Annotated in this window: 51 protein-coding genes (2 of these 51 running past the window's edge); 22 read left to right on the top strand and 29 right to left on the bottom strand. The window is 68.7% G+C overall.

Going from position 1 to position 55,618, the window contains the following annotated elements; genetic code table 11:
* The 4 genes in view from ED208_RS04215 to ED208_RS04230 are tightly spaced (at most 28 nt apart) and all read left to right on the top strand, a layout consistent with a single transcriptional unit that may run on beyond the window.
* A protein-coding gene (locus ED208_RS04215; RefSeq protein ID WP_123210590.1) for a cytochrome ubiquinol oxidase subunit I crosses the window boundary here: on the top strand, nucleotides 1–774 show its end. The gene continues 780 nt to the left of window position 1, outside the view; the window shows 774 of its 1,554 coding nt (coding positions 781–1,554); its start codon lies off the left edge, out of view; the stop codon is at nucleotides 772–774.
* Between the two features lie 11 nt (nucleotides 775–785).
* Entirely contained in the window at nucleotides 786–1,922 is a 1,137-nt protein-coding gene (cydB, locus tag ED208_RS04220) for a cytochrome d ubiquinol oxidase subunit II (protein WP_123210591.1), read from the top strand.
* Nucleotides 1,923–1,950: 28 nt separating this feature from the next.
* The gene (cydX, locus tag ED208_RS04225; RefSeq protein WP_123210592.1) at nucleotides 1,951–2,082 is read left to right on the top strand and encodes a cytochrome bd-I oxidase subunit CydX; all 132 of its coding nucleotides are present in this window, start codon (nucleotides 1,951–1,953) and stop codon (nucleotides 2,080–2,082) included.
* A complete protein-coding gene (locus ED208_RS04230; RefSeq protein ID WP_233574768.1) occupies nucleotides 2,079–2,387 on the top strand; it encodes a cyd operon YbgE family protein in 309 nt (102 codons plus the stop codon). The genes cydX and ED208_RS04230 overlap by 4 nt, the downstream gene beginning before the upstream one ends.
* Before the next feature lie 20 nt (nucleotides 2,388–2,407).
* On the opposite strand, the gene ED208_RS04235 is transcribed toward ED208_RS04230, so the two are convergent.
* Complete coding sequence (locus ED208_RS04235; RefSeq protein ID WP_123210593.1) at nucleotides 2,408–3,373, bottom strand: quinone oxidoreductase family protein; 966 nt, start codon at nucleotides 3,371–3,373, stop codon at nucleotides 2,408–2,410.
* Nucleotides 3,374–3,503: 130 nt separating this feature from the next.
* On the opposite strand from ED208_RS04235, the gene ED208_RS04240 reads away from it, so the two are divergent.
* The gene (locus tag ED208_RS04240; protein ID WP_123210594.1) at nucleotides 3,504–3,941 is read left to right on the top strand and encodes a YciI family protein; all 438 of its coding nucleotides are present in this window, start codon (nucleotides 3,504–3,506) and stop codon (nucleotides 3,939–3,941) included.
* Between the two features lie 18 nt (nucleotides 3,942–3,959).
* Here the strand turns inward: ED208_RS04240 and ED208_RS04245 are convergent, their stop codons facing one another.
* Nucleotides 3,960–4,637, bottom strand: a complete 678-nt coding sequence (locus tag ED208_RS04245; protein ID WP_123210595.1) for a hemerythrin domain-containing protein — start codon at nucleotides 4,635–4,637, stop codon at nucleotides 3,960–3,962.
* Between the two features lie 149 nt (nucleotides 4,638–4,786).
* Nucleotides 4,787–5,839 (bottom strand): AraC family transcriptional regulator, encoded by a 1,053-nt coding sequence (locus tag ED208_RS04250; protein ID WP_123210597.1) that lies wholly within the window; start codon nucleotides 5,837–5,839, stop codon nucleotides 4,787–4,789.
* A 110-nt stretch (nucleotides 5,840–5,949) separates the two neighbouring features.
* Between ED208_RS04250 and ED208_RS04255 the strand changes: the two genes are divergently transcribed.
* Genes ED208_RS04255 through ED208_RS04265 form a run of 3 tightly spaced genes read left to right on the top strand, consistent with a single transcriptional unit; the run spans nucleotide 5,950 to nucleotide 10,526 of the window.
* Nucleotides 5,950–8,316: a DUF1302 domain-containing protein gene (locus ED208_RS04255; protein ID WP_158608427.1), complete on the top strand. Its 2,367-nt coding sequence runs from the start codon at nucleotides 5,950–5,952 to the stop codon at nucleotides 8,314–8,316.
* A gap of 27 nt (nucleotides 8,317–8,343) precedes the next feature.
* Nucleotides 8,344–9,177: a DAPG hydrolase family protein gene (locus tag ED208_RS04260; RefSeq protein ID WP_123210599.1), complete on the top strand. Its 834-nt coding sequence runs from the start codon at nucleotides 8,344–8,346 to the stop codon at nucleotides 9,175–9,177.
* Nucleotides 9,174–10,526, top strand: a complete 1,353-nt coding sequence (locus tag ED208_RS04265; RefSeq protein ID WP_123210600.1) for an FAD-binding oxidoreductase — start codon at nucleotides 9,174–9,176, stop codon at nucleotides 10,524–10,526. Before ED208_RS04260 ends, ED208_RS04265 begins: the two co-directional genes overlap by 4 nt.
* An 84-nt stretch (nucleotides 10,527–10,610) precedes the next feature.
* Here the strand turns inward: ED208_RS04265 and ED208_RS04270 are convergent, their stop codons facing one another.
* The 7 genes from ED208_RS04270 to ED208_RS04300 all read right to left on the bottom strand — a co-directional run bounded on the left by ED208_RS04270 (nucleotide 10,611) and on the right by ED208_RS04300 (nucleotide 20,699).
* Nucleotides 10,611–12,422 carry a sensor domain-containing diguanylate cyclase gene (locus ED208_RS04270; protein ID WP_158608428.1) on the bottom strand — a complete coding sequence of 604 codons (1,812 nt, stop codon included), beginning with the start codon at nucleotides 12,420–12,422 and terminating at the stop codon, nucleotides 10,611–10,613.
* Between the two features lie 219 nt (nucleotides 12,423–12,641).
* Nucleotides 12,642–13,976, bottom strand: a complete 1,335-nt coding sequence (locus ED208_RS04275) for a GAF domain-containing protein (RefSeq protein ID WP_123210602.1) — start codon at nucleotides 13,974–13,976, stop codon at nucleotides 12,642–12,644.
* The gene (locus ED208_RS04280; protein WP_123210603.1) at nucleotides 13,973–14,464 is read right to left on the bottom strand and encodes a hypothetical protein; all 492 of its coding nucleotides are present in this window, start codon (nucleotides 14,462–14,464) and stop codon (nucleotides 13,973–13,975) included. Before ED208_RS04280 ends, ED208_RS04275 begins: the two co-directional genes overlap by 4 nt.
* 64 nt (nucleotides 14,465–14,528) lie before the next feature.
* Entirely contained in the window at nucleotides 14,529–15,407 is an 879-nt protein-coding gene (locus ED208_RS04285) for a fatty acid desaturase family protein (RefSeq protein ID WP_123210604.1), read from the bottom strand.
* 175 nt (nucleotides 15,408–15,582) lie between these two features.
* On the bottom strand, nucleotides 15,583–16,665 hold the full coding sequence (locus tag ED208_RS04290; protein WP_123210703.1) for an HD-GYP domain-containing protein: 1,083 nt from the start codon (nucleotides 16,663–16,665) through the stop codon (nucleotides 15,583–15,585).
* A gap of 162 nt (nucleotides 16,666–16,827) precedes the next feature.
* The gene (locus ED208_RS04295; RefSeq protein WP_123210605.1) at nucleotides 16,828–19,962 is read right to left on the bottom strand and encodes a PAS domain-containing protein; all 3,135 of its coding nucleotides are present in this window, start codon (nucleotides 19,960–19,962) and stop codon (nucleotides 16,828–16,830) included.
* Nucleotides 19,962–20,699, bottom strand: coding sequence for a TerC family protein (locus ED208_RS04300; protein ID WP_123210606.1), 738 nt, complete (start codon nucleotides 20,697–20,699; stop codon nucleotides 19,962–19,964). The genes ED208_RS04295 and ED208_RS04300 overlap by 1 nt, the downstream gene beginning before the upstream one ends.
* A gap of 179 nt (nucleotides 20,700–20,878) precedes the next feature.
* On the opposite strand from ED208_RS04300, the gene ED208_RS04305 reads away from it, so the two are divergent.
* Nucleotides 20,879–22,027 (top strand): glycosyltransferase family protein, encoded by a 1,149-nt coding sequence (locus ED208_RS04305; RefSeq protein ID WP_123210607.1) that lies wholly within the window; start codon nucleotides 20,879–20,881, stop codon nucleotides 22,025–22,027.
* A gap of 18 nt (nucleotides 22,028–22,045) precedes the next feature.
* Here the strand turns inward: ED208_RS04305 and ED208_RS04310 are convergent, their stop codons facing one another.
* The 8 genes from ED208_RS04310 to dtd all read right to left on the bottom strand — a co-directional run bounded on the left by ED208_RS04310 (nucleotide 22,046) and on the right by dtd (nucleotide 34,347).
* Nucleotides 22,046–25,447 carry a translocation/assembly module TamB domain-containing protein gene (locus ED208_RS04310; protein WP_123210608.1) on the bottom strand — a complete coding sequence of 1,134 codons (3,402 nt, stop codon included), beginning with the start codon at nucleotides 25,445–25,447 and terminating at the stop codon, nucleotides 22,046–22,048.
* Complete coding sequence (locus ED208_RS04315) at nucleotides 25,444–27,348, bottom strand: autotransporter assembly complex protein TamA (RefSeq protein WP_158608429.1); 1,905 nt, start codon at nucleotides 27,346–27,348, stop codon at nucleotides 25,444–25,446. Before ED208_RS04315 ends, ED208_RS04310 begins: the two co-directional genes overlap by 4 nt.
* A 73-nt stretch (nucleotides 27,349–27,421) precedes the next feature.
* Nucleotides 27,422–28,330: a tRNA 2-thiocytidine(32) synthetase TtcA gene (ttcA, locus tag ED208_RS04320; protein ID WP_123210610.1), complete on the bottom strand. Its 909-nt coding sequence runs from the start codon at nucleotides 28,328–28,330 to the stop codon at nucleotides 27,422–27,424.
* 81 nt (nucleotides 28,331–28,411) lie between these two features.
* Nucleotides 28,412–30,241: a POT-type proton-dependent oligopeptide transporter gene (locus ED208_RS04325; RefSeq protein ID WP_123210611.1), complete on the bottom strand. Its 1,830-nt coding sequence runs from the start codon at nucleotides 30,239–30,241 to the stop codon at nucleotides 28,412–28,414.
* 86 nt (nucleotides 30,242–30,327) lie between these two features.
* A complete protein-coding gene (locus ED208_RS04330; RefSeq protein WP_123210612.1) occupies nucleotides 30,328–31,095 on the bottom strand; it encodes a type II toxin-antitoxin system TacA family antitoxin in 768 nt (255 codons plus the stop codon).
* A gap of 147 nt (nucleotides 31,096–31,242) precedes the next feature.
* Nucleotides 31,243–32,532 carry a thrombospondin type 3 repeat-containing protein gene (locus tag ED208_RS04335; protein WP_123210613.1) on the bottom strand — a complete coding sequence of 430 codons (1,290 nt, stop codon included), beginning with the start codon at nucleotides 32,530–32,532 and terminating at the stop codon, nucleotides 31,243–31,245.
* A 67-nt stretch (nucleotides 32,533–32,599) separates the two neighbouring features.
* Nucleotides 32,600–33,745, bottom strand: a complete 1,146-nt coding sequence (locus ED208_RS04340) for an OmpA family protein (RefSeq protein ID WP_158608430.1) — start codon at nucleotides 33,743–33,745, stop codon at nucleotides 32,600–32,602.
* Between the two features lie 167 nt (nucleotides 33,746–33,912).
* A complete protein-coding gene (dtd, locus tag ED208_RS04345) occupies nucleotides 33,913–34,347 on the bottom strand; it encodes a D-aminoacyl-tRNA deacylase (RefSeq protein ID WP_123210615.1) in 435 nt (144 codons plus the stop codon).
* Nucleotides 34,348–34,388: 41 nt separating this feature from the next.
* Between dtd and ED208_RS04350 the strand changes: the two genes are divergently transcribed.
* The 6 genes from ED208_RS04350 (at nucleotide 34,389) to ED208_RS04375 (ending at nucleotide 40,837) form a co-directional block, all read left to right on the top strand.
* A complete protein-coding gene (locus ED208_RS04350; RefSeq protein WP_123210616.1) occupies nucleotides 34,389–35,267 on the top strand; it encodes a lysophospholipid acyltransferase family protein in 879 nt (292 codons plus the stop codon).
* Between the two features lie 161 nt (nucleotides 35,268–35,428).
* A complete protein-coding gene (locus ED208_RS04355; RefSeq protein ID WP_123210617.1) occupies nucleotides 35,429–36,367 on the top strand; it encodes an ABC transporter ATP-binding protein in 939 nt (312 codons plus the stop codon).
* A complete protein-coding gene (locus ED208_RS04360) occupies nucleotides 36,364–37,107 on the top strand; it encodes an ABC transporter permease subunit (RefSeq protein ID WP_123210618.1) in 744 nt (247 codons plus the stop codon). The genes ED208_RS04355 and ED208_RS04360 overlap by 4 nt, the downstream gene beginning before the upstream one ends.
* Before the next feature lie 13 nt (nucleotides 37,108–37,120).
* Nucleotides 37,121–38,509, top strand: a complete 1,389-nt coding sequence (locus tag ED208_RS04365) for a GldG family protein (protein WP_123210619.1) — start codon at nucleotides 37,121–37,123, stop codon at nucleotides 38,507–38,509.
* A 94-nt stretch (nucleotides 38,510–38,603) separates the two neighbouring features.
* The gene (locus tag ED208_RS04370) at nucleotides 38,604–39,482 is read left to right on the top strand and encodes a DUF4340 domain-containing protein (RefSeq protein ID WP_158608431.1); all 879 of its coding nucleotides are present in this window, start codon (nucleotides 38,604–38,606) and stop codon (nucleotides 39,480–39,482) included.
* A gap of 86 nt (nucleotides 39,483–39,568) precedes the next feature.
* Nucleotides 39,569–40,837 carry a GGDEF domain-containing response regulator gene (locus ED208_RS04375; RefSeq protein WP_123210621.1) on the top strand — a complete coding sequence of 423 codons (1,269 nt, stop codon included), beginning with the start codon at nucleotides 39,569–39,571 and terminating at the stop codon, nucleotides 40,835–40,837.
* Nucleotides 40,838–40,847: 10 nt separating this feature from the next.
* On the opposite strand, the gene ED208_RS04380 is transcribed toward ED208_RS04375, so the two are convergent.
* The 3 genes from ED208_RS04380 to folE all read right to left on the bottom strand — a co-directional run bounded on the left by ED208_RS04380 (nucleotide 40,848) and on the right by folE (nucleotide 43,338).
* Nucleotides 40,848–41,654, bottom strand: coding sequence for an SDR family oxidoreductase (locus ED208_RS04380; protein ID WP_123210704.1), 807 nt, complete (start codon nucleotides 41,652–41,654; stop codon nucleotides 40,848–40,850).
* A 42-nt stretch (nucleotides 41,655–41,696) separates the two neighbouring features.
* On the bottom strand, nucleotides 41,697–42,707 hold the full coding sequence (locus ED208_RS04385) for an acyl-ACP desaturase (protein WP_123210622.1): 1,011 nt from the start codon (nucleotides 42,705–42,707) through the stop codon (nucleotides 41,697–41,699).
* Nucleotides 42,708–42,795: 88 nt separating this feature from the next.
* Nucleotides 42,796–43,338 carry a GTP cyclohydrolase I FolE gene (folE, locus tag ED208_RS04390; RefSeq protein ID WP_123210623.1) on the bottom strand — a complete coding sequence of 181 codons (543 nt, stop codon included), beginning with the start codon at nucleotides 43,336–43,338 and terminating at the stop codon, nucleotides 42,796–42,798.
* Nucleotides 43,339–43,401: 63 nt separating this feature from the next.
* On the opposite strand from folE, the gene ED208_RS04395 reads away from it, so the two are divergent.
* From ED208_RS04395 to ED208_RS04415, 5 genes are all read left to right on the top strand, one after another.
* Nucleotides 43,402–44,211 (top strand): ParB/RepB/Spo0J family partition protein, encoded by an 810-nt coding sequence (locus tag ED208_RS04395; RefSeq protein ID WP_123210624.1) that lies wholly within the window; start codon nucleotides 43,402–43,404, stop codon nucleotides 44,209–44,211.
* Between the two features lie 185 nt (nucleotides 44,212–44,396).
* Complete coding sequence (locus ED208_RS04400; protein WP_123210625.1) at nucleotides 44,397–45,071, top strand: CsgG/HfaB family protein; 675 nt, start codon at nucleotides 44,397–44,399, stop codon at nucleotides 45,069–45,071.
* A gap of 35 nt (nucleotides 45,072–45,106) precedes the next feature.
* Nucleotides 45,107–45,493, top strand: coding sequence for a DUF4810 domain-containing protein (locus ED208_RS04405; RefSeq protein ID WP_123210626.1), 387 nt, complete (start codon nucleotides 45,107–45,109; stop codon nucleotides 45,491–45,493).
* Nucleotides 45,490–46,149 carry a DUF799 domain-containing protein gene (locus ED208_RS04410; RefSeq protein ID WP_123210627.1) on the top strand — a complete coding sequence of 220 codons (660 nt, stop codon included), beginning with the start codon at nucleotides 45,490–45,492 and terminating at the stop codon, nucleotides 46,147–46,149. The genes ED208_RS04405 and ED208_RS04410 overlap by 4 nt, the downstream gene beginning before the upstream one ends.
* 73 nt (nucleotides 46,150–46,222) lie before the next feature.
* On the top strand, nucleotides 46,223–46,981 hold the full coding sequence (locus ED208_RS04415; RefSeq protein WP_158608432.1) for a M48 family metallopeptidase: 759 nt from the start codon (nucleotides 46,223–46,225) through the stop codon (nucleotides 46,979–46,981).
* Between the two features lie 15 nt (nucleotides 46,982–46,996).
* On the opposite strand, the gene ED208_RS04420 is transcribed toward ED208_RS04415, so the two are convergent.
* The 4 genes from ED208_RS04420 to ED208_RS04435 all read right to left on the bottom strand — a co-directional run bounded on the left by ED208_RS04420 (nucleotide 46,997) and on the right by ED208_RS04435 (nucleotide 50,479).
* On the bottom strand, nucleotides 46,997–47,302 hold the full coding sequence (locus ED208_RS04420) for a hypothetical protein (RefSeq protein WP_148044683.1): 306 nt from the start codon (nucleotides 47,300–47,302) through the stop codon (nucleotides 46,997–46,999).
* Between the two features lie 352 nt (nucleotides 47,303–47,654).
* Nucleotides 47,655–49,541, bottom strand: coding sequence for a tRNA uridine-5-carboxymethylaminomethyl(34) synthesis enzyme MnmG (mnmG, locus tag ED208_RS04425; protein ID WP_123210630.1), 1,887 nt, complete (start codon nucleotides 49,539–49,541; stop codon nucleotides 47,655–47,657).
* A 243-nt stretch (nucleotides 49,542–49,784) separates the two neighbouring features.
* Nucleotides 49,785–50,171: a hypothetical protein gene (locus ED208_RS04430; RefSeq protein WP_123210631.1), complete on the bottom strand. Its 387-nt coding sequence runs from the start codon at nucleotides 50,169–50,171 to the stop codon at nucleotides 49,785–49,787.
* Nucleotides 50,171–50,479, bottom strand: a complete 309-nt coding sequence (locus ED208_RS04435) for an Mpo1-like protein (protein WP_123210632.1) — start codon at nucleotides 50,477–50,479, stop codon at nucleotides 50,171–50,173. The genes ED208_RS04430 and ED208_RS04435 overlap by 1 nt, the downstream gene beginning before the upstream one ends.
* An 85-nt stretch (nucleotides 50,480–50,564) precedes the next feature.
* Between ED208_RS04435 and rimK the strand changes: the two genes are divergently transcribed.
* Both rimK and ED208_RS04445 read left to right on the top strand, forming a co-directional pair.
* On the top strand, nucleotides 50,565–51,461 hold the full coding sequence (gene rimK / locus ED208_RS04440; protein WP_123210633.1) for a 30S ribosomal protein S6--L-glutamate ligase: 897 nt from the start codon (nucleotides 50,565–50,567) through the stop codon (nucleotides 51,459–51,461).
* Nucleotides 51,461–52,513 carry a succinylglutamate desuccinylase/aspartoacylase family protein gene (locus ED208_RS04445; RefSeq protein WP_123210634.1) on the top strand — a complete coding sequence of 351 codons (1,053 nt, stop codon included), beginning with the start codon at nucleotides 51,461–51,463 and terminating at the stop codon, nucleotides 52,511–52,513. Before rimK ends, ED208_RS04445 begins: the two co-directional genes overlap by 1 nt.
* A 4-nt stretch (nucleotides 52,514–52,517) precedes the next feature.
* Here ED208_RS04445 and ED208_RS04450 read toward each other — a convergent pair whose 3' ends face one another.
* From ED208_RS04450 to ED208_RS04465, 4 genes are all read right to left on the bottom strand, one after another.
* The gene (locus ED208_RS04450; protein ID WP_123210635.1) at nucleotides 52,518–53,486 is read right to left on the bottom strand and encodes a diguanylate cyclase domain-containing protein; all 969 of its coding nucleotides are present in this window, start codon (nucleotides 53,484–53,486) and stop codon (nucleotides 52,518–52,520) included.
* A 204-nt stretch (nucleotides 53,487–53,690) separates the two neighbouring features.
* A complete protein-coding gene (locus tag ED208_RS04455; protein ID WP_123210636.1) occupies nucleotides 53,691–54,602 on the bottom strand; it encodes a M14 family murein peptide amidase A in 912 nt (303 codons plus the stop codon).
* A 3-nt stretch (nucleotides 54,603–54,605) separates the two neighbouring features.
* The gene (locus ED208_RS04460; protein WP_123210637.1) at nucleotides 54,606–55,253 is read right to left on the bottom strand and encodes a thiol:disulfide interchange protein DsbA/DsbL; all 648 of its coding nucleotides are present in this window, start codon (nucleotides 55,251–55,253) and stop codon (nucleotides 54,606–54,608) included.
* A gap of 21 nt (nucleotides 55,254–55,274) precedes the next feature.
* Nucleotides 55,275–55,618, bottom strand: the 3' portion of a protein-coding gene (locus tag ED208_RS04465; protein WP_123210638.1) for a c-type cytochrome. The gene runs 283 nt beyond the window's last position; only the last 344 of its 627 coding nucleotides appear in the window; its start codon lies off the right edge, out of view; the stop codon is at nucleotides 55,275–55,277.

Below are 55,618 nucleotides of genomic sequence, written 5' to 3' on the forward strand. Positions count from 1 at the left end.
ATGTGGGAAACCGAGCCGGCACCCGCGCCCTTCAATCTCATCGCCTGGCCCAACGAAGCCGAGCAGAAGAACGACTGGGCGGTGCAGATCCCCTGGGTGATGGGCCTGATCGGCACCCGCTCGGTGAGCAAGCAGATTCCGGGCATCCTCGAAATCAAGGAGAAGAATCGCCACCGCATTCTCAGCGGCATCGTGGCGGTGAAAAGCCTGGAGCGCCTGCGCGCCAATCGCGAGGACACCGAGGCGCTGGCGCTCTTCGAGCGGCACAAGGCCGACCTCGGCTTCGGCCTGCTGCTGCGCAAGTACACCACCGATGTCGGCGCCGCGACGCCGGAGATGATCCAGCAGGCAGTGGACAGCACCATCCCTCGGGTGGCGCCGATGTTCTGGGCCTTCCGCGCCATGGTCGGCATCGGCTTCTGGATGCTGGCGCTATTCGCCTTCGCCGCCTGGCAGACCGTGCGCGGCCAGTGCGCCCACCGTCGCTGGCTGCTGCACGCGGCGCTGTGGTCCCTGCCGCTGCCCTGGATCGCCTGCGAGCTGGGTTGGTTCGTGGCCGAATACGGCCGCCAGCCCTGGACCATCTACGGCGTGCTGCCGACGCATCTCTCGGTCTCCACGCTCAGCGTCGGCAATCTCTACGGCTCGCTGGTTGGCTTCATCGGCTTCTACACCCTGCTGCTGGTGGTGGAGATGTACCTGATGGTGCGCTTCGCGCGGCTGGGGCCGGGCAGCCTAGGCACCGGCCGCTACCAGTTTGAAGCCGCCCACTGAGGAGCTTGGTCATGTTCGACTACGAAACCCTGAAACTCATCTGGTGGCTGCTGGTCGGCGTGCTGCTGATCGGCTTCGCGATCATGGACGGCCACGACATGGGCGTCGGCATGCTGCTGCCCTGGGCCGGTCGCAGCGATGTCGAGCGCCGCGTGGTGATCAACACCGTCGGCCCGCACTGGGACGGCAACCAGGTCTGGTTCATCACCGGTGGCGGCGCCATCTTCGCCGCCTGGCCGCTGATCTATGCCACCGCGTTCTCCGGCTTCTACTGGGCGATGCTGGCGGTGCTGTTCGCGCTGTTCTTCCGGCCGGTGGGTTTCGACTACCGCAGCAAGATCGCCGACCCGCGCTGGCGCTCAACCTGGGACTGGGGCCTGTTCATCGGCGGCACCGTGCCGCCACTGATCTTCGGCGTGGCCTTCGGCAACCTGTTGCAAGGGGTGCCCTTTCACTTCGACTCGATGCTGATGTCGCACTACACCGGCAGCTTCTGGGCGCTGCTCAACCCCTTCGCCCTGCTCTGCGGCCTGGTCAGCAGCCTGATGCTGCTGATGCACGGCGGCATCTACCTGGCCCACCGCACCGAGGGCGTCATCGCCGCGCGCGCGCGGGCGGCGGTCTACGTCGCCGGTCTCGGCCTGCTGCTGGCGTTCAGCGCCGCCGGGCTCTGGCTGACCCGCATCGACGGCTACCTCATCACCTCGCTGATTGATCCGGGTGCCTTGCCCGACCCACTTGCCAAGACCGTGGAGCGCAGCCCGGGTGCCTGGTTCGCCAACTACCGCGCCTGGCCCTGGACCATCGCCGTGCCGGTGCTCGCCTACACCGGCGCCGTGCTGGCGCTGCTGCTGACGCGGGCCGGGCGCACCGGCCTCGCCTTCATCGCCTCCGCGTTCATGCTGGCCGGGGTGATCGGCACGGCGGCGGTGTCGATGTTCCCCTTCCTGATGCCCTCGTCGTCGATGCCCAATTCCAGCCTCACGGTCTGGGATAGCGCTTCCAGCCCGCTGACCCTGGCGATCATGTTCTGGGCGACGCTGATCTTCATGCCCCTGATCATCCTCTACACCGGCTGGGCCTACCGGGTGATGCGCGGCAAGGTCACCGCCGAGCACATCGAGCACAACAGCCACAGCGCCTACTGAACCGCGCCGCCATAAGGAGATTTGCAGCATGTGGTACTTCACCTGGGTACTGGGCGTGGGCTTCGCGGTGTTGCTGGCGATCCTCAACGCCATGTGGGGCGAAAACGAAGAGGCCCGGCGGCGGGGCGATTCCGCTGACTCCGGAGACCACCTGCCGTGAACGAGGAGCCGGGCGCCGTGCCAGCGCAGCTCCCCGGCATGGCCTGGCTGCCGCTGGGTCTGGGCCTGGGTCTGATGCTGGCGCTCACCGCCTATCCGCGTCTGCTGGTGGGCGCCGACGGCAAGGCCGATCACCTCGCCGCGACGCTGGCCTGCTGGGCGATGGCCGCCGGCCTGACCCGTGGCGTCGGTTATGTGCCCGCCAACGCCTGGGCGCGTCGGCTGCTTTCCGGCCCGGCCAGCCTGCTGGCCCTGTTGCTTGCCATCGCGCAACTACGCCTGGGGCTGGACCGGCTGTTGGGCTGACCCCAGGCGCCGCCGCGCCTTCAGTCGTTGAGCAGCACCAGCTTGGCCGAGCGTCCGGCGTTGACCTCGGCGTAGGCGCTCAGGCCTTCGCGCAGCGGCCGGCAGTCGGGTTCCGGCGGCAGCGGCAGGCTGCCGTCGTCGAAGGCGGCGGCGATCGGCGCCAGCATGGCGGCGCAGTCGCCCACGTCGTAGAGCAGGGTGTTGATGCCGACCAGGCTGCCGCCGCGCCGGTACAGGGCCAGCACCGGCAGTTGCACCAGGCCGTCCACCGGCGCGGCGATCACCGCGATGCGGCCGAACGGCGCCAGCAGCTCCACCGCCGCCGGCAGCCAGAAGCCGGTGGTGTCGAACACCACCTCGGCGCCGGCAGTGAAATGCGCCTTGAGCCGCGCCGGCAGGCTGGCCGGCTCGCCGAGTTCCAGCGTGGCGATGCCAGCGCTGGCGAATTCCGCGAACTGCTCCGGCCGCCGCGCGGCGGCCACCACCTCGGCGCCGCGCTGGTGGGCCAAGGCCACCGCCGCGCGCCCCACCGCGCCATTGGCGCCGATCACCAGCAAGCGGGTGCCGGCCTGCACGCCGCTGCGGTCCAGCGCGTTGATGGCGGTGGTGTAGGGCACGCCGCAGCTCGCCGCCTGGGCGAAGCTCAGCGCGCGCGGCTTGCGCGCCAGACCCCGCAGCGGCAGCACCAGTTGCTCGGCGTGGCTGCCGTCCTTGAAGAAGCCGAGGTCGCGACCAGTGCCCCAGACCTCGGCACCGATCCAGTCCGCCGGGCCTTGCAGCACCACGCCGGCGAAGTCGCGGCCGGGCACGCGCGGCAGCGTCGTATAGGCGGGGAAGCGGCCCAGCACGTTCTTCACATCGCTGGGGTTGAGCCCGGCGGCGCGCACCGCCACCAGCGCTTCGTCGGCGCCGACGCTGGGTGCCGGCAAGTCCAGCAAGCGCAGGCTGTCGAGCGAACCCGGGCGATCAAACTGCAAGGCTTTCATGGCGCGCGCTCGGTGGGGCAAGGCGCGCATTCTACGGCGGCCGCGCGCCGCGCCCTGTCGAATTCGCCAGTGCTGATTCGACGTGACAGGGAGTAAGGACTTTCATCCCGCAATCCAAGGACAAACCCGCATGCGCTTCCTCATCACCGCCACCACCGGCCCCGGCGCCGCCGGTGCCGACCAGCCGTTCAGCGAGCAGCAGCTCATCGACTACATGCGCTACAACGAAGAGCTGCACCGCGCCGGCGTGCTGATCGCCAGCGAGGGGCTGAATCCGGCGGCCGGCGGCGCGCGCGTCGCCGTGCGCGAGGGCCGTCGCCATGTCGTTGACGGTCCGTTCGCGGAGACCCGCGAGCTGGTCGGCGGCTTCTACCTCATCGAGGTGCCGACGCTGGCGGACGCCATTCAGTGGGCGCTGCGCTGCCCGGTCGGCATGGCCAGCGCCGAGCTGCTCGACGTGCGGCCGCTCACTGGCGCGGGCGACCTCCCGCCGGACCTGCTGAAGATCATCGAAGCCGCCGCGCCCACCTGGAGCGCGGCAGCCTTCTCGGTCGACCAGCAGCGCTAGCGAGCGCGGCCTCGGGCCTCAGGCGGCAAGCGCGGTTTCCAGCTTGTGCCAGTCGCTGTAGCGCAGCAGCGGCCGCAGCATTTCCATCACGCCGCCAAAAGCCTCGGCGGGCGCCTGCTGGCGCATGCCGGCGAGCAGTTGGCTGCGCTCCTGATGGTTGGCATAGGGCAGCATCCAGCGCAGGCCGCCCATCATCTCCTCGGGCGGAATGCTGGCGACCAGCCGCTGCTCGATGGCGTGGATTTCGGCGTCGCTGTAGCCGGCCCAGAGCACGGCGTTGTTGTGGCTCTCCTCCACGTCCATGTGCTCGTAGTTCTCGGCGACGAAGCGCGCCAGTTGCCGGTAGAGCTGCGCGGCCGCACCTTCGCGCGCGGCGCGGTCCGGCGTCTGCGCGATGCAGCGGCCCAGCGCCAGCAGCTCGGCGATCTCGCGCTGGTGGCCACGGTGCTCGGTGGCGGTGTGCGCCGCCGAGCCCGGCTGGCAGGCTTCCATCGCGGTGTGGATGAACTCGTTCTCGTGCTGCAAGTGCGCGCCGCAGGCTTGCAGCAACTGCTCCACGGTCAGCAGGGCCTGGGTGCGTTCGCTGGCGTCGTGCCAGTCGCAGCGGCCGACCTCCATCAGCGCATGCGACATCTGCGCACGCAGGGCTTTGTGGATGACGGCGTAGATGCTGTAGCGGGCGGTTTCGCTGGCCATGGGATTTCCTTGTCGTGTTGGCGGTCTCGCGCTGCGCGGAATGCGTGCTGCGATGGGCCGCCAGACTAGGGCGCGTGGCTGGGTGCCGCCGCTAAATCTTCCCTAAGCGAATCCTAAAAACTCACTAAGCGCGGGCCGACTGTGAACGGCTACACGGATTGGCGGATCTGCGCGCGTCGGTACTCGCCGGGCGTCATGTTGAACCAGCGCCGGAACGCGCGCTGAAAGCTGCTCTGCTCGGCGAAGCCGAGCATCAGTGCGACATCCACCAGCGACAGCGAGGCGTCATCGACATAGCGCCGCGCCAGATCCTGGCGCACCGATTCGACCAGCCCGGTGTAGCTGGTGCCCAAGCTGTCGAGCTGCCGTTGCAGGCTGCGTGCCGAGAGATCCAGCGCCGCCGCCACCGAGGACAGCTCCGGCGCGCCGTGCGGCAGACGGTCGGCGACATGCTGGCGGATGCGCGCGAGTCGCAGGTCGCCGTGGCTCTGCTCGACACGCAGCGCCAGCAGGCGGCGGCGCGCCTCGACTTCCAGGGTCTGCTTCAGGCTGCTGTCGCCGTGCAACAGGGGCAGCGCCGCGTAGCGCGCGGGGAAATGCACGCGCAACTGCTCGGCGCCGAAGCTCAGCGGGCAGCCGAACAGCGCTTCCTGCTCGCGGGTGTCGGCCGGCGCCGCATGCGGAAACTCGATGCGCAGCGGCGACAGCGCCTGCCCGGCCAGCCAGCGCGCGGTGCTGATCCAGCCGGCGAGGTTGGACTCGGTGCAGTGCCGGTGATAGAGCCCACGCGCCGGATGCACCTGCACCTCCAGGCACATCTCCTCGCCGTGCAGCCGGTAGTGGGCGCTGATGTCGTTGCCGACCAGTTGCGCGTAGCGGCCGTGCAGCTCGAACAGCTCGTGCAGTTGCCGCGAGGTCAGCATCAGGTGGCCGAGCAGCCCGAAATGCGTCGGCCGCAGGCTGGCGCCGACATGCAGGCCGATGTTGGCGTCGCCGCTGAGTTGCTCGGCGGCGAGAAAGGCGCGCTCCTCGGCGCTGGCCTCGATGCGCCGGTCGGGGTCGCTCAACGCGGTCTCGTCGAAGCCGGCCGCCGCCAGCACCGGGGCCAGCGGCAGCGCCTGCTGGCGCAGGTAGTCGAACAGCGCGCGCAGATAGGCGGCGATCAGGTAGGGCGGCTCGGCGCCGTCGGCGGGCGGGGACATCGCCGGAGGTCATCACAGCCTGGCATGCGCGGTCAATGCCTGGCGCGCCGGGCCAATACCGGCGCCGCACGCCTGCCGAACATGCCGGCCCAGGTGCAGGGAGAGAGGACATGATCCAACACGACATCGGCACGACCGCGCGGCGGGCGGCCTGGCTGCTGGCCATGCTGGCCGCCAGCGCGCCGGCGCGGGCGCTGGAAGGCGCCTGGGATCTGGGCGGCGACAGCCTGCGGGCGGTGCTCAACACCGGCCTGCAACTGGGCGCGCAGTGGCGCGTGGAGGCGCGCGCCGACGATCTGGTCGGCAAGGCCAACCTCAATCCCGAGCTGTGCCCGCTGGCGCCCAACGGCGCCGGCACCAGTTGCATCGCCCACCTCTCGCAGGCCGACCCCAGCCATGCGCCGGGCGCGCTCAACCTCAACAGCTACGTCGGCGAGGGGCCGGCCTCCAACCAGGCCGCCATCGACGCGCCGGGGCAGTTCTCCAGCAATGCCGACGACGGCAACCTCAACTTCGAGCCCGGCGATCTCACCCAGGCGCTGGCGCGCCTCAACAGCGACCTCACGCTGAGCTGGGGCGAGTTCACCCTGTTCGCGCGCGGCAACGCCTATTTCGACCCGGTCAACGAGGGCCGCGCGGTCTGGCACCCGAATGCCGGCAGCCAGGCTTACGTCGAACGCACTGGCCTGCGCCGGGGTGCGCGCGGCGATGCGCTGAAGATCGCCGCCAGCCCGGCCGCCGACCGCCAGCTCGGCCTCGACGCCCGCCTGCTAGATCTCAACCTCAGCACCAGGCTGCCGCTGCCGGGCGACCGCGAGCTGGGCATCCAGCTCGGCCGGCAGTCGATCAACTGGGGCGAGAGCACGCTGCTGATCGTCAACTCGCTCAACACCTTCAGCCCGCCCAACGTCAACGCCCTGTACCGTCCGGGCGCGCTGGAGCTGAGCGAGGTGCTGCCGCCGGTGGATGCGCTGCGCCTGAGCCTCGCGCTCAGCGAGCCGCTGACGCTCGAAGCCTTCTACCAGTACCGCTGGCAGCCGGTGGAGATCGCCCCGCCCGGCTCCTATTTCTCCACCGTCGATGTCGGCTCCGGCAACGCGGCGGACCGCTTCTATCTCGGCTTCGGCAAGGTCGCGGAAAATCCCGAGCGGGTCGCCATCGCCGACGAGCTGATGCTCTCCGCGCTCACCGATTCCGACGGCACGCCGAGCCTGCTGCCCGAGCACCGCGCCCGCGACGGCGGCCAGTTCGGCGTCTCCTTGCAGTACTACGCCGAGTGGCTGGGCAGCGGCACCACGCTGGCGTTCTACGCCGGGCGCTACCACAGCCGCCTGCCTTACCTGAGCTTCTATGCCGGCGACTATGGCTGCGCCAGCGGCCCCAACGCGCCGACGCCGGCCGCCGAGGGGCCGGGAAAGTACCTCGCCGACATGGTCGCCCTGCTCGCCGCCTGCCCTGGCGCCGACGCGCCGCTGGTGCTGGAAAGCGCGCTGCCGGTTGGTCTGGCGCCAGCGGTGCGCGACCAGCGCATCGGCACCAACGGCAACGCCCTGCCGATCGACACCATCCGCGCCCGGCTCGAATACCCGGAGGACATCGCCCTCTACGGCTTCAGCTTCAACACCACCGTCGGCGAGATGTCGATCCAGGGCGAGATCGCCTACCGGCCGCAGGCGCCGCTGCAGGTGGACGACACCGATCTCGGCTTCGCGGCGCTGCAAAGCAGCTTTCCGCGCGGCAGCGGCAGCGGCGGCGCCGATGATCGCTTCGACGTCGGCCTGCCTGGCATCGGCGTGGTGGCGCAACTGCCCGGTGCGCGCCGGGCGATCCCGGACTTCGTCAGCGCCTATCGCGGCAAGGACCCGCTCAGCTATCAGCCCGGCGAATACATCCGCGGTTGGGAAACCTTTGCCACCGCCCAGTACAACCTCGGCGCCACCTGGGTGTTCGGGCCGGCCAATCCCTTCGGCGCCGACCAGATCCTCGCCATCGGCGAATGGGGCGCCACCCAGGTGTTCGGCCTGCCCAGCCTGGATCGCCTGCAGATCGAAGGCCCGGGCACCTTCACCCATGCCAGCGCCGGCGTCGATGGCAGCGGCGCCGACGGCTCGGCGCGCGCCAACTCCGGCCTGCTCGGCAGCGACGGCCTGCGCTTCAACCCGCAGCAGCAGCGCGATGGCTTTGCCGACGCCTTCGCCTGGGGCTACCGGCTGATCGGCCTGTTCCGCTACGAGAGTGTCTGGCCGGGCGTGAGCCTGGCGCCCTCGCTGGTGTGGATGCACGACGTGCAGGGCACCGCCCCCGGCCCCGGCGAGAACTTCGTCGCCGGCCGCAAGAACCTGATCGCTACCGTCGAGACCCGCTTCGGCGCGAGCTGGAGCTGGACGCTCGGCTACTCGGCCTTCTTCGGCGGCGGTGCCTACAACCTGCTGCGCGACCGCGACTGCGTGCAGACCGGCCTGCGCTGGACCTTCTGAACCCCCCTTCCTCCGACGAGACCCGCCATGAGTCCCTCCCGCCCCGCGACCCACCTCGGCTACGACGCCGAGGCGCTGGCCAGCAGCCCCTACGCGCCCTACTACCGTCCGGCACTGGCGCCGCTGGCCGAGCCGCTGCGGGCCGCGCTGGCGGTTGGCGCGCTGGCCACCGAGTTGCTGCCGCCGGTCAGCGAGGCGCACCGGCTTCAGGACGAGGGCTACCACGCCGTGGAAACCGGCTACGCGCTGACCCCGGAAGGCGGCGCCCGGCTGGCGGTGCTGACGCCGATGCCCGGCGTCGCACCGGCGATGTGGGACTGGTGGTTTGCCTGGCACGGCAGCGAGGCGCTGCGCTACAAGCTCTGGCACCCGCAGGCGCATCTCGATGTCGGTTGGCGCGACGGCGCTGGCGAGCGGCCGAACTACGTCGGGCGCGTCTCCGAAGTCGAGGAATACGTGGGTTCGGAGCGGGTGCGCGCCAGCGTCGGCTTCGTCGCGCCCTCGGCGATGGGCCTCGACGAGCGCCGCCTCGCCGAGCGCGGCGAGGTCGCCATCTGCGCGCGGCTGGGCATGGTCATCGCCGGCGTGCCGCTGTATTCCGGCTGGCTGTTGCACCAGTTGCGGCCGGTGCCGGGCGGCACCGAGATGCGCTCGCGCTTCTGGCTCGGTGGCGCCGAGGTGCGGCCGTTCGGCTGGGACAACCGCCTGGGCGCCGCGCTCGGCCGCCTCGCCGCGCGGCTGAAGCCGGTGCAGCCGGCACAGGCGCAGGCACTGATGGTCCACGACGCCCAGGAGATGGGCCATCTCGCCACCATCCTGCCGGCGCTCCATGCCGCCTTCGGGCCCGGGAGCCGGGCATGAAGCGCCCGACCACGAAGGGCCGCGTCTGGCAGCGCGGCGAGCCGGGCTTCGACGCCGCCGTGCTCGCCACCAGCTTCAGCGGTCGCGATCCCGGCCACCGGCCAAAACTCATGGTGCAGGCCAACGACGTCTTCGAGGTGATTGCGGCTGTGAAGCGGGCGCGCCGCGAGGGCCTGAAGATCAGTGTCTGCTCGGGTGGCCACAGTTGGGCGCAGAACCATCTGCGGCCCGACGGCCTGCTGCTCGACCTCTCGCGCCTGCGCGGCATCGAGATCGACGCCGGCCAGCGCATCGCCCGCGTCGGCCCCGGCGGCTGGTGTGTCGATCTCGACAACGCGCTGAAGCGGCAGGGCCTGTTCATGCCGGTCGCGCACGCCCCGGATGTCGGCCTCGGCGGCTTTCTGCTGCAAGGCGGCTTTGGCTGGAGCAGCCGCGTCTACGGCCTCGGCTGCGAGCAGGTGATCGGCCTCGACCTGGTGCTTGCCGACGGCAGCCTGGTGCACGCCAGCGCCGAGGAGAACGCCGATCTCTACTGGGCCGCACGCGGCGCCGGGCCCGGCTTCTTCGCGGTGGTGGTGCGCTTTCACCTGCGCCTGCATCCGCGCCCGCGCTTCACCGGCATGCTGGCGCAGGTGTTCGCCATGCGGCATCTGGAAGAAGTGTTCACCTGGGCCGACGCGGTCGGCGCCGAGGTGGCGCGCGAGGTGGAATTCCAGATCCTGCTGACGCCCAAGGCCATGGGCCTGTTCGCGCCCGGCATCGAGGTGCTGGCGCCGGTGATGACCGACAGCCGCGCGCGCGCCAGCGCCATGGTCGACTTCGTCCGCCGCAGCCCGCTACGGCGCAAGGCGCATCTGACCACGCCGCTGTTGCCGCTATCGACCGCGATGATGTCCTGGGGCGCTTCGATCACCCACTTCCCGCCGCGCATGCGCTGGTGCGCCGACAACCTCTGGACCGACGCGCCGGTGGCAGACCTGCTGCCCGGCCTGCGCGCGGTCGCCGACAGCCTGCCGCCGGCACCCAGCCACGCGCTCTGGCTCAACTGGCACCCGCCGGCGCAGCGGCCGGACATGGCCTTCTCGCTGGAGGCGAAGCGCTACTTCGCCGTCTACGGCGAGTGGCGCCAGGCCGAAGACGACGCCCGCTACGGCAACTGGGCCACCGAGCGCATGCAGGCGATGGCGGCGCACGGCAAGGGCATCCAACTCGCCGACGAAAACCTCGGCCGCCGGCCGGCGCGGTTCATGGCCGAGGCCAATCTGGCGCGGCTCGACCGCATCCGCGCCGAGCGCGATCCCGAGGGGCGCTTCCACAGCTGGATGGGGCGGCCGCCAGCGGTGGATTGACGCGGCCAGCCCCGGGTTCGGTGCTGCCGGCTCGCGCCGACGATCCGGCATCGGGGCCGCTGGCGGCGCCGTCACCGGGCGGAGTCAGGGCAGCGCCTGGGCTTCGCCGAACACCGCGCGATTCCGTCCGGCGGATTTGGCGCTATAGAGCGCCTTGTCGGCGATTTGCAGAAGCTGATCCAGATCCTGCCCCGGAATCGTGATGCTCACCGCGCCGATGCTGACGGTGACCGTGACCTGTAGGCCCTCGCCGAGCGTGATCGGATCGCCGGCCATGGATTCGCGGATCCGCTCGGCCACGCCGCCGGCCTGCTGTCGCGAGCAGGCCGGCAGGAGAACGGCGAACTCCTCTCCGCCAAGGCGGCCGACCAGATCGGTTGCGGTGGTCGAGGCCAGGATCCGCCTTGCCGCGATGGCGAGCACCTTGTCTCCGGCGGGATGTCCGTAGGCGTCGTTGATCGACTTGAAATAGTCGATGTCCAGCATCAGCAGCGTCGCCGGCATCAGCGCCGCGTCGTTCGCTGTGATGAAGGCGGTGGCGCGGCCGATGAAGGCACGACGGGTGAGGACTTGCGTCAGTTGGTCCTCGGAGGCCACGCGCTCCAGTTCGGCGCGCAGCTTTTCGCGCTCCTGGGCGATCAGGTAGTTGTCGTGCACGTCGGTGCTGGTGCCGCACCAGCGCGTGATCTGCCCCAGCTCGTCACGGATCGGCAGCGCCATGACCCTTAGCCAGCGGTATTCGCCAGACCGGTGGCGAAACCGGTAGTCGATGTCGTAGGGCTCGCCAGTCGTGCGCGCCTTGTCCCAGACCGTCGAGACCATCGGCCAGTGGTCGGGGTAGACCAGTTGTTTCCAGGTGTTCTCGACGATGTCCTTTGGCTCGATTCCCGTGAACTCGCTCCAGCGGGCCGAGAAATAGTCGTGCCGGCCTTCGGCGTCGCAGCTCCACACGATCTGCGGCAGCGTCTCCGTCAGGGTCTGAAACTGGAAGCGACTGTCGGCCAGCGCCGAGGCCGTTTCCATCTGGTCGGTGACGTCGATCACCACGCCCAGCATCCGCGCGAACTGCTTGTGCTCGTTGTAGGCGGGTCTGGCGGAGGTGATGACCCAGCGCACGCCGCCCTCCCGCGACACGACCCGGTAGCGGCAGCGGTACGGCGTTTCCGTCGCCAAGGCATCGCCCAGCGCCTTGTTCACCTTGGGGCGGTCATCGGGATGAATGGCCTGAATGAAGAGCGCACTGTCCACGCCCGACTGATAATCCAATTCAGACAGGCCATACATGCGAGCCACATTGGCATCGGCGGTGCTCGTCCGGGTGCGCACATCCAGCGTCCAGATGCCAACCATGCCCGAGGATTCAAGCGCCAGGCGCAGACGTTGTTCCGAGTCCGACAGTCCCTGGACGCGCCGGATGTGCGGGGTGACTTCCGAGGCGGTGCCGAGCACGGCGATCACGTTTCCGGCTGTGGCGGTCACCGGGGTGAAGTCCAGGTTGAACCAGCGCGTGGCGGAGGCGCTGTCACTGTTCAGCGGATTTGGCTGATCGCTGAAGTGGAGGGTTTCACCGCGCCGCGTTTTTTTTAGCACGGCGGAATAGAACGGCGCCAACCCGGGCAGCGCGGTCAGCACGGATCGTCCGTTGATCGCCGAGCCGGGTTCGGCGAGCAGCGACTGTGCTTCGGCATTGGCGGCGAGGACGCCTTCAGGGCCGACCATCAGGATCATCGGCGCCGAGGCGTGGGCGACGAGTCGCATGACCGCGAGCAGGGCAGGCTCCCACTCGGTGAACGGAGGAAGCCCTGCGGAAGGCCAGTCCAGCGAGGCCTGAAGCGCGAGCCAGTCGCTCGGGGACCGCTGGTGGTGGTGAGCTTCCGAAAGCTGAGTGCTGTTCATCCCCGCCTCCCCTGAGCTGCCGCTCCGATGCTGGCGCATCGTCGATCCCGGCTCGGTGACGGACCCGATGACGGCACGGGGCCGTCTACGGTTACCGAGCTTGGTCCCATCCCTTGAAGAATCGCTTCTGGTGCCGCCCCTAGCGGCTGTCTGAACAATAGCGGAGCCGCCCCGGCAGGGGCTAGTGCCGAACGTCCGCGCCGGGACGCCGGCCGTCCGCTACCCCGCCTCGACCAGGCGCAAACTCCGCGTCGCCTTGAAGCGGAACCGCCCGCGTCCGGTCTTCTCGATGGCGAGGTAGTCGCAGCGCTCGGCTAAACGACGGCTGAGCAGGATCAAGCGGGTTTCCAGGTTGTCGCCGACTTCCGGCAGTCGCAGCGTCGCGTCCAGGCGCAGCTCGCGGTTGCAGAACTCGACGCGGCCGCCTTCGGCATGGGCCTTGGCGAGCTTCCAGAAGATGGCGCCGGCCACGCCTTTGATGAGGTAGTCCTCGCCGAGAAAGATGCTGTCGTCGGCGGCGTAGTGGCGCACCTGCACCGGCGCGCCGAGCGGGCGTGGTGATGCGGTCTCGGGCTCGCCCTCGTCTTCGGCGGCGGACTGCTGCAACAACTGGATGGCGGTGCCGAGCTGGGCGCCGTAGGCGGAGAGCGCGTCTTCGTCGTCGTAGCCAAAGCGGCGGTCCTCGGGGCTCTCGGCGTAGAGCACGCCGAGCAGGCGGCTGCCCGCGACGATGGGCACGGCGAGCTGGCTGTGCGGCTCGGCGAGGCCGGGGAAGGGAATCTCGCGCGGCAGCGTTTCGCCACCGCCCAGCGCAAGCGCGGCCTCGCGCTGGGCGCGCACATAGCTGTATTCGGCGGTGGCGTGTGGCACGCAGATGGCGGTGCGCTGCTGGGCGGCGACACCGATCACGCCATCGCCGACGGCGATCTCGGAGCCGACGCCGGAGCGCGCGTAGCCCAGGCTGGCGACGGTGTAGAGGCGGTCACCGGCCTCGGCGAGCAGCAGCAGCAGGCTGTGTTCAACGCCGAAGCAGTCGCGCAGCGTCGCCAGCGCCTGATCGAACAGGGCGTCCAGCTCCTGGCTGGCGGCGAGCCGGGCGCTGGCCTGACGCAGGGCCGCGAGCAGGTTGCGGCGCGGTGCTTCCACCGCCAGCACCGGGCCGGGCACCGGCTGGATGTCGAGCACCCGGTAGACATCGGAGCCACGCAGCCGGAACACGCCGGCCATGCCCTCGTGCGAGGCGATGCCGGCGAGCTTGGCCTTCATGCGCTCGAACAGCGGGCCTGCGCTCTCGGTGCGCAGGTAGCGCAGCCGCAACTGGTAGCTGGCGCCGCTGAGCGGGTTGACCACCGTCACCCGCACCTCGGGGTTGGCGAGCACGTTCTCGCGGGTCTTGCTGAAAAACTGGAAGGACAGCGCCGCGTGCTCGCTGTCCACGTAGTCCACCTGCGAGACGAAGGTGACGTTGGGCGTGCCATCGGCGGCGCAGGTGGCGAGCGTGCCCGGGATGCTGCCGTCCAGGCAGTCGCGGATGGCGTCGAGCGTGAGCTTCATGGCAGCGCCGCGCCCGCGCCCGGCCCCGGGGTCTGGCTGTAGGCGGCCTCGGGCTGGAACACCACCGCCACCGGCGCCGGTGCCAGCACTTGCAGCAGCACGCGCACCAGGGCTTCGGGGAAGTGCAGCTTGGCGAGATCGGCGACAAAGGCGCGGGCGTAACGCTCGCGCAGCGCCTCGTCCTCGGCGCTGCCGGCCTCGACACGCGCATCGCGGCCCTTGAGTTGCAGTGTGCGGTTGCTGGTCGGCTGCGAGAAGGTCACCGCGACCCGGCCACCGGCGGCGATGTCGGCGAGCAGGCCGCCGGCCCGCACCGGGCAGAACAGCAGCCGCACCTGGCGCCCGTCGGCGTTCACCGCGCAGCCGATCGCTCGTGCCATGGATGGCAGGTGCTCGGCGTTGACGCTGCCGGCGGTGATCGACACGCCGCCCTGGATGAACGCCTGGTGCTCGGCGGCAAGAGTCAGGGCGGCGGCGCGGGAGGGCATCGCCGGATGATAGCGAGCGGCTTGGGGCCTGTTAACGCGCTGGCGCGCGCGGTGTCACCCGGGTCTACGCCTCGGTCTCCAGCCGCCACCAGCGCACCACCGGCGCACCCAGGCGCACGAACTCCGCCTCGCGCTGCCGCCAGATCCGCCGGTAACGGTAGAACGGCACGCTGGGGAACAGGTGATGGATCAGGTGGTAGTTCTGGTAGAGGAACAGCCAGCGCATCAAGGGCTCGCCGCCGGCACGGACATTGGTGGCGGCGTAGGGGTTGTGCGACTGCTCCACCGCGTGCGGATGGTGCGGCAGGTAGTTGAAGGCGCAGGCCAGCCAGAGGATCGCCAGCCGCGAGGGCAGCAGCCAGTACAGCGTCGCCTCGTGGCCATAGCCGAGCGCGCAGGCGGTGAGGTAGGCGCCCAGGATCAGCGCCACGGTGCTGACGATGGCGAGCTGGTCCTTGGCCGGGATGCGCGCGCGGTCGCGCAGGATCAGCCAGGCGTAGTAGAGATCGGCGGTGGCCCAGTGCAGCGGCAGCAGCCAGGGCGAGCGCGCCTCGCCACTCCAGAGGTCGGGGTCGCGCCCGGCCTCGTTGGTGTAGCGGTGGTGGGCGAAGTGCGCGTAGCGGAAGGCGGTCACCGAGCCGACGATGCCCAGGAAGCTGCCAGCGACACCCGCCACCAGGTCGTTGAGGCGCGGGTGGCCGCGCAGCAGCGAGCGGTGCACCCCGTCGTGCAGCACGGTGAACTGCATGAACGCCGCCACCGTTTGCAGGGCCACCGCCAGCGCCGGGTGCAGGTGGCCCTCGACGCCGCCCCAGAGCGCGCCGCCCCAGATCAGCAGCGCCAGCGCGAACAGGCCGAGGCTGGGCCAGGCGATGGCGGGTGCCTGGTAGAGCGGGTCTTTGGGCACGCCGGGGCGTGGTGCAGCCGGGACGTTGGGGCGCACGGGGTTTCTCCTCCACAGTGCTAAAAATTAAACGGTCAGTTTATTAGACGCAGCAAAGCCGCTCCCGTCAACTGCGGTTGCTGATGGTTTGCTGTGAGGGCAAGGCCGGCCCGGCGGTGCGCCGCTACCCGGGCAGGCCGCGACCGCGCCGGCTTCGACGCCCGGCAAACCCCGTCTAGACCAGGGTTTCGCTCATCCGCGAGCGCATGTCGAACATCGCCGCCGGACGATCCGGGTGCTCGGTGCGGATCTTCGCCACCTCCGGCAGCAGCTCCAGGAACAGGCTGGTGAGGCGCGGATCGAAATGCTTGCCGGACTGCTCGCGCAGATAGGCCACGGCGTTCTCCACCGGCCAGGCTGGCTTGTAGGGGCGCTCGCTGGTGAGCGCGTCGAACACGTCGGCCAGGGCGACGATGCGCCCCACCAGGGGAATCTCCTCGCCCTTCAGGCCGCGCGGGTAGCCGGAGCCGTCCCACTTCTCGTGATGGGTGAGGGCGATGCGGCGGGCGATCTTCAGCACCGGCGCGTCGTGCTTGCCGATGATGCCGGCGCCGATGCCGGGGTGCATGCGCATCACCCGCCATTCGTCCGGGGTCAGCGGGCTGGCCTTCAGCAGGATGCGGTCGGGCACGCCGATCTTGCCGAGATCGTGCATGGGCGCGGCCTGCTCGATCAGCTCGGCTTCGGCCTCGGAGAGCCCGGCGGCCCGCGCCAGCAGGGCGCTGACCCGGCTCATGCGCTGGATATGGGCGCCGGTTTCGTCGTCCTTGTACTCGGCGGCGACGCGCAGTCGCCGCACCAGCTCCAGGTGGGCGTTGGCCACCTCGCGGGTGCGGGTCTGCACCAGGCTGGCGAGCTGGCGCTTCTGTGCGTAGAGCTGCTGGTGCAGGCGCAGACGGGCAAAGGTCACCGCCACGTCGAAAGGCGCGCGCAGGTAGTCCTGGGCGCCGGCGTCGAAGGCGGCCAGCTCGGTCTTGGAACTGGCCGGAGCGTTGAAGAACAGCACCGGCGTGAAGCGGGTGCGGACATTGCGCTGCAGGCGCTGGCAGATGCTCACCGGGTCGAAGTCGGCGACCGAGGCGTCGACCAGGATCAGCTCCGGCGGCGGGTCGAGGAATTCCAGCACCGGCCCCAGCTCCGGGTGGCCGATGAACAGTGGCTGCGGACCCAGCCGGCTGATCAGGCCGCGCAGGGCATCGCCCTGGTCGGCGCCATCGGCGACCACGAGAATGGTGGACTTCCGGTTTTCTACCTCCACAACCTGCTCCCAGGGGCCGAGCGCCACCGTATTCCAGTCGCTAAGGTTACATAACCGTAGCTCATCGCGTCTCCCGGTTATCGGCCCAGGCCGGCCGGGGGGCGGGACCCAAGCAGAACGCAGGGATCGTGCCGCTGATGACAGCCCCGGAGGCGCTTGCGCTCATCCCGCGTCCAGGCCCCAGCGGCCGGCCAGGCGCCGGAGTTCGCGCTCGGCGCTGTCGAAGTCGTAGGCCGACAGCTGGCGCTCCAGCAGCTCCAGCTCGCGCTCGCGGCCGCTGGCCATCAGCAGGGCGCGCAGCCTCAGCGCTTTGCCGCGAGCGGCGGTGTCGTGCTGGCGCAGCAGCTCCAGCAAGCCCTGCACGCACTCGCTCAGGGGCTCTTCCGGTGCCTCCAGCGGTCCCAGCGTGCGCGACAGGTCCAGGGGCTCCGGCAGCCCCAGCGGCAGCACCACGGTGAACACCGTGCCGACCCGCAGCTGACTGCGTACCTGGATGTCGCCACCCATCAGGCGCACCAGCTCCTGGGTGATGGTCAGGCCCAGGCCGGTGCCGCCGTGACGGCGGCTGGCGCTGTCGTCGGCCTGCTCGAAGGCGTCGAACACCCGCGAGAGCTGGCCTTCGTCCATGCCGATGCCGGTGTCGCTGACTTCGAACGCCACCATCGCTGTGCCGTCATGGGCTCCGTCGCCGGCCGGCCGGATACGCAGTCGGACCTCGCCCGCGTCCGTGAACTTGGTGGCATTGGCCAGCAGGTTCAGCAGCACCTGCTGGATGCGCAGGGCGTCGCCCACCAGCTGTCGCGGCAGGCCTGGCTCCTGCTGGATGCTGAACCGCAGGCCCTTCTCGGCCGCCGGGGCGCCGGCCAGCAGCTGCAGGCCGTCGATCAGCTCGCGCAGCGAGAACGGCACCGGCATCAGCTTGAGCTTCTGCGCCTCCAGCTTGGAGAACTCCAGGATGTCGTTGAGCAGGCGCAGCAGGGCCTTGGCGGCGCGGTTGATCTTGTCGAGGCGCTCGCGCTGCGCCGGCTCCTGCTCGGCACTGAGCGCCAGGTGCGAAAGGCCGATCACCGCGTTCATCGGGGTGCGGATCTCGTGGCTCATATTGGCCAGGAAGCGGCTCTTGGCCTGGTTGGCGGCCTCGGCGGCGGCGCTGGCGCGGCGCAGGTCCTGTTCCAGGGTCTTCTGCTCGGTGGCGTCGAGCACCACGCCGTTCCAGATCAGCTCGCCGTCCGCCTCCCGCCGTCCGGTGGTGGTGACCCGCACCCAGCGCGGCTGGCTTTCGCCCGGCAGGTTCAGGCAGTAGTCCAGCGACACCGGTCTGCCGCGTTCCACCGCCAGGGCCAGGGCTTGCCGGGAGCGCTCCCGGTCTGCCTCGCTGAGCAGCGAATCAAACACCGACGACGGTTGGCCGAGCACCTGCTCCGAGGACAAACCGGTGATGCGAGTTACGCCTTCGCTGAGATAGGTGAAGAACTCCCGGCCGGCGAGGTCGCGCTTGAGCTGCCAGACCGTGCCCGGGAAGTTGGCGATGATGTCGTCCAGCCGCGAGCGGGCGTCGGCGAGCGCGGCTTCCAGCCGTCGCCGCTCGGTCATGTCCTGCAGCACGCCGGTCCACACCGGTTCGCCATCGGGGTTGCGGCTGACATTGGCGCGCACCAGCAGGTGTCGCAGCCGACCGTCGGTGGCCCGCAGGCGGACTTCCTGCTCGACCATGCTCCCATCCAGCGCCGACTGCGCGAGGTTGGTGAGCAGCCGTTCGCGGTCACGTTCCTGCACCGTGCTCAGGGTGGCTTCGGCATCGCCGAGGTGATCGGCCACCGGCCGGCCGGTGACGGCGGTGACGCCCTCGCTGACGTATTCCACCAGGTAGCGGCCGTTGCTCAGCCGCAGTCGCCAGACGGCGCCGGGCACGCTGTCGATCAGCTCCTTCATCCGCTGTCGCGCGGCCATCAACTCCTGCTTCACCTCGGCGGCACGGGTGGCGTCGAGCGTGATGCCGTTCCAGACCAGGCTGCCGTCCGGTTCGCGGTGCGCGACGGCGGCGGAGCGCACCCACACCCAGCGGCCATCGGCGGTCTTCAGCCGATAGCGCTCCTCGCCAAGGCTGTCGTCCTCGGTCAAGCGCTGGATCAGCGCCGCCAGGCGCTCGCGGTCCTCGGGGTGCACCATCGCGAACGGCTGCGATTGCATCAGGGCATTGGTCTCCGCCGGCGTGCGTCCGGTGATCCTGACGATGCCTTCGGAGAGATAGCCGTAGTGCTGCCGCCCGTCCGGCTCCCTGCGGAACTGCCACAGCGCGCCGGGAATGCCGGCGGCCAGCTCGCGCAGCCGCCGCTCGGCCTGCTCGGCCCGGCTCTGGGCGCGGCGACGCTTCTGGATCTCCGCGCGCAGCCAGAGTATCCACAGGATCGCCAGTACCAGCAGGAAGACGGTGCCAACCACCAGGTTGCGCTGCGCCGGTGACAGGCGGTCGACCACCTTGATCTGCGGGGCGGTCAACCAGCGGGCGCGCAGGGCAAGCAAGTGTTCCGGTGGGATCGCGCGCAGGGCCTTCTCAAGGATCGCTGCCTGCTCGGGCCAGTCCCGACGGACCGCGAACTTCAGCTCATTGGTCAGTCCGTCCACCGGCGCGGTGATCTGCAGATTGCTCAAGCCGAGCAGCTGGATCTGGTAGTTGGCGCTGGCCAAGGGAAGTACCGTTGCGGCTGCGCGCCCGACCGCAACGGCGGTGAGGGCTTCACGAATATCGCCCACACCCGCCTGACGCACTTGAGGTTCGTGCCGCCTCAGCCATTCCGAGGCGGCGACCCCACGCACCACGGCCACGGTTTGTCCGCGCAACTCGGCCAGACTATTGATGTACGGACTGTCGTTGCGAGTGATGATGACCTCGAACAGTTCCATGTATGGGGCGCTGAAGCGCAGGAACGCTCGCCGGTCGGGGGTTTCGACCGCCGTCGTGAGCAGGTCTACCTCCGCGCTGCGCGCGGCTTCCAGCGTCGCCGCCCAGCTGTCTTTTCGCACCAGCTCGTAACGCTGGCCGGTGAGCGCCGCGATCTCGTTAAGCAGATCGTGCGCCAGACCGGAATGCCGGCCCTGCTCGTCCAGGAACTCGAACGGCGGCCAGGCCGGATCGGCGCCGAAGCGCACGACCGGGTTCTGTTGCAGAAAAGCCTGTTCCTCGGGCGTCAGCTGCGCTCGGAAATCGGCAACCGTAGCCTCCTGATGGGAGGCCAAGGCCGCTGTCGCCGACAGCAGCAGCGTCGCAGCCGCGACGGCGGCGCGCAGGGACGACATCAGTGGCTAGGGTTGTTCTGCAGCCGCTTGCGCATGCGGATGTTGAGCATTTCCACCGCCACCGAGAAGCCCATCGCGAAGTAGACATAGGCCTTGGGCACGTGGAAGCCCATGCCTTCGCCGATCAGCACCATGCCGATCATGATCAGGAACGACAGCGCCAGGATCTTGATGGTCGGGTGCTCCTCCACGAAACGCGACACCGCGCCAGCGAAGAACATCATCACGCCGATGGCGATGATGATGGCGGTGACCATCACCGGCACATTGTTGGTCATGCCCACGGCGGTGATCACCGAGTCGAGCGAGAACACGATGTCGAGGATCATGATCTGCACGATCACGCTGGCGAAGCTGATGCTGGCGACCTTGCCGATGACGTCTTCGGGGCCATGCCCGCCGTCGGTGCTCTCCACCTGTTCGTGGATTTCCAGCGCGCTCTTGCCGAGCAGGAACAGACCGCCGCCGAGCAGGATCAGGTCGCGACCGGAAATGGCGTGGCCGGCGAGATGGAACAGCGGCTCGGTGAGGCGGGCCAGCCAGGCCAGCGACATCAGCAGGGCAATGCGGGTCAGACAGGCGCCGGCCAAGCCGATGATGCGGGCGCGGGCGCGCTGATGCTCGGGCAGCTTGTTGGCCATGATCGACAGGAAAATGATGTTGTCGATGCCGAGCACGATTTCCAGGGCCGCCAGGGTGATGAGGGCGATCCAGAGTTCGGGATTGGAGAAGTCCACGTGAAGTTTTACAACGGGTGATCGAGCGTGATTGCTCTGTCGGGATGATACCGGGGCGGCGCGCCGGCGGCGCGTCATCGTTCCTTCATCGGCCCGTCATGCGGCCGTCGCCGGACTGTCACGAGGTCATTACCGCCGGGGCCTAGTCTGCGAGGCCTATAAAAAGACCGGAGCCGGACATGCGGATAGCCTACGGAGTGATGGGATACGGGCGCGGCCACGCCATGCGCAGCCTGAGCGTGCTGCCGGCCCTGATGCGCGAGCACGAGGTGACGGTATTCACCTCCAACGATGCCTACGAGGTGCTGGCGCCGCACTTCCCCACCGTGCGCATCCCGATGATCGGCTACCGCTACAACGACCGGGGCGGCCATTCGGCGCTCAGGACGGTGGTGGACAACCTGTCGCCGATGGCCGACCTGCTGCTGCGCGGCCACGGCATGGAGCAGGTCGAGCGCGAGTTCAAGGAGCGCGGCATCCAGCTGGTCATCAGCGACTCCGAGGCCTGGACCCACCGCGCCGCGAGGCGCCTGGGCATCCCGCGCATCAGCTTCGACCACGTCGGCATCCTCGCCTACTGCAAGCCGCATTTTCCGCCCGACCTCTGGCATCTGGGCATGCGCGATGCCCTCGGCTACCGGGCGGCGATGGGGGTGCCGGAGCGCATCCTGATCTCCAGCTTCTACCAGGCCGAGCCCAAGTACCCGGGGGTCAAGATCGTCGGGCCGATGCTGCGCGACGAGGTGCTGCGGGTGAAGCCCGGGCGCGGCGATTTTCTGCTCGCCTACTTCAACAAGGGCCAGCACCAGTACCTGCCGCACATCGACCGCGCGCTGCGCCTGCTCGACATCCCGGTGGTGATCTACGGCACCCCGCACCGGGGCAAGGTCGAGAACCTCGACTTCCGCGCCCCCAGCAACGAGTGGTTCGTGCACGACCTCGCCAACTGCCGGGCGGTGCTGTCCACCGCCGGCAACCAGACCATCGGCGAGGCCATCCACTTCGGCAAGCCGATCCTGGCGGTGCCCGAAGACGCCTTCGAGCAGCGACTCAACGCCCACCTGATCGAGCGCATGGGCGTGGGCATGAAGGCCAGCCTGCGCGGCCTCACGCCCAGCGATGTTGATCGCTTCCTCGCCAACGAGGACTACTACCGCTCGAACATGAAGGGGCGCATCAAGGACGGCCGTGGCGAGGCTCTGCAGACGCTCAACCACTTCATCGCCGAGTTGGCGCCGCCGCGCGCCGCCGGTAGCCGCAAGCCGGCGACCACGGCCAGCCGCGAGCTGGTCGGTGTGCCGGGCACGGTGCTGCCCAAGGCGCTGTAGGGTGCTGTCGGCGGGCGCTCAGCGCTCGCGTGAATACAGCAGGTCGCCGCCGGCTTCCTGGCCGGATTCGGTGCGCAGCTTGAAGCCCTTGCCGAGGTCGTAGAGCAGGCGCAGCACGTTGCCGTTGGCGAACAGGCCGACGCCGTAGCTGACGTAGAGCTTGGGCGAGAGGTACTTGCCGACCGTGAAGCGCGCCTGGTCGCTGCTCTCGCCGGCCTCGGCGCCGAGGCTGATGGTGTCGATGCCCAGGCCACGGGTCAGCTTCTTGGCCAACTGGTCGCCGCCGGCCAGGCCCAGCGACAGCGCTGCCGCCGCCGCCGAGAAGTCGCCGCCGGACTCCAGCGGCCGGCCCAGCAGCAGCCAGCCGAGTTGCTGCTCCTGGGTCATCACCGGGCTGGAGCTGAGGTCGAAGCTGGGTTTGTCGAGGGTGCCGCGCACGTGCAGGGTGACGGTGACATCGTCATTGGGCTTGCGCACCGCGCGCAGATCCACCGCCGGCTTGTCGAGCGGGCCGTTGAACAGGATGCGGCCGGTGGAGAGCTGCAAGTCCTGGCCGTAAGCCTTGTACACCGCGTCCAGCAGTTGCAGCTCGCCATAGGCCTGGGTGCCGCTGCCACCCTCGCGTTCCAGCACGGTGAGGTCGCCGCCGATGCGCGCCTTCAGGCCGAAGCCGGAGAAGCGCACGGCGTCGCCGAGCCGGACCTTCACGGTCGCCGCCAGCGGCAGGCTCTTCTCGCGCGGCTCCTCGCCGACGATCACCTGATCGCTGCTGGCGCTGACCACGCCGCCGCCGAGCTTGCGCGGGGTGATTTCGGCGCGCGGCACCAGCACCTCGCCGGCCAGGCTCATGGCCTCGGCGCTGCGCTCGAAGTGCAGTTGCGGCGATACCCAGACCCGCGCGTCGGGCAGGTTGGCGACCTGCAGCTGATCGCCCTGGATGTCCAGGTTGACGGTCTGCGCGCGCAGATCGGCCTGGCCACGGACCTGCAGACGGCCGTCGCCGGAGCGCAGGCCGGCTTCGATCTGCAAGGGGCTGTCGAAGCCACCGCGCAGCTCCGCGCGCAGCTCTTGCAGCAGGATGCCGGCGGCTTCGATGCGCGCCTGGCCGTCGCTGAGGCTCAGCAGGCCATCGACCAGCGGTGCCCCCAGGCTGCCGCCGAGGCTGAAATCGCCCTGCACGCGGCCGGCCAGCTGGGTGACGCCGGGCAGCAGCGGCTCGGCCCAGCCCAGCTCCGGCACCGACAGCCGCACCTGGCCGCTCAGCGGCAGCTCGGCGAAGGCGCTGTCGCGCACCGGCAGGCTGGCGTTGGCGCTGAGGGCGAGATGGTCGAGCCGCAGCTCGGCGGCGGCGCGCCAGTTGCCGCCGTCCTGCCGCAGCGAGAGCTGGCCGGCCTGCAACTGCTGGTCGGGCGCGCCCGGCAGCCGCAGTCGGCCGGCGCGGTTCTGCAGCTGCACGTCGAGCCGGGTCGGCGTGCTGCCGCGCAACTCCACCAGGGCCTGGCCGTCGAGCACGGTTTCCACCGCCAGACCTTCGGGCAGCAGGCCGTTGAACTGCGCGGTGTCGATGCCGGCCAGCGTGGCCTCCACATGCAGCAGCGGCGGCGCGCGGCGCAGGCTCAGGCAGGCGCGGCCGCTGCCGTCGAGGCGCCAGCAGGTCTGGGCCAGCTGCTGGAGCGCGGCATCGAGCTGCACGGCGGCGGGGGCCTCCTGCGACCAGGCCGCGCCCAGAGGAGGCTGTAGACGACTGCTGCTGAGCTGGCCGCGCCAGCGCCGCTGGGCGAGATCGAGGCCGCCGTCGGCGCTCAGCTCCAGGCGGCTGCGGGGGGCGCTCAACTGGGCGTCGAGGCCGATGCGATGCTGCTCGGCGCGGCCGTCCAGATTCAGCCGCAGGCTTTGCAGGTGGGTGTCGCCGCTGACCAGGCCCTCGGCCCGCAGTTCTGCTTTCGAGGGCCGCTGCGGGTCGTAGTCGATGTCGAGGTCCAGGCGCGCCAGTTGCTGATCCTGATAGCGCAGCTTCTGCGCGCCGCCGACCGCGCGCAGCGCCGGATTGCCGGGCTCGCCCTGAGCCTGGACCTTGAGTTGCAGGGCGCCCGCCAGTTCCGGCAGCAGGCTGCGCAGATCGCTGGCGGCCAGCTCGGCCTGGGCGTCGAGTCGCGGCAGCAACTGGCCGCGCAGTTGCAGGCGGGCGCTGCCGCTGCGCAGATCGAGCTGGTCCAGCGCCAGCCGGGTCTCGCCGTCGTGCGCCTCGGCCTGGCCGCCGAGTTCCAGCGTCAGCGGATAGCCGCGCAGCCGGGAGTCGCGGAGCCGGCCGCTGAACTGCACCTGCGGCCGCGCCGCGTCGCCCAGCGTATGGGCGGCGATCAGGCCGTTGAGCTGACCGGGAAAGTCCGGGAACAGCAGCCCCGGATTGAGCTGTTCCAGCCGCGCCTCGGCCTCGACGCTCAGCGCCGGCGACCACTGCACGCGGCCCTGCGCGCTGAGTCCACCCTGGTCGCCGTGGCCGCTGAGCCGCAGATGATCCAGCCGCAACTGGTCGGCGCTGAGCTGGGCGCCGGCGGTCAGACCGACTTCCAGCGCGGTGGTCTGGGCCTCGGCCGGCAGCGCCGCGCGCAGGCGGCCTTGCAGGTCGATGCGCGCCTGCACGGCCTCGGTGAGCACCCCGTGCAGGCCCAGTCGCAATTGCGGCATCTCCACCTGCGCCGGCCCGGTGAGCGGCCAGCGCAGGCGGCGCGCGCCAAGGCCGAGGTGGCTCTCGCCGCCCATCAGGCCCAGCCGGCCCTGCACCACCACCACTCCGGGGCCGCTCAGTTGCAGGGGCTCGAAGCGCAGCGCCTCGGGTTCCAGCACCAGCTCGCCGCTGGCCAGCAGCGGGCCGCTGAGCGCGTGGCTGGCGCTCAGCCGCTCGATGTGGATGCGCTCCTTGCGCCAGCGCAGGCGCGCCGCGAGGTCGCTCACCACCAGCGGCTCGGTGTCGGGCGGATCGTCGCTGTGGAACAGCTCGAAGCGCGCCAGCCGGGCGTCGTCCACCCGCAGCCGCAAGGGCAACTGCGTGAGCAGGGGCTCGGGCGGCGTGGGCGGCGTCGGCTTCAGGGTCAGGCGCAGATGGCCGGCGTCGAACCTGCTGATCCGCAACTGCCCGACATGCAGGCGCGAGGGGCGCCAATCGAGGTCGAGGCGGTCCAGCTCCAGCCGCGCGGCCTCGTTCTCGAACACCAGGCCTTCCAGGTGCAATGGCCCGAACAGGCCGCCGCTGGCCTCGGCGACCTGCAACTGGCCGGGTGGCAGCAGGCGCTGCGCCAGTTCCACCGCCAACGGCGCGCCGGCGACGCCCAGGTAGGCCAGCGCCACCACGGTCAGCACCAGGCTGCCGCCGAACAGGGCGAACAGCAGGGTCAGCAGCAGATGCAGGGCTTTTTTCACAGGCCCACCCTCACGCCCAGGTGCAGGCGCACCACCGGCTCGTCGGGGTCGAGCGGGTGGGCGAGATCGACGGTGACGCTGCCGAACGGCGCGCGGTAGCGCAGGCCGATGCCGACGCCGAAGTGCAGCTCGGGTGCCGGCGAGTCGCCGACACCGCCGGCATCACCGAACAGCGCCAGGCCCAGGGCGCCCTTGATCGCCTGCTCGGCCTCGATGCTGAAGACGTTGAGATAGCGGCCGCCGATGACGCCGCCGTTGTCGTCGCGCGAGGCGCCGATCGCCTGGTAGTTGTAGCCGCGCACCGACTGATCGCCACCGGCGAAGAAGCGCTCGTCCGGCGGCAGCTTGTTGAACTCGGCGGCGGCGGTGGCGCCGATCTCCACCCGCGCCAGCAGACGGCCCTCGCGCCACAGCGGCAGCGCGCCCTTCAGCCGTACCCGGCCTTGCAGGAAGCTGGCGTCGGAGATCAGCCCCTTCTGGCCGCCGTGGGTATCGGCCCAGACGCTGAAGCCGTAGCGGGCGTAGGCCGGGTCGTCGAGCCATTGCCGCGACAGTGTCAGGCCCGGTGCCAGCACCGAGACCGCGCTGTCCTCGCCCTCGTTGAAGTCGAACAGCGAGCGCTGGAACTTGAGGTAGTAGCGGCGATCCCAGTTGCCGTCGAGCCGGTTGATGCTGGTGGCGAGGCTGTATTTGCGCTCCACGCCGTAGCTCAATTTCTCTTCGCCGGCATCACCGGAGATACCCACGTACTCGCCCGGCTCGCTGCCGATCGGCACCCGGTATTCGCCGCTGGCGCCGGACAGCTTCTGCGAGGCGCGCACCGTCACCCGCAGCTTGTGGCCGCGCTGGTTGAGGCGGCGGAACTCGGTGCCCACCGAGGCGCGGGCGCCGGTATCGGTGCCATAGCCGAGGCCGAAGTCGTCGCGCCGGGACTTGGAATGCTCGACCCGCACCTGCACCGGAATGCGCTGGCCGACCGCCTGCTCGCGCAGGCCGCCGACCTCGACCTTGGCGAAGTAGTCGAGATCGGTGAGGGCGAACTGGGTGTCGAGCAGCTTCTGCTGCGAGTAGGGCTCCCCGGGCACCAGACGCAGATACCGGCGGATGACATCCTCGTCGATGCGGCTGTCGCCCTCGATCCGCACCTCGCCGAACTGCCATTGCGGGCCGGTCTCCAGCACCAGCACTGCCAGCGCCGTGCCCTGTTCGGGATCAACGCGCAGCTCGGCGTGGCTGAAGCTGGCGTCCAGATAGCCTTCGCCATGCGCCAGCGCCAGCAGGCGATCCTTGCTGTCTTCGTACTCGGCGTGCTGCAGGCGCGCGCCCGGCGGCGGCCCAAGCTCGCGGCTGCGCGCGCGCAGGGCCGCGGCGCCGGGGCCGGTCAGCTCGATCTGCGCCGGCAGCCAGTGCACCGCCGGGCCGTGATCGACCTGGTAGTAGGCGAAGTAGTCCTTCGGCCCTCCTTCCAGGCGCTTGTTGATCGTCGGCCGGTAGTAGCCATAGGGCTGCAAGGACTTGCCGATGCTCTTCTCGGCCTCGTCGTGCAGGGTCTTGAGGCGATTCGGCACCAGGCCTTCGCGCTGGTCTTCGGCCACGTAGCCGAGCCAGTTGTAGGCATTGGTCAGCTCCGGCTCTTCCAGCCCGGTGATGCGGAAGTCCACCGTCACCCGCTCCACCGCTGCCGCGCGCGGCGGATCGACGCTGACCGCCGTCGTCGGCCCGGCGGGCTCGGTGGCCGGCACTGTCGCGGCGGGTTCGGGCGTCGCGGATTCCGCCACGGCGGGTTCGGCCGGCGCAGACGCGGCCGGCGGTTCGGGAGAGGCCTCCTGCGCCCGCGCCAGGCACGACGCGAGCGCCAGCAGCAAGGCGGGCGTGGCGGTGCGGAAGACGTGCAGGCTCATACGGAGTCGGGAGCAGACAGGCCCTGCATTGTGCGCCAGCACGAGGCGCGGCTGGGGCCTGGCGTCCGCCCGATCAGGCCGCGCTGGCGGCCGGTGCCTCGCCCACACCCTCGCCGACCAGCCAGCTGGCCGCCGGGGCGCCACCGCCACCGAGGCTGGCGAAGTCGAACAGCGCGCGGTCGCCGAGCTGGCTGGGCGCGACATTGCACATGGCGCGGAAGATGGTCTCGGTGCGGCCGGGCCATTCGCGTTCCCACTCGGTCATCATCCGGCGCACCTGCTTGCGCTGGAGCTGCTCCTGCGAGCCGCAGAGATTGCAGGGGATGATCGGGAAGGCCCGCTCGGCGGCGTAGGCGGCGATGTCGTCCTCGCGGCAATAGGCCAGCGGGCGGATCACCACGTTGGCGCCGTCGTCCGAGAGCAGCTTGGGCGGCATGCCCGCGAGCTTGCCGCCGAAGAACAGGTTGAGGAAGAAGGTCGAGACGATGTCGTCGCGGTGATGGCCCAGCGCGATGCGGTTGTAGCCTTCCTGCTTGGCAAAGGTATAGAGCGCGCCGCGCCGCAGCCGCGAGCACAGCGAGCACATGGTCTTGCCCTCGGGGATGTTGCGCTTCACCACCGAGTAGGTGTCCTGCTCCAGGATCGTGTACGGCACGCCCTTGGCTTTCAGGTACTCAGGCAGGATGTGCTCGGGAAAGTCCGGCTGCTTCTGGTCGAGGTTGACCGCGTGCAGCTCGAAGCGCACCGGCGCCTTGGCCTGCAAGTGCAGCAGGATGTCGAGCATGGTGTAGCTGTCCTTGCCGCCGGACAGGCAGACCATCACCCGGTCGCCCTCGCCGATCATCCCGTAATCCATGATCGCCTGGCCGACATTGCGGCGCAGGCGCTTGGCCAGCTTGTTGGACTCCAGCCGCGCCTTCTCGGCCGGCGAAGCCGACTTGCGGGTGGGGAAATCGACGAGGGTTTCTTGCATGGGCGACATTTTACCGTGCCGCCGACGCTGAGCCCCAGCCAACAAAAAAGGCCGCGACGAGCGCGGCCTTGGGTGACGCGGCGAACCGGCTCAGGCGGTGGCGACCTTTTCGTCCTCGCGGACAAAGGTGGTTTCCTTGAACCACAGCGCATAGAAGATGAACAGCACCGCCGCCGCCGCCATCAGCGCCGAGAAGAACAGGAAGTACACCGGTCCGACCAGCGAGTAGGTCGAGACCTCGGCCTTGGTGGCGTCGAAACTGCCGGTGGAGCTGATCGGCTGACGGTGCACCTTGTCGAGCAGGCGCAGGCGGCTGCCGGCGGCGTCCACCTCGCCGACCAGATAGGTGCCGGCCAAGGGGCCGCTGCTGCCGTCGGCGGCCAGTACCTGCACGCCGGTCTCGCCGGCGAAGTCGATCTTCTGGCCGGTGACGAAGGCGTCCGCGCCTTCCAGCGTCACCCAGGTCTGCTCGCCGGTGGCGAGCGCGCTGGCGCTGAGCGGCTCGACCATGATCGAGTTGACCGCAGCGGTAAAGGCATTGCCGACGCTGGTGGAGAGCAGGAACAGGCTCATGATGAAGCTCTTCATGTACAGCGGCGCCTGCTTGTAGCTGTATTCCAGCGCGGTGATCGACACCAGCACCTCGGCGGCGGTGAGTACGCCGTAGGCGCTGATCTGCCACCACATGCTGACGCTGTGGCCGCTCTGGATGCGGTCCTCGACCCAGGCGACGATCAGGAAGGAGCTGGCGACCACGAAGAAGCCGATGCCGATCTTGCGCAGCGGCGTGACCTCGAAGAACTTGCCGAGCAGCGGGTAGATGCCGAAGGTGAAGATCGGCACCAGCAGGATGATGAAGATGCCGTTCACCACCTGCACCTGCGCCGGCAGCATCTCGTAGGCGGCGAGGCTCTCGAAGCCGGGCACGCCGGCGAGGAAGCCGAACAGGCGCTTGTCCATCAGCGCCGACTGCGCCTGGATGGTCCAACTGTTGCCGTTGCTCTGGTCCCAGAGCGACCAGAAGAAGGCGACGAACAGGTACAGGCCGAGCAGCTTGCCGACGATGCGCAGACCCTCGCCGGTGAGCGAGCGCTCCAGCCAGGCGCGCAGCTCCGGCGGCAGGGCATTGCGCAGGCCGGTCTTGAGGAACAGCACGGCGACGCCGGCCAGGGTGCCGAGCAGGGTGCCGGTGGCGACCAGGATGTCGCGGCCGCTGATCATGAACACCCAGGCGGTGAACGCCAGCACCGCGAAGAACACCAGCAGGAAAGCCGGCAGCGCCAGCCCCGGCTTGGGCATGGCCGCCGGCACCACCGCGAACTTCTTGCGGCCGAGCCAGAACACCAGGGTGGCCAGGGCCATCATCGCGCCCGGCAGGCCGAAGGCGTACTTGGGACCGTACTCGGGGCTGGCCAGCAGCTCGGGGCAGAAGTAGATCGAGATCGAGGAGCCGGCGTTGATGGCGATGTAGAAGTAGCTGAACGCGCGCTCGATCAGGTGGGCGTTGCTGCTGGTGAACTGGTCGCCGACATTGGTGGAGACGCAGGGCTTGATGCCGCCGGTGCCGAAGGCGACCAGGAACATGCCGATCACCAGCGTGGTTTCGCCGCTGCCGAAGGCGATCACGAAACAGCCGGTGACGTAGACCATCGAGAAGCTGATGATGGTGCGGAACTTGGCGAGGAAGATGTCCGACACCATCGCGCCGAGCAGCGGGAAGAAGTAGGCGCCGGACTTGAACAGCGCCTGCCAGGTTGCCGCCTTGGCGTCGCCGAACTTCAGGAAGTCGATCATGTACGCCACGAGAATGGCGTTGATGCCGTAGAAGCAGAAACGCTCGGCGAACTCGTTGGCGACGATGTAGGGGATGCTGTTGGGCATGCGCGCGGCCGGCGCCGGCGCGAGGGTGGCAGTGGTCATGGTGATGCGGGATTCGGGTATGGCCGGATGCTAGCACGCGGCATGCCGCGCTCCGGGGCGCCGACGGGGACGCGCGTTCGGCCGCCTCAGGCCAGACCGGCGAGCGGCAGGAACAGCGCGCCGGCCTGGTCCCAGAAGCGGCGGAAACCGTAGTCCTCGAACCAGGCTTCCTCCGGCTCGTCGCGCGGTGCGGCGAGCAGGGCGAACACCGGCATGGCGTCGGCCGCCTCGGCCGAGCGCAGCACGGCATCGGCCAGCAGCAGGGCGCCGAGGCTGCGGCCCTGCAGACTGCGGTCCAGCGCCAGCCGGCCGAGCCGCAGCGCCGGCAGCGGCGGGCCGGCCAGCGCGCCGCCCCCCAGGCTGATCGCGCTCAGGGTGTAGTAGCCCAGCACCCGGCTGGGCACCAGGGCGTCGGTGAGTACGTAGACGCGGGCCAGGTCGAAGCGCTCCTGGGTCAGCGCCTGGCGGTGCAGGAATTCGTTCTGGCGCTCGTCGCCGCAGTCGAAGCCGCCGAGTTCGTGGCGCGCCGGGTCCAGGCGCTGGAACAGCCCGGCCCAGGCCGAGTCCAGACTGCGGTGCCGGTGCAGCGCCTCGCGCAGCGCCGGGCTGTCCTGCGCCGGATCGCCGGCGTCGGCACGCAGCAGTCCCAGGTCGGCGGCGGACAGCTGCAACTCGGCGTTGTCGCCCAGCAGCCGTCGGGCTTCGGCGAGCGCCGAGGCGAGCACGAAGGCGGTCGCGTTGCTGCCCTTGAGGCTGGCGGCCTGGTTGATCAGCGCCTTGTCCTGCGGCGACAGGCGCATTTCCATGCGCGCCTCGGCCAAGGCCCGCACGGTGGATTTCCGATCCTGGTTCATTTCCCGCCCCCGACAGCGGCCATGGCGGCCGTGGCCGGATTAAAGCGCATCGGCCTGCCGGGCGGCGAGGCCCGGAGCCAAAGAAAAGGCCGCCCGGTTGCCCGGACGGCCTGGATCCACCCGATCAGCGGGCCTGGCCCGCGGGCTTCAGGGCGCGGCGGTTTCGGAGTGGGTGCAGGTCTCGTAGACGCGCACGGTGTTGATCAGATCGGCCGACAGCAGCGTCGAGCTGATGCTCAGCCGCACCTCGTCATAGGGCTTGGTGTTGGCGCCGCCGAGCAGGTTCAGGCCCGACTCGCCGAGCAGGCCGGAGAGGCCCAGCAGGTCGAGATTGCTGGCATCGGTATCGAACTGCTCCTGCTGAGCCCCGGCCAGGAAGGTGGTGACCGTCAGATTGCGCAGCAGGCTGATGTCGGCGGTGGCCGGCGGCTGCTCGATGACGAAGCCGGCGAAGTTGCCGGCCGTAACCGGCGCCGGCAGCTGCACCTTGTAGGAGATCGAGCCGAGCAGGTTGAGCAGGGCGCTGTTGAGCGGCTCCAGCAGGCTGACCGCGTACTGCAGGGTGGCGAAGGTCTGCGTCAGGCTGTCGGCGCCGAAGGCCGGCTGCTCCACCGCGCAGAGTTCGACCGCCGGGGAGGTCAGCTGACCCACCAGGCAGAGCAGGCCACCGGTTTCGCCCGAGGCCACCGAGGTGGTCGGCGCGAACTGCGTGCAGCTGGCCAGCGGGCCGGTGGTCGGCGGCTCGCAGGCATCGCCAACGCCGTCGCCGTCGCTGTCGGTCTGGTCGGGGTTGGCGACCGTCGGGCAGTTGTCATCGACATCCGCCACGCCGTCGTCGTCGTCGTCGGTCTCGCAGGCGTCGCCGGTGCCGTCGCCGTCGCTGTCGGCCTGGTCGGGATTCGGCACCAGCGGGCAGTTGTCGCCGCCCCCGTTGCCGTCGTCGTCGGGCACGCCGTCACCGTCGTCGTCGTTGTCGCAGGCATCGCCCTGGCCGTCGCCGTCGGTATCGGTCTGGTCGGGGTTTGGCACCAGCGGGCAGTTGTCGCCGCCCCCGTTGCCGTTGTCGTCGGGCACGCCGTCGCCGTCGTCGTCGCTGTCGCAGGCATCGCCCTGGCCGTCGCCGTCGGTGTCGGTCTGGTTCGGGTTGGCCACCACCGGGCAATTGTCGCTGCCGTCGGGCACGCCGTCGTTGTCGTCGTCGCTGTCGCAGGCATTGCCCTGGCCGTCGCCGTCGGAATCGAGCTGGTCGGTATTGGCGATGGTCGGGCAGTTGTCCACCGAGTCCAGCACACCGTCGCCGTCGCCGTCGGGGATCACCGCCGGCGGGCCGCCGACATCGGAGTCCTGCGCGCGGTTGCAGGCGGAAAGGCCGAGGCTGCTGCCGATGGCCAGGGCCAGCAGCCAGTGGCTGGCGTGAAAGGGGAGCTTGGAAATCATGGGTTCGATCCTTGAATCCTGGAGAACTGGAAACGACCTGGCCGGAGTGGCCTGTGGTGCCCGCGCCTCAGGGCGCGACCGGGACCGGCTGAGCGGCCGCCGGCGTCTCGCCAGCCGCAGCCGGTGGCGGCGGCGCGATGATGTTGAACTCGACGCGGCGGTTGGCCTCGCGTCCTTCCGGGGTGTCGTTGCTCGCCACCGGATTGGCCTTGCCCAGACCCTTGGAGCTGAGCCGCTCGGCGGCGATGCCCTTGCTGACCAGATAGTTCAGCGCCGCCGCCGCGCGCGCCGCCGACAGCTTGAGGTTGTAGGCCTCGGCGCCGACGCTGTCGGAGTAGCCGACGATCTCGGCCTTCAGCTCGCTCTGCGAGCCGAGGAACTTCACCGCGTCGTCGAGCAGTCGCTGACCGTTGAGCTGCAGGCGGGCGGAGTCGAAGTCGAAGCTGACGTCGCGCAGTACCGTGAGAGTCTGGCTTTCCACCACGCAGCCGCGGCCATCCACCTTGGCGCCAGCCAGCGTGCCCGGGCAGTGGTCGTGATCGTCGGCAATGCCGTCGCCATCGCTGTCCACGACGGGCACCGGCACCTCGCGGATCACCACTTTTTCGACGGTGACCGGCACTTCCTTCACGGTTTGCTTCTCGGGGCCGAGCGCGATTTCCAGGCCCAGGTGCAGCCGGTAGTCGAGGTAGCCGTCCTGGAAGCTGTCGTGCACCAGCCGGGCGTCGCCACGGCCGCGCAACCAGCGCAGGCTGCCGATGCGGGCAACCAGGCCGACGCCCGCCTCGGCCTCGAAGGCGCCGCCGTCTTCGACGTCCGGCACCACATCGTTGTAGGCGTAGCCGATGCCGGCGAGCACGAAGGGCGTCAGCTGCTCGCGGTTGCCAAAGGCGTATTGGAGGTCGGCACCCAGGGTGGACTGGTAGAAGTCGGTGCCGCGACCGGGGCCGGTTTCCAGGGTGCTGTAGTCGAAGCGGCCTTCCAGCCACCAGCGTCCTGTGTCAGATAGCGGATAGCCGAAACCGGCCTGCAGGCCGGTGCCGCGATCCTCGGTGCCGCGACCGCTGTCCGGCTTGCTGTAGGAGCCGGTCACGAATAGATGCGGGCGATTGCCCTCGGCGCCCAGCACCGTTTCGGTGGTTTCCTGCGCCTGCGCGGCGCCCAGGCTGAAAAAGGCGGCCGCCGCCGCGACCAGCAACTTCCTGTTGTTCATGTCGACCTTCCCCGTCGTACTGCACTCACTGCCCGCCCTGTCCGCACCGTTCGTTGACGGTGCCGATGTCCTGCCAGGGCGCTCCGGGGCCGACAGTAGGCGGATTCCCACAGGCCGGCAATATGACCAAAGTCTCATGATGCGGGCGCGGCCGGCGGCGGCGGCCGTCAACTCAGCAGAAAGCTCACCGGGCCGTCATTGACCAGCGCGACTTTCATGTCGGCACCGAACACGCCGCTCTGGGTCGTCGGCAGCCGCGCGCGACAGGCCGCCAGCAGCTGCTCGAACAGCGCGCGTGCGCGTTCCGGCGGCGCGGCGCTGGTGAAGCTGGCGCGGCTGCCGCTGCGGGTGTCGGCGGCGAGGGTGAACTGCGGTACCAGGATCAGTCCGCCGCCGATATCGAGCAGGCTGCGGTTCATCTTGCCGTCGGCATCGGCGAACAGCCGGTAGTCGAGCAGGCGTTGGGCCAGACGCGGTGCCTGGCGGTCATCGTCGTCGCGGGCGACGCCGACCAGCACCAGCAGTCCCTGGTCGATGCGCGCCACCACCTCGCCGTTCACGCGCACGCTGGCGCAGCTCACCCTTTGCAGCAGGCCAATCATCCGCGAGTCTCCAAGTTGTTCCGCGCTTCTAGAATGTCTGCATGAGTGACTGCAAGAAAGCCGCCGTGCGTTGTCTGCTGCGCGGCCTGGGTTCCCTGCCGCTGCCGCTGATCCACGTTCTGGCGGCGCTGTCGAGCCTGCTCCTGCTGGTGCTGCCCAACCGTTTGCAGCAGGTCAGCGGGCAGCAGCTGCGCTACTGCCTGCCGGAGCTGGGCTGGGCGCGTCGGCGGAGCCTGGTTGTCGCCAGCCTGGGGCATTCGATGATGGCGGCGCTGGAAGCCCCGGCGATCTGGTTTGGCCCCGAACGCCGGCTGCGCCGCTGGCTGCGCGCGCCCGAAGCGGCCGCGCAATTGGCGAGCTTACGGGCGCAGGGACGCGGCGTGATCCTGCTCTGCCCGCACTGGGGCGCCTGGGAGCTGGCCGGCCTGTTCTGCGCCGCCCAGGGGCCGATGACCTCGCTCTACAAGCCGCAGAAAGGGCTGATGGAGGCGCTGATCCTGGAAGGCCGCTCGCGCCTGGGTGCGCAGCTGGTGCCGACCAGTCCCGCCGGGGTGAAGCAGCTGCTCTCGGCGCTCAAGCGCGGCGGGATGGTCGGCATCCTGCCCGACCACGACCCGCCCGAGGGCAGTGGCGTCTACGCGCCGCTGTTCGGTCATCCCGCCCACACCATGGAGCTGGTCAGCAAGCTGGCGGCACGGACCGGCGCGCCGGTCTGGTTCTGCCTCGCCGAGCGCCGGCCGCTGCGCGGTTTTCGCATCGGTCTGCAGGCGGCGCCCGTCGCCGTGGCCGATCCGCAGCAGGGGCCGGCGGCGCTCAATGCCGGGGTGGAAGCAGTGATCCGCGCCGCGCCCGGCCAGTACTGGTGGAGCTATCCGCGCTACCGGCGCCGCCCGCCCGGCAGCCCCGATCCCTATGCCTGAAGGCCGACTTGAGTCAGGATTGACGCCCGCTTGAGCCGGGCGGCCGCAAACCAGAAAAATCCGCCCCGACCACGGGAACTCGCGCCCAGACCCTCCGGTCGGAGCGCCCGAGACACCCCGTAGCATCCGCAGCAACCCACTCCTAAATACCTAGAGAAGACATGGAGCACGACATCCTCATCGAGGCGCGCGGGCTGACCCGCCGCTACGGCCCCAACGTGGCCGTCGAGAGTATCGACCTGACGCTAAGGCGTGGCGAGATCCTCGGCCTGCTCGGCCCCAACGGCGCCGGCAAATCCACCACCATGAAGATGCTCACCGGCAATCTCGCGCCCACCGGCGGCACGGTGAAGATCAATGGCATCGACCTCGCCGCCGATCCCAAGGGCGCCAAGCGCTCGATCGGCTATCTGCCCGAGCAGCCGCCGGTGCATCCGGAGCTGACCGTCGACGAATACCTGGGCTTCGCCGCCGCGCTGCACGGTGTCGCCAAGAAGGACCGCGCCGCCGCGCTGCAACGTGCCAAGCAGGCCTGCGGGCTGACCGAGGTCAGCCGTCGCTTGATCGGCAATCTCTCCAAGGGCTACCAGCAGCGTGTCGGTCTGGCACAGGCGATCATCCACCGGCCGCCGGTGATCATCCTCGACGAGCCGACCGTGGGCCTGGACCCGATCCAGATCCGCGAGATCCGCAGCCTGATCGCGACGCTGGCCAAGGAGCACAGCGTGATCCTGTCCAGCCACATCCTCCCGGAGATCCAGGCGGTGTGCTCGCGGGTACTGATCGTCAACCGTGGCCGGGTGGTGTTCCACGAGTCGCTGGCCAAACTGGCCAGCGAAGCGATCCCCAGCTACTACGTGCAGTTCAGCCGCCCGCCCGAGCATCTGGAGCTGCCCGGCGTGTCGGCGATCAGCGCGCTCGGCGAAGGCCGCTACCGCATCGAGAGCGACCCCAGCTTCGACCCGCGCGAAGCGCTGGTGGAGCGCAGCGTCGCCAACGGCTGGGGCCTGCTGGAACTGCGCCGCCAGACCCGCAGCCTGGAAGAAATCTTCGTCTCGCTCACCTCGGGCGAGGCCAATGAACTGAGGAAAGCCGCATGAGCCCGGTGTTTGCCATCGCGCGCCACGAGGCGCGCCGCATCTTCGTTTCGCCGCTGGCCTGGACGGTGCTGGCGGTGCTGCAGTTCATCCTCGGCATGGTGTTCTTCCTGACCCTGGCGCAGATCGCCGCCGAGCCGGGCATGCTCAACGAGCAGGCCGGTGTCGCCGACTACATCGGCGGTTCGCTGTACGGCTTTTCTTCGATTCTGCTGCTGCTGATCATCCCGCTGCTGACCATGCGGCTGTTCGCCGAAGACAAGAAGTCCGGCAGCCTCACCCTGCTGACCAGCGCGCCGGCCTCGATCACCGAGATCGTGCTCGGCAAGTACCTCGGCCTCTGCGTGTTCTTCCTGGCCGCGCTGGCGCTGATGGCGGCGATGCCGCTGTCGCTCTTGGGGGGTACCGACCTCGACCTCGGCCGCATCGCCGCCGGCCTCCTGGGCGTGTTCCTGCTGATGCTGGCCTTCGGTGCGGCGGGGCTGTTCATGTCCACCCTCACCCGCGAGCCGGTGATCGCGGCAGTGGGCGGCTTCGGCCTGCTGCTGGTGGTCTGGCTGCTGGAGGCGATGGCCTACAACGGCAATGCCTTCTCCGAACTGTTCCGCCAGCTCTCGCTGATCGGTCACTTCGAAAAGCTGCGGCGCGGCGTGTTCAGCACCGCCGATCTTGCCTACTACACGCTGTTCATCGTCCTGTTCCTGTGGCTGTCGGTGCAGCGCCTGGACCTCGAACGCAACTGACCCGAAACCGAACATGAAAAAGACCAACCTCCGCATCCAGCAGGCGGTTTCGGCGCTGCTGATGCTTGCCCTCATCGGCCTCGCCGGCTGGCTGTCGACCCAGTACAAGCTGGAGTTCGACTGGACCGCCAACCAGCGCAATACCCTTACCGCCGCCTCACTCAAGCAGCTCGGCAACATGAAGGAGCCGGTGAAGGTGCTGGCCTTCGCCACCAGCGGCGCCGAAAGCCGCGCCGAGATCGAGCAGTTCTTCGCGCGCTACATCAAGGCCAAGCCGGATCTGAGCATCGACTACATCGACCCGATCAAGAACCCGGCCAAGGTGCGCGAGTACAACATCAGCAACGTCGGCGATCTGGTGATCGAATACCAGGGCCGCCGCGAGACGGTGCGCGCCGGCGAGATGAACGAGACGACGGTGACCCCGGCACTGCAGCGCCTGAGCTTCGCCGAAGAGCGCTGGCTGGTCTTCCTCCAGGGTCACGGCGAGCACGATGCCGCCGAGCCGGGTGCCTCCGGTTATGGCCAGTTCGTGCAGGCCCTGCACGACAACGGCCTGAAGACCCAGCCGCTCAACCTCGCCACCAGCCCACGGGTGCCGGACGATGCCGCCGCGCTGGTGGTGGCCGGCCCGACCTCGGCGCTGACCGAGGGCGAGACCCAGATCCTGGTTGATTACGTGAAGCACGGCGGCAACCTGCTGTGGCTGTCCGACCCCGACAGTCCGCCGCCGCCGCCCGCGCTGGCACAGCTCCTCGGCGTGCGCTTCGACAAGGGCACCGCGATCTTCCCGGAGTTCGCGGCCCTGGGCGGCGACCCGAGCATGTTCCTCACCGCCAGCTATCCGCGCACGCCGGTCACCGGCGAGCTGCGCGAGAACACCGCCTTCCCGCTGATCCGTTCGCTCAGCAGCGATCCGGCGGCCAAGCCGGAACCGGCCTGGAAATCGCAGCCCTTCCTGCAATCCTCGCCGGAGGCCTGGCTGGAAACCGGCCCGCTTTCGGGCGAGGTCGGTTTTGATGCCGACAAGGGCGATGTCCAGGGTCCGCTGACGCTGGGCCTGCTGCTCAACCGCAGCCTGCCGGTCGAGAAGGCGGCGGATGCGGCGGCGGACGCCAAGCCGGCGGAAAAACCGCAGCGCATTGCCCTGGTCGGCGACTCCGACTTCCTCAGCAATGCCTTCATCGGCCAGCTCGGCAACGCCAAGCTCGGCCTCAACCTGGCGCGTTGGTTGGCCAGCCGCGACGACCAGCTCGACATCACCGTCCCGGCCGCGCGCGACCAGTCGCTGAATCTCTCGCCGCTGGCCGCCGTGCTGATCCAGTTCGGCTTCCTGCTGCTGCTGCCGCTGGCGCTGCTGGCGATTGGCCTGGGCCGCTGGCTGTCGCGTCGCCGCCGCTAGCGAGCCCGGGATCGCAGGGGCGGCCAGTGGCCGCCCCTGTTACCGCGAGAACAGGCGGGGCTGAAGCGCCGCCCTGGAGCCCATGGAGAAACCGATGAACCGCAACACGCTCAACCTCGGTCTGGCCGTGCTAGTCGCCGCCCTGGCCGGCGGCGCCTGGTACGCGCAGAAGCAGAAAGACGCCGCCAAGCCGACGCTCACCGGCATCGCCGCCGAGGGGCTGTCCAGCGCCAGCGTGCAATGGCCGGACGCGCCGGAGATCAAGCTGGTGAAGCAGGGCGGCCAGTGGCAGCTGAGTGCGCCGGTCAGCGCCCGCGCTGACCGCTTCGAGGTGCTCAACTTCAGCAATCTCGCCACCACCGAGGTGAAGGAAACCCTCAGCCCCGAGGGCCTGGACCTTAAGCAGCTGGGCCTGGACCCGCCCGAGCGGGTGCTGACGCTCAATGACCAGCGCATCGAGTTCGGCGCCACCGACCCGATCGAATCGCGTCGTTACGTGAAGCTGGGCGACAAGGTGATGCTGATCGACGACCCGGTCAGCGCTGCCTTCGACCGCGACTATCAGGATCTGGTCGCCAAGGAGCTGTTCGCCGCCGACGAGGAGCTGGTCGGTATCGCGCTGCCGAGCCTGAGCCTGCGCAAGGGCGAAGACGGCAACTGGCAGGCCGAGCCGGCTTCGGCCGCTGCGACGCCGGCGGCGCTGGCGAAGCTGGCCGAGGGCTGGAAAGCCGCCAGCGCGATGTGGAACGAGGCCGGCGGCGAGGAGCCGCAGGGGCAGCGCCTGCGCTTCACGCTCAAGGACGGCGCGCAGCGCGAATTCGTGCTGGTGGGGACCGAGCCGCAATTCTCCCTGTACTCACCCACCGCCAAGGTTCGCTATCAACTGTCCAAGGCGCTGGCCGACGAGCTGTTGCAGCTGCCGAAGCCAGCTGAACCGCCCGTCGGGAAGTCCCCGGAGGCCCCTAAATCCTGATGAATATTTCACCGATGGCGCAGTAGAATTCGCGGCCGCCGGCAGGAATAGTAGTTTTTACGTGGTCGGCCCTAGGCCGAGCGCGCATGAAGATTCTTCTGGTTGATCACAGTCCGGACGAGCGGCAGGCGATACGCCAACTGCTGGAAGACGACTGTGCCCTGCAGGAGGTCGATACCGGCGCCGAGGGTCTGAATCGCGTCGAGTTCGACACCGATTGCGTGCTGGTGGAATACGCCCTGCCGGACCTCAGCGGGGTCGAGTTTCTGGTGCAGCTGCGCAGCCAGGGCCTGGACGTGCCGGTGGTGCTGCTGAGCCGCGATGCGGGTTCGGATGTCGCCGCCCGCGCCCGCCAGTGCGGCGCCGACGAGGTTCTGGTCCGGAGCGAGATCAACGCCGACAGCCTGCGCCGCAGCATCCGCGGCGCGGTCAACCGCCGCGCGCTGGAAAGCAATCTGCGTCGCGAGCAGGCGCGACCCGAGCTGATCTACCGGCTGATCGACGAGAGCGAGGATTTGTTCTTCGCGCTCGGCCGGCACGGCGAGATCGTCGAGGCCAACCTCGCCACCGAGCGTGCGCTGGGCTTCAGCAAGCAGGAGCTGCTCGGTAGTCAGCTCAGCAACCATCCGCTGTTCGACCGGGTCGCCGGGCGCCTGCTCGACCGCCTGCGCAGCGCCAATCTCAACGAGTCGCTGCGGCTGGAAGGCGAGCTGATCCAGGCCGACGGCCGGCCGGCACCGACCGAGATCAACGTCATGCGCGTGCGGGTCAGCGGCGAGGACTTCCTGGTGGCGGTGGCCCGCAACATCAGCGAGCGCAAGGCGCTGGAAGAGCACCTGCGGCGCCTGAGCCTCAACGATGCGCTCACCGGCGTCGCCAACCGCCGCGCCTTCGAGGCGCGGCTGGCCGACGAGTGGCGGCGCGCCGGCCGCTCCGGCTGCCCGCTGGCCTTGCTGCTGATCGACATCGACCACTTCAAGGCCTACAACGACACCCTCGGCCATCCCGCCGGCGATGCCTGCCTGCGCAGCGTCGCGGCGCGGCTGAATGCCGCCATGCGGCGCCCGGAAGATCTGCTGGCCCGCTACGGCGGCGAGGAGTTCGCGGTGCTGCTGCCGGCTACCGACACGGCGGGTGCGATGACCTTTGCCCAGCATCTACAGGACAGCCTGCGCAAGGCGGCGCTGCCGCATCCGGCCTCGCCCAGCGGCGCGCTGGTGTCGATCAGCATTGGCGCGGCGACTACCGAGCAGTTCCTGGAGCGCTCGCCGAGCACCTTGGTGGCGGCTGCCGATGTCGCCCTCTACGAGGCCAAGGCCGCCGGCCGCGACTGCCTGCGTTTCCGCGCTGCGTGAACGCCCTGGGCTAGGACTTCTTCCGGCCCCACTTGGCGGTGGTCTTCTGCATCATCCGGAAGAAAGTCTGCGGCGAGGCACGCTTGACCAGTGCCTGCACGCGGGTGTCCTTGTGGGTGAGCACCAGGAACTGACGCTTATCCACCGCGCTGGCGATCTGCGCCGCGACGTCGTCGGCGGTGATCCCGGACTTCTTCATGAACTTGTGCACCATCGCCACCGTGCCCGGCTGGGTGACCCGCGCGGCGTTCATCAGATTGGTCGGGAAGAATGCCGGGCAGACCACCGACACGCCGATGCCGAACGGCGCCAGCTCGTGCAGCAGGGTTTCCGACAGCGAGATCACGCCGGCCTTGGCGACGTTGTAGGAGGCCATCGCCGGCGGATTGGCGATGCCGGCGAAGCTGGCGATGTTCACCACATAGCCGGACTTCTGCGCCTTGAACAGCGGGGCAAACGTCTTGCAGCCGCGCACCACGCCCAGCAGGTTGATGTTGAGCACCCAGTCCCAGTCGCTCAGCGGGGCTTCCTCGATGCTGCCGGCAGTGGCGACGCCGGCGTTGTTGACCAAGAGGTCCAGTCCGCCCCACTCGCTCTGCAGGCGCTCGCGGGCGGCGACGAAGTCTTCCTCGCGGGTGACATCGAGCGCGAAGGCGAGGCCGGAGCCACCCTCCTTCTCGACGTGGGCGAGGGTCTCGGCGACGCTGGCGGCGTCACGGTCGGTACAGGCCACGCGCGCGCCCCGGGCGGCGTAGTGGAGGGCGATGGCGCGGCCGAGGCCGGACCCGGCGCCGGTGACGAGGATTCGTAGGCTCATGGCCGCATCATCGGTGCCGTTGCCGGCCGCGCGCAAGCGGCTTTAAGCGAACGCCAGCGCGCGGTCGTCGATGAACTCGAAGCGGTAGCTCTTCGGCCCCAGCTTGGCCTGCTGATAGTCGGCGATGCGTGCCAGCCGCGCCGGCACCTTCATCAGCTTGGCCTGCGCCTCGGCGCCCTCGGCATTGAGGCCGCTCAGGCCGCCGATGTTCCAGTGCTCAAGCAGCTCCTCGACGATCTTCTGGTACTGGCGCGGCCCGAAGATGTCGTAGCGCTGCACCACGTCGGAAAGCTCCTTGAAGCCGGCGATGTTGTGGCCGGGCATGGCAAAAGCCAGCGTCACCTTCAGCAGTGAATCGAGGGCGCGATTGGGGTCGAGCTTGAGGATCTCGGCGAAGCAGGCGCGGTAGAACTGGTAGTGGCGCGACTCGTCGCCGGCCAGGTGTGCCAGCACCCGCTGCAGCATCGGCTCGTGCTCGCCGGCCAGGCGGCCGGTGTTGGCGTGGCTGATCTGGGTCGCCTTCTCCTGCAACGAGGTATAGGCGAGCAGGCGGTAGGGGTCCTGCTCCCAGTCCGGGTCGAAGCCGGCGGCGATGTACTGGTATTGCAGGCGCTCCAGCGCGCCCATGTTGAACAGCCGGGCGTCGCGCACGTAGTCGCGCATCGCGCAGCCGTGGCGGTCTTCCTCGGCGGTCCAGACATTGTTCCAGGCGCGCCACACCGACTCATTGCTCATGTGCACGGCGATCAGCCGGTGGAAGTGCGGCAGACCTTCCTCGGTGAGCAGGTTGAGCGCGACGGCGACGCGCACGCCATCGGGCAGGCCGCGTGCGCGCACGCGCAGCTCGCTGAGCATGCGGTCGTCGGCTTCGCCAAGATCGGCATCGGCCGGCATCAGGTCGTTGGGGAACCAGAGCTTGCGGCGCTCCAGATGCCGCTCCATCTCCAGGGCGACGGTCGGCTCCATCGCCACCAGCACCTCGATCTGCTGCGGGGTGCCGAAGCGGCTCGCAGCCAGCGATGGCGGGACCAGAGTTTGGGCTAGGGTGGTCATGGCTTCCTCGGGCGTCTGACGCGGCTCGTCCCGTTACGGCTCTGCAGGCCGTTCGGACGCGGAAAGTATAGGCAAACCCGATGCCGCCCTAGCTCTTGATCAGCGTCAGGAATTCCTGGCGGGTGCGTGGATCGTCGCGGAAGCGGCCTTCCATCATCGAGGTGGTCATCGAGGAATTCTGCTTCTCGACACCGCGCATCATCGCGCACATGTGTCTCGCTTCGATGACAACCGCCACGCCCTTGGCGTCGGTGACTTCCAGGATGCAGTCGCCGATCTGCTTGGTGAGCTGTTCCTGGATCTGCAGGCGGCGCGCGAACATGTCGACGATGCGCGGAATCTTCGACAGCCCCAGCACCTTGCCGTTGGGGATGTAGCCGATGTGGGCGCGGCCGAAGAACGGCAGCAGATGGTGCTCGCACATCGAATACAGCTCGATGTCCTTGACGATCACCATCTCGTTGTTGGTGGTGGCAAACAGCGCGCCATTGATCAGTTCCTCCAGGCTCTGGCGATAGCCCTGGGTCAGGAACAGCATGGCCTTCGACGCCCGCTGCGGGGTATTGAGCAGGCCTTCGCGCGTCGGGTCTTCACCGACGGCCTTGAGGATGGATCGGTATTCGGCTTCCACGGCGAGAGTCTGATCGGGCGTGAACGGGTGGTGTGCGATTATGGCATGCCCGATTTTCACCCCATGTCCGCTCCCATTCCGCCCGCCAGGCCCGCGCAGACCGTTCGCGCCGTGCCCATCGACCTGATCCGCCCCGGCAGCCAGCAGGCGCGCCGGAGCTTCGACGCGGGCGCCCTGGCCGAGCTGGCCGAGAGCATCCGCGAGAGTGGCATCGTCCAGCCGCTGGTACTGCGCACCCGGGTCTGGGGCTACGAGATCCTCGCCGGCGAACGCCGCTGGCGCGCCGCCCAGCAGGCCGGACTGCACGAGGTGCCGGCGCTGCTGCGCGACGACCTCAGCGAAGACGAGGCCTATGTCCTAGGCCTGATCGAGAACCTCCAACGCGAATCACTGACGCCGATGGAAGCCGCCGCCGGCCTGCGCCGGCTCGGTGAGCTGCACACGCTGACCCACGAGGAAATTGCCCAGCGCATCGGCAAGTCGCGGGTCTATGTCACCAATGTCCTGCGCCTACTCAATCTCGACCCGGCTGTGCAGACCCTGGTCGACGAAGGCCATCTTTCGTTAGGCCACGCCAAGGTGCTGGCTTCGCTGCCGGCCGATGCGCAGAAGCGCTGGGCGGGCGAAGTGATCGGTCGCGGTCTCAACGTCCGCGCGCTGGAGCGCCGTGTCGCCCGCAGCCGGCGTGGCCAGCCAACCCGGCCCTCGAAACCCGCCGACTGGCGGCGGCTGGAGCGCGAGCTTTCCGACCTGCTCGGCTTTGCTGTGGAGCTCAAAGCCGACAAGGCCGGCCAGGGCGAGCTGCGTGTGGCCTTTCACTCGCTGGATGAGCTGGATGGATTGCTGGCTCGGCTGGGGTATGAGGGCGGTTGAGGTCTCTAATACCGAGTCCAACGACCAAAAATGGAGGTGAGTGCGAAGCCGATGTAAAGCCACATCTGGTGTTGGTACGATGAGGCAGCAACTGTGGAAAGTGGTTAGCCGGATGTCTGGCGCCACAGGCGTCAAAAGCCGGCTAGGTCCGGTTCGCAACATAAATTAGATTAGGGAAACTGCTCATGCGCTGCAAAATCATATCCTCGGGCCTTGTTGCCGCCGCACTTCTCGTCGGGTGCGCTACGGAAAGCTCACGGACGCTGGAGGTAGCTAAAGTTACTTCTGCGGCCACTGCCCCCACATACAAAGGTGTGCGCACCCCCATCTCCGTTGGCAAATTCGACAATCGTTCGAGCTATCTGAATGGCATTTTTTCCGATGGCGTAGACCATCTTGGCGGTCAAGCCAAAACCATCCTCATTACCCACCTGCAGGAGAGCGGCCGTTTTAACGTACTGGACCGCGCCAACCTGTCGGAATTGGGGCAGGAGTCCCAGTTCAAAAAGTCGGCCCAAAATATCAAGGGCGCAGACTACGTAGTCACTGGTGACGTTACTGAGTTCGGCCGCAAAGAAGTTGGCGACCAAGCGCTATTCGGAATACTTGGCCAGGGCAAGCAGCAGATTGCGTACGCGAAAGTCGCATTGAACGTCGTCAATGTCTCCACCTCGGAAGTCGTTATCTCCGCTCAAGGCGCAGGCGAATTCAGTCTGTCAAATCGTGAGATTGTCGGCTTTGGAGGCACCGCCAGCTACGATTCGACGCTCAATGGAAAAGTATTGGACCTAGCCATTCGCGAAGCTGTGAACACCCTGATTGCGGATATCGACTCCGGCGCCTGGAATCCTGCGAAATAGTCGCGCGTTCCGTATAAAGATTTAGGGACGCCAATATGAAACTTATGCCTCGCCGGACAATGGCAGCCGTTGTGGCGCTTACGTATGCGCTTACAACTGCTGGCTGCGTCACCCCCCCTCAACAGCTCTACTACTGGGGCAACTACCAGCCTGAGACCTATTCGTATTTCAAGAATTCCGAGACCCCGCAAGAGCAGATCGTCAATCTTGAGAAAACAGTGCAGGAAGCACAGGCAGCCAACCGCTCACTCCCACCCGGCTTCAGTGCTCATCTCGGCATGCTTTACCTAGCCAGTGGACAAGCTGACAAGGCTCAGTCGGCCTTTCAGATGGAGCAGACTCGATTTCCAGAGTCGGCGGCCTACATGGATTTTCTCCTCAGGAAGAAACCACAAATAACCTCCGGGGGTGATGTGCCATGAATACACGACACCTCATAGGCGTTTCCGCCCTTTATTTTTTGGTCTTCGGTCTCGCCGGCTGCGCCACGGCGCCATATGACTACTCGGCACTCAAGGCCAGCCGTCCCAAGTCGATCTTGGTCTTGCCGCCGGTGAACGACTCCAACGTGGTGGATGCGTCTAATAGCGTCTTCTCTACGGTCACACTCCCACTCGCTGAATCTGGCTATTACGTGTACCCGGTAACGTTAGTCGCTGAAACCTTCCGCCAGAACGGCCTGAACAACCCTGCGGAAATCGCGATGGTTTCACCGACCAAACTGCGTGAAATCTTCGGGGCTGACACGGCGCTCCATATCCAGATAAAGCAATACGGAACGACCTATTACGTGATCAGCAGCGCCAGCGTGGTAACTGCCGATGCGCGTCTAGTCGATCTCCGCACCGGAATCCAGTTGTGGAGCGGCACCGCGACCGCATCAAGTGCTGAGAACCAAAACGCGGCGGGTGGCGGCTTGGTCGGGCTCTTAGTGCAGGCGGTAGTGAACCAGATCATCGAGTCAACCACGGATGCGAGCCACAAGATTGCCGGGATTACTAGTGCAAGATTGCTAACGGCGGGTGCTCCAAAGGGTCTGTTGTATGGCCCTCGTTCGCCTAAGTACGACCCTCAATAGGGAAGAGGGTCTTTCGGTTTCTGACCGTCATGACTTTATCGAGTTGAACATATCGTCGTTGCCTCAAGACTCGATGAACTTTCCCTTCCCTGTCCAAGAACGCGTCAACCCCAAGGCGCGCTACATCCGCGTCGCGGTCAACGCCACCGGCGAGGTGGTGCTGACCATCCCGCGCTACGCCACCAAGGCGGAGGCGCGGGCGTTTCTGGTCAGCCGGCTGGAGTGGGTGCGCGAGCAACTCGGTAAGCTGGAGAGCCGCACGCCGGAAGCGGCGCGTCGGCCCCTGCGCTGGGACGGCGCCGACGTGCTGCCGCTGCGCGGCACCGAGACGCCGGTGCGCTGGTCGCGCGCCAGCTTGTCGCGGCCGCAGGTGCGGCTGTTGCCGGAGGCGATCACCGTGTTCGCTCCACAGGACACCCGGCACGAGCTGCTGACGCGGCTGTTGAAACGGACGCTGATCAACGAGGCGCGCCTCGAGGCAGAAGATCTGCTCAACCAGGAGGCGCACCGCCTCGGCCTGCGCTGGCGCGAGCTGCGCATCGGCGATCCGCGTGCGCAATGGGGCAGTTGCACTCCGGAAGGAGTGATCTCGCTGTCCTGGCGCCTGCTGCTGGCGCCGCCGGAAGTGTTCCGCTACGTGGTGATCCACGAGCTTTGCCACCTGCCGCATCCCGACCACTCGCCGCGTTTCTGGGGGCTGGTGGCGCAGCAGATGCCGGAATGGTCGCTGCACCGCGACTGGCTCAAGCGCCACGGCGCCGGTCTGCACCGCTGGCTGGCGCGCCCGCCGGATGCCGATGCGCCGCCACCGCAGGCCGATTTATTTGGCTAAGGGGCGAGATATCCCTTAGTTGGAAATGTTGACGGGCACTACTGCGGAGCGCTGCTGGAAGTCAATGCGAGCCTGATCGTTGCTTCTGTCAATTTGCGCGATCTGCTCCTCGGTCAGACACCAGGTCGTGTCATTCACGCGCGACCCAACGGGCTGAAGGGTTTGGCAACGCGGGAAGAGGCGCGCACCGACCTTGAAGTAATTCTTTGACCAGGCAGGCTTATCCTGAATAGCCGCTCCCTCCGGCTTGGTCGACGACGTGGTCGCACAGGCAGAAAGAAGAAGGGAAGCCGCCAGACCGAACAACAGAGCTGTACGCATGACCATCTCCATTAGACTCACAGGCACTACGTGGCAGAGTCTAAACCTGGGCTTGAACTCTGCACAATGTATTCCACTTTCGCCGAGTGGTCATCGAAAAGTTGGCACGGATGGTGTAGTGCTACTAGGCAAGCGCTCAAGGAAGCTGAGGTCTATCAAGGATGAAATTCTTCGTTGCAACCACGGTTCTGTCGCTGGTCCCGGGCCTTTATGCCTGCGTATCCGCCCCTGCGGAGGGAGTTTCGAGCAAGCCGGCGAATGCCGCGAGTAAGCAGGACGGTTGTGTCAGACAAGCGCCGGCTCTGGGGTCGCGCCTCGGTGAACTGGTTTGTCCCGACGCGGCCGACTGAATTTAGCCGGCGGTGCGCAGCTGCCCGGCCTTCTTCAAATGCACCAGCAGCAGCGATAGCGCGGCCGGAGTCACCCCGGAAATGCGGCCCGCCTGACCAACCGTGTCCGGCCGGTGGCTGAGCAGCTTGGCGCGCACTTCGTTGGATAGGCCGCTGACCCGGCCGTAGTCGAAATCGGCAGGGATGGCGGCGTCCTCGTGACGGCGGGTGCGGGCGACTTCCAGCGTCTGGCGCTCGATATAGCCGGCGTACTTGGCGGCGATCTCCACCTGCTCGCTGATGGTCTCGTCCAGCTCGATGGGCGCCAGGCCCAGCACGCGGTAGGCCGCGTAGCTGGCCTCGGGACGACGCAGCAACTCGAAGGCGGAGATGCCCTGGTCGGTGGGCAGCTTGCCGAACACCGCCGCAAACTCCGGCGCGGCCATCTGCGCCGGCTTCAGCCACAGGCCCTCGACGCGCTCGCGCTCGGTGGCGACCGCTTGCTGCTTGGTCTCGAACGCCGCCCAGCGCGCATCGTCGACCAGGCCCATGGCGCGGCCGGATGGCGTCAGCCGCGCGTCGGCATTGTCCTCGCGCAGCAGCAGCCGGTGCTCGGCGCGCGAGGTGAACATGCGGTAGGGCTCGGTGGTACCGAGGGTGATGAGGTCATCGACCAGCACGCCGAGATAAGCCTCGTGGCGCTGCGGCACCCAGCCCGCTTCACCACGCGCCGCGCGGGCGGCGTTGAGGCCGGCCAGCAGGCCCTGGGCCGCCGCCTCCTCGTAGCCAGTGGTGCCGTTGATCTGGCCGGCGAAGTAGAGGCCGCCCAGCGTCTTGGTTTCCAGCGTGCGTTGCAGATCGCGCGGGTCGCCGTAGTCGTACTCGATGGCATAGCCGGGGCGGACGATGCGGGCGTTCTCCAGGCCTTCGATGGAGCGCACGAAGGCCTCCTGGATGTCGTAGGGCAGGCTGGTGGAGATGCCGTTGGGATAGATCTCGGTGGTGTTCAGCCCTTCCGGTTCCAGAAAGATCTGGTGCCGCTCACGGTCGGCAAAGCGATTGACCTTGTCCTCCACGCTCGGGCAGTAACGCGGCCCCACACCTTCGATTACGCCGGTGAACATCGGCGAGCGCGTAAAGCCGCTGCGGATGATCTCGTGGGTGCGGGCGTTGGTGTGGGTGATGTGGCAGCTCACCTGGCGCGGATGGTCGGCGCGGCTGCCGAGGAAGCTGAACACCGGGCGCGGCGCGTCGCCGGGCTGCTCCTGCAGGCGCGTCCAATCAATGCTGCGGCCGTCGAGGCGCGGCGGCGTGCCGGTCTTGAGCCGGCCGATGCGCGGCATCAGCTCGCGCAGACGGGCGGCGAGCGGAATCGAGGGCGCGTCGCCAGCGCGGCCGCCGGGATGGTTCTCCAGACCGACGTGGATGCGCCCGCCCAGGAAGGTACCGGTGGTCAGCACCACCGCCGGGGCGAGGAAGCGCAGGCCGATCTTGGTCACCACGCCGGCAACGCGACCACCTTCGACGATCAGATCGGTGACTTCCTGCTGGAAGATTTCCAGGTTCGGCTGGTTTTCCAGCGCGCTACGCACGTAGGCCTTGTAGAGCGCGCGGTCGGCCTGGGCGCGGGTGGCGCGTACCGCCGGACCCTTGCTGGCATTGAGCGTGCGGAACTGGATGCCGGCGGCGTCGGCGGCGCGCGCCATCAGGCCGCCGAGCGCGTCGATCTCCTTTACCAGATGGCCCTTGCCGATGCCGCCGATGGCCGGGTTGCAGGACATCTGGCCGAGGGTGTCGATGTTCTGGCTCAGCAGCAGCGTGCGCGCACCGCTGCGGGCGGCTGCCAGCGCGGCCTCGGTGCCGGCGTGGCCGCCGCCGATCACGATCACCTGATAGGACTGAGTGCTCATCGTGTTGCTACCTATGTACGCCGGCACCGTCGGTCACTAGGTTCGCGCGTCCTGCGCTCACCAAGTGACCCGGCCCTCGGCTCCATGCCTCGGGCGCGAATCGGGGGCGAGCGATGCTCGCCCTTTCTCCGATTCGCCCGGCGTGGCCGCCGCCGATCACGATCACCTCGTAGCGCTGCTGGGACATGGACAACCGGGCCAATTCGCGGGGGCGCGATTCTAGCGCCGCTGGTCAACAAATGCTCAGGCTGGCAGTGGGAGCAGATCGGGCGGCGTGAACTGCGTGCGGCCGGCCGCCAGGCACTCGGCGCTGTAGTGCCGCGCGAGCAGGCCGCGCGCATTGGCGAACAGGTCTGGGTTGGCGGCCTGGAACTGCGCCCAGCTTTCGCCGGGCCGCAGGCGCGCGGCGGTCAGCCGCAGCAGCGCGATGCTGAGTGTCCGGTGGAACTTGGCCTCGGCGCCGAGGTGACGGACATAGCCTTCGATCAGGGTGCAGAAGCGGGCTTCGGCTTCTGCAAGCGGGGCGTGCAGCAGCAGTTCTCGCGCGACCCGCAGGTGCGCGGCGTGGCCGAATTCCGAGGGCGGCAGGCTGCCGTCGGCGAGGCCTTCGAGGATCTTCGCCGCCGTCATCAGAACGGGATCTTGCCGGTCAGCGTGTCCCACCACATCTTCCAGTCGCCCTTGTAGCTGAGCCAGGGGTACTGGAAGGTGGCCGGCTTGTTGTGCTCGAAGAAGTAATGCCCGACCCAGGCAAAGGCATAGCCCTGCACGAAGGCCACGGCGATCAGCCACCAGCTCTGGGTCAGCACCGCGTAGGCGGCGATCAGCAGGCCCAGGCTGGAGCCGATGAAGTGCAGGCGCCGGCAGGTGCGATTGGCGTGCTCGCCCAGGTAGTAGGGATAGAACTCGGCGAGACTCCGGTACTCGGTCTTGCTCATGGCGCGTCTCCTCGCGTTGAGATGGCCGCAGTGTAAGCGCAAGCTAGCCGCCAAGCCCCCAGTAAATCCTGCCTCCGCGCCGGCCATGAAGATCGCGATCCTGTCGCGCAACGCCCAGCTCTACTCGACCAAACGGCTGGTCAATGCGGCACGCCGGCGCGGCCATTCGGTGCGGGTGGTGGATGCACTGCGCTGCTACATGAACGTCAATCCGGCGGCGCCCGACGTGCACTACCGTGGCCGCAAGCTCGAAGGCTTCGACGCGGTGATCCCGCGCATCGGCGCCTCGATCACCTACTACGGCCTGGCGGTGCTGCGGCAGCTAGAGACGATGGGTGTCTGCGCGCTCAATTCCTCCACTGCCATCGCCCGCTCGCGCGACAAGCTGCTGGCCCTGCAACTGCTGGCGCAGAAGGGCGTCGGCATGCCGGTGACCGGCTTCGCGCACGCGCCGGACGACACCCGTGATCTGATCAATCTGGTCGGCGGCACGCCGCTGGTGGTCAAGCTCACCGAGGGCACTCAGGGCGTTGGTGTGGTGCTCTGTGAAACCGACGGCGCCGCCACCTCGGTGATCGAGGCCTTCCGGGGGCTCGACGCCTACTTCCTGGTGCAGCAATTCGTGAAGGAGGCCGGTGGCAGCGACCTCCGCTGCTTCGTGATCGGCGGCAAGGTGGTGGCGGCGATGCAGCGCACCGCCGCGCCCGGCGAGTTCCGCAGCAACCTGCATCGCGGCGGCAAGGCGCAGGCGGTGCCGATCAGCGCGCTGGAGCGCCGCACCGCGATCCGCGCCGCACGCATCCTCGGACTGAATGTCGCCGGTGTCGATCTGCTGCGCACCGCTCAGGGGCCGATGGTGCTGGAAGTGAATTCCTCGCCCGGCCTGGAAGGCATCGAGAAGACCACCGGCGTCAACATCGCCGGCGCGGTGATCGAGTTCCTGGAGCAGCAGCAGGCGCGACGCGCGCGGCGGAGCCGGTGATGGACGCAGCCTCCGCCCCGGCCGACCTGCTCATCGGTGGTGTCGCCGTCCCGGCCGGCAGCCGCCAGACCGTGAACCTGCCGGTCGCCGACCTCTACACGCGCACGCCCATCCATCTGCCGGTGATCGTGCATCGCGGCAGCCGGCCCGGGCCGACGCTGTTCGTCAGCGCCGCCATGCACGGCGACGAGATCATCGGCGTCGAGATCATCCGCCGTCTGCTGAAGCTGCCGGCGCTCGCCGAACTGGCCGGCACCCTGCTGGCGGTGCCGGTGGTCAACGTCCTGGCCTTCCTGCACCAGTCGCGCTATCTGCCGGACCGCCGCGATCTCAACCGCAGCTTTCCCGGTAGCGAGACCGGCTCGCTGGCGGCGCGGCTGGCGCACCAGTTCCTGAAGGAAGTGGTCGGCAATTCCGACTACGGAATCGACCTGCACACCGGTGCCATCCACCGGCCCAATCTGCCGCAGATCCGCGCCGACCTGAGCAATCCCGAGAACCGTCGCCTGGCGATGGCGTTTGGCGCGCCGCTGTTCCTCGACTCCAAGCCCACCGCCGGCACCCTGCGCGCCTACACCACCGCCGCCAACAAGCCGGTGATCCTCTACGAAGCCTGCGAGGCGCTGCGCTTCGACGAGACCGCGATCCGCATCGGCATGCAGGGCATCGTCAACGTGATGACCGAGCTGGCGATGCTGCCGCCGCCGGAAGCCGCGCCGCCGCCGGGAGTGACCCCGATCCTGGCCCGCTCCGATACCTGGGCGCGGGCGCCGGTGAGCGGCATCCTGCGCGCCCAGGCCGCGCTCGGCGACGCAGTGAAGAAGGGCCAGTTGCTGGGCCTGATCGGCGATCCCTTCGGCGAGCAGGAAACGCCGGTGGTTTCACCGGCCAGCGGTGTGGTGATTGGCCGGGTGATGCTGCCCCTGGTCTACGAGGGCGAGGCGGTATTCCACATCGCCCGTGTCGAAACCCCCGGAGAGGCGGCGCAGAACGTCGACCAGCTGGCGGCGCACAGCGCCGCCTGGGATCACGAGGAGCCGCGCATCGTCTGAGGCTTTAGTGCGCGCGCGGCGCGTCGTTGGCGGCCGCCGGCCGGGGCGGCGGCCGCGTCTCGGGGCCTTCCGGCTCGCCAGCGGCGGCCAAGCTGCCATAGCCGCGTACCGAGGTGGTGACCAGCTTGAAGCCCAATGGTGCCGGCCGCTCGGCGTTGATCGCCGCGATCAGCGGTGCGATCACCGCGTCGAGCATGCTCGCCGTGCCGGCGGTGGTGTTCTTGTCCGAATCCGGCAGCAGGATGGCGATCGAGCGGCTGCCGTAACGGGCGGCAAAGTCGCCGCCCCGGCGCAGCAGTCGCGCCACCGCCTCACCGATCTCCTGTACTTCGGCGTCGCTGGCGGCGTGCTTGCGGCTCTTCGAGGTGAGTGTCGCCAGCAGAATGCCGAGCGGCTGGTTGGAGCGCTCCGAGCGCCGCGTCTCGCGCGACAGCTGCAAGTCGAACTCGCGCCGGCTCATCAGCGCCGAGCCCTGTTGCTCGCCACTCGCCGGGCGGCCGGTGAGGGCGGCGGCGAGCAGACTGGTAGCGGCACGCAGGCGCTCCTGCACCAGCGGCGGTGCCATCGGCGTGCCGCTGCCGAGCACCACGATGCTGCCCAGCTCGCAGCCCGGCACCGCCGGCACGGCACGGCCTGCGCACCAGCTGATGCTGCTCTGGCGGCCGATCCAGGGGTGACCCTGCAGGCTCAGGCGCATTTCCTCGCGGTTGTAGAAGAACCCCTGGGCGAGGCCGGCGGCGAGTCGGTTCTTCGCCTTCACGGTCAGGAAGTTCAGCTGCGGCCAGACGAGCAAATGCTCAACCTGCCGGTCCGCCACCACCAGTGCGGCGATCTTGGCTTGGCTGGCTTCGGCGGCGAGTTGCAGGGCCTGGCAGACCAGGCGCGACCAGGGCACCAGGCCCAGGCCGTGATCGTTGGCGAGTTGCGCGACCCACTCCGGGGCGGCGTCGGATACCAGCTGGTGCTGCGGCATGTCGGGGCTCCATCAAAACCGGGGAATGGCGCCCGCGAAGAGCGCCAGCCGGCCCAGCCCGATTCACCATCCCTTGGTGAAATGCCCTGCGGGGCATCTCGCATCCTGCGTCCGCCGGCTGGCCGGAGCCGGCAGTGTGGGCAAGGTCGGCGCCGGTGACGGCCCGGGTTGACCAAGGGCGGAAACCGGCCGATGGAGCCGGGGTCAGGGAGCGCTATGCACCCAGTTCTGGTCCGTCAGCCGCTGGTATAACGGGGCCTCGCCCTTGGGCAGGTTGCGCTCCAGCCAGGTCAACAGGTCGCTCCAGATCCGCGCGCTCTGGCTGGCGGTGGGGGTTTCCTGCGAGTGCGGCAGTTCCAGGGTGATCACCGGCAGGCCCAGCTGCACACCCGCATAGTTGCCGAGCGAGCCGGGATAGGTGCCGAGTTCGTTGAGATTGAGGAAGCCGAGCTTGCGCGGCGGCGCGCGCGGGCCGTCGAAATCGAGAATGCCGTAGGGCGCGTGCACCGAGACGATGGCGTCGGGCTTGAAGCTCTGGATCTGCTGCACCAGCCATTGCGTCTCCGGCTCGGAGGCGGCGGCCGGCCCCGGCCAGCGGCGGCGGTCGCGACGGGTCTTCTGCTCCCAGTAGCGCGGCGCCAGCTCGTTCCAACGCGGGGTCGGGAAGTTGCGGTTGAGGTCCACGCCGTGGGCATTGGTGCGGCTGGAGGCGGGTTTCAGCAGGCCGTCCGGGTTCAGGCAGGGCGCGACCCGCCAGTGGAAGGGCTGGAACTTCTCGGCCGCCAGCCGCCGCATCCACTCGAAGCTCACCTGCACCGACGACAGCTCGTCGCCGTGGATGCCGCCGATCAGCAGGATCCGCTTGGGCGTGCCGCGCCGGCTGCCGGCCAGGTAGTCGCGGAACAGGATCGGCTGCCCCTGCACGCTGGCCGTGGTCGCCGCCTGCAGGCCGGAGCCGATGCATTCCTGGGCACTGAGGCCGCGAACCTTGCCGGCGATGCTGCGGCAGGCGGTATCCACCGAGGCCAGCGGCGCCGCCGGCGCCAGCGGTGTGGCGAGCAGGCCCGCAGAAACGAAAAACCCGGCGAGCAGGCGCCGGGCGGTGTTCGTGCTCAAGTCTTACTTGCGCTCTTTGCGCACCTTCTCGACCAGGAAGCTGACCACTTCCATCATCTTGTCAGGGCCGCCACCCATGGTGGCATTGGTGACGTACTGGCCGCCGACGACAATGGTGGGCACGCTGGTGAGCTGGTAGGTCCGTGCCAGCTGGTCGGCGCGGCGCAGGCGCGAGTCCACCATGAAGCTGGAGGTGGCGCGGTCGAAGTCGTCCGGCTTCACGCCCGCGACATCGCCATACAGCCTGCGGATGTCCTCAAGGCGGGCCATCGGCTGGTGCTTCTCGTGAATCGCAGCGAACAGCGGCGTGTGGGTCTTGTCGAGCACGCCGAGGGTTTCGGCGATGTAGAAGGCGCGGGCGTGCACTTCACCCTCCGCGCGACCCAGGGTGTTGGGCACGCGCTGGAAATCGACATATTCCGGCTTCTTCGCCTTCCAGGCCTCGACGAAAGAATCGGCGTGGAAGCAATGCGGGCAGCCGTACCAGAAGAACTCTTCCACCGTCACCCGCTTGGCGTCGGCCGGGGCGATGCTCTGCTTGACCCGGGCGTACTGCTTGCCTTCCTGATAGGGGGCGGAAGCAGTCTGCGCGCTGCAGGCCAGCGGCAGCAGGGCGAAAGCGAGGAAGCAGCGACGTAGCCAACGGTTCATCGGAAGAATCCTGGGTGGTCCTTACTGGAGCCCGTTCACGTAGGACGCGAGCGCGGCGATTTCGTCGTCCGTGAGCTTGGCAGCCACGGCGGCCATGATTGGAGCGTGCTTACCGCCCGCGCGTTCCCCGGATTTGTAGGCTTTCAGCTGGATGGCGGTGTAGGCGCCGTTCTGACCACCGATGCGCGGGTACTGCGCGGCCGGGTTGCCGGCGCCGGTGGGGCCGTGGCAGGCCGAGCAGGCGGCCAGACCGCGAGTGGCGTCGCCGGCACGGTAGAGCTTTTCGGCGGTCTTCACCGCATCCTTGCTGGCCACGCCAGGCACCGGCTTCTGCGCCGCGAAATAGGCGCCGAGGTCGGCCATGT

Origin of the sequence: Stagnimonas aquatica (genome assembly GCF_003730135.1) — a bacterium.
GTDB lineage: Bacteria > Pseudomonadota > Gammaproteobacteria > Nevskiales > Nevskiaceae > Stagnimonas > Stagnimonas aquatica.

Coding starts and splice junctions, on each gene's coding strand:
- ED208_RS04350 (WP_123210616.1), top strand. CDS start 34,389: ATGAGTGACTGCAAGAAAGCCGCCGTGCGTTGTCTGCTGCGCGGCCTG.
- ED208_RS04245 (WP_123210595.1), bottom strand. CDS start 4,637: ATGGCCAGCGAAACCGCCCGCTACAGCATCTACGCCGTCATCCACAAA.
- ED208_RS04280 (WP_123210603.1), bottom strand. CDS start 14,464: ATGCCCTCCCGCGCCGCCGCCCTGACTCTTGCCGCCGAGCACCAGGCG.
- ED208_RS04275 (WP_123210602.1), bottom strand. CDS start 13,976: ATGAAGCTCACGCTCGACGCCATCCGCGACTGCCTGGACGGCAGCATC.
- ED208_RS04315 (WP_158608429.1), bottom strand. CDS start 27,348: ATGAGCCTGCACGTCTTCCGCACCGCCACGCCCGCCTTGCTGCTGGCG.
- cydB (WP_123210591.1), top strand. CDS start 786: ATGTTCGACTACGAAACCCTGAAACTCATCTGGTGGCTGCTGGTCGGC.
- ED208_RS04395 (WP_123210624.1), top strand. CDS start 43,402: ATGTCCGCTCCCATTCCGCCCGCCAGGCCCGCGCAGACCGTTCGCGCC.
- ED208_RS04415 (WP_158608432.1), top strand. CDS start 46,223: ATGAACTTTCCCTTCCCTGTCCAAGAACGCGTCAACCCCAAGGCGCGC.
- ED208_RS04265 (WP_123210600.1), top strand. CDS start 9,174: ATGAAGCGCCCGACCACGAAGGGCCGCGTCTGGCAGCGCGGCGAGCCG.
- ED208_RS04445 (WP_123210634.1), top strand. CDS start 51,461: ATGGACGCAGCCTCCGCCCCGGCCGACCTGCTCATCGGTGGTGTCGCC.
- ED208_RS04410 (WP_123210627.1), top strand. CDS start 45,490: ATGAATACACGACACCTCATAGGCGTTTCCGCCCTTTATTTTTTGGTC.
- ED208_RS04355 (WP_123210617.1), top strand. CDS start 35,429: ATGGAGCACGACATCCTCATCGAGGCGCGCGGGCTGACCCGCCGCTAC.
- cydX (WP_123210592.1), top strand. CDS start 1,951: ATGTGGTACTTCACCTGGGTACTGGGCGTGGGCTTCGCGGTGTTGCTG.
- ED208_RS04375 (WP_123210621.1), top strand. CDS start 39,569: ATGAAGATTCTTCTGGTTGATCACAGTCCGGACGAGCGGCAGGCGATA.
- ED208_RS04240 (WP_123210594.1), top strand. CDS start 3,504: ATGCGCTTCCTCATCACCGCCACCACCGGCCCCGGCGCCGCCGGTGCC.
- mnmG (WP_123210630.1), bottom strand. CDS start 49,541: ATGAGCACTCAGTCCTATCAGGTGATCGTGATCGGCGGCGGCCACGCC.
- ttcA (WP_123210610.1), bottom strand. CDS start 28,330: ATGTCGCCCATGCAAGAAACCCTCGTCGATTTCCCCACCCGCAAGTCG.
- ED208_RS04270 (WP_158608428.1), bottom strand. CDS start 12,422: ATGAACAGCACTCAGCTTTCGGAAGCTCACCACCACCAGCGGTCCCCG.
- ED208_RS04335 (WP_123210613.1), bottom strand. CDS start 32,532: ATGATTTCCAAGCTCCCCTTTCACGCCAGCCACTGGCTGCTGGCCCTG.
- ED208_RS04305 (WP_123210607.1), top strand. CDS start 20,879: ATGCGGATAGCCTACGGAGTGATGGGATACGGGCGCGGCCACGCCATG.
- dtd (WP_123210615.1), bottom strand. CDS start 34,347: ATGATTGGCCTGCTGCAAAGGGTGAGCTGCGCCAGCGTGCGCGTGAAC.
- ED208_RS04450 (WP_123210635.1), bottom strand. CDS start 53,486: ATGCCGCAGCACCAGCTGGTATCCGACGCCGCCCCGGAGTGGGTCGCG.
- ED208_RS04340 (WP_158608430.1), bottom strand. CDS start 33,745: ATGAACAACAGGAAGTTGCTGGTCGCGGCGGCGGCCGCCTTTTTCAGC.
- ED208_RS04235 (WP_123210593.1), bottom strand. CDS start 3,373: ATGAAAGCCTTGCAGTTTGATCGCCCGGGTTCGCTCGACAGCCTGCGC.
- ED208_RS04325 (WP_123210611.1), bottom strand. CDS start 30,241: ATGACCACTGCCACCCTCGCGCCGGCGCCGGCCGCGCGCATGCCCAAC.
- ED208_RS04385 (WP_123210622.1), bottom strand. CDS start 42,707: ATGACCACCCTAGCCCAAACTCTGGTCCCGCCATCGCTGGCTGCGAGC.
- ED208_RS04430 (WP_123210631.1), bottom strand. CDS start 50,171: ATGACGGCGGCGAAGATCCTCGAAGGCCTCGCCGACGGCAGCCTGCCG.
- ED208_RS04365 (WP_123210619.1), top strand. CDS start 37,121: ATGAAAAAGACCAACCTCCGCATCCAGCAGGCGGTTTCGGCGCTGCTG.
- ED208_RS04420 (WP_148044683.1), bottom strand. CDS start 47,302: ATGCGTACAGCTCTGTTGTTCGGTCTGGCGGCTTCCCTTCTTCTTTCT.
- ED208_RS04405 (WP_123210626.1), top strand. CDS start 45,107: ATGAAACTTATGCCTCGCCGGACAATGGCAGCCGTTGTGGCGCTTACG.
- ED208_RS04460 (WP_123210637.1), bottom strand. CDS start 55,253: ATGAACCGTTGGCTACGTCGCTGCTTCCTCGCTTTCGCCCTGCTGCCG.
- ED208_RS04250 (WP_123210597.1), bottom strand. CDS start 5,839: ATGTCCCCGCCCGCCGACGGCGCCGAGCCGCCCTACCTGATCGCCGCC.
- ED208_RS04435 (WP_123210632.1), bottom strand. CDS start 50,479: ATGAGCAAGACCGAGTACCGGAGTCTCGCCGAGTTCTATCCCTACTAC.
- ED208_RS04370 (WP_158608431.1), top strand. CDS start 38,604: ATGAACCGCAACACGCTCAACCTCGGTCTGGCCGTGCTAGTCGCCGCC.
- ED208_RS04255 (WP_158608427.1), top strand. CDS start 5,950: ATGATCCAACACGACATCGGCACGACCGCGCGGCGGGCGGCCTGGCTG.
- ED208_RS04295 (WP_123210605.1), bottom strand. CDS start 19,962: ATGTCGTCCCTGCGCGCCGCCGTCGCGGCTGCGACGCTGCTGCTGTCG.
- ED208_RS04260 (WP_123210599.1), top strand. CDS start 8,344: ATGAGTCCCTCCCGCCCCGCGACCCACCTCGGCTACGACGCCGAGGCG.
- ED208_RS04400 (WP_123210625.1), top strand. CDS start 44,397: ATGCGCTGCAAAATCATATCCTCGGGCCTTGTTGCCGCCGCACTTCTC.
- ED208_RS04330 (WP_123210612.1), bottom strand. CDS start 31,095: ATGAACCAGGATCGGAAATCCACCGTGCGGGCCTTGGCCGAGGCGCGC.
- ED208_RS04360 (WP_123210618.1), top strand. CDS start 36,364: ATGAGCCCGGTGTTTGCCATCGCGCGCCACGAGGCGCGCCGCATCTTC.
- ED208_RS04380 (WP_123210704.1), bottom strand. CDS start 41,654: ATGAGCCTACGAATCCTCGTCACCGGCGCCGGGTCCGGCCTCGGCCGC.
- rimK (WP_123210633.1), top strand. CDS start 50,565: ATGAAGATCGCGATCCTGTCGCGCAACGCCCAGCTCTACTCGACCAAA.